Genomic DNA, 57,671 nt, shown 5'->3' on the forward strand with positions numbered 1-57,671 from the left:
GGGGTGGTCATCTCTGGAACCCTTCTTATTTTGTCGCAACCGCTAGCGAACAGACAAAGACCCAGATTCGGCAGTACATTCAAAATCAGAAGGGGAGGTGAGCATCCTTTGATCGTGAACAGAGCCTATAAGTTCAGAATCTATCCCACTAAAACTCAAGAAGTCCTAATCGCCAAAACCATCGGGTGTTGCCGTTTTGTTTACAATTATTTTGTAGGAAAACAAAAAGGGAAAGATGCCTATTGGCATATGGTTGCGGAAATGGTTCAAAACGGACAACTCCCTAGGAACAACTGGAAAGGAGAATTTTTCCATAAGAATAAGTCGATTAAAGCTCTTCCAGAGTTGAAGAAACACTATCCATTCTTGAAAGAAATAGACAGCATCGCCCTGCAAAAATCGGTTGAAATCGTCCATGAAGCCTATAGAAGATATTACAAAAAACAAAATGATGAGCCTCGCTTTAAGTCAAAAAGAAATCCCGTCCAATCCTACACAACGAAATATGTAAATGGAAATATTGCCGTGCTGGGCAAACATATAAAACTCCCAAAACTTGGACTTGTACGCTTTGCGAAAAGTCGAGAAGTTCATGGGCGAATAATCAATGCCACCATTCGGCGGAACCCTGCTGGTAAATATTTTGTTTCCATTCTTGTTGAAGTGGATATACAGCCCCTACTCAAAACAGGTTCATCCATAGGGGTCGATGTTGGATTAAAAGATTTTGCCACTCTATCAGATGGAACCGTATACAAAAATCCAACGTTTTTTCGCGCGTTAGAGGAAAAGTTAGCCAACGCCCAACGCGTCCTATCCAGGCGACAAGTAGGCTCCACCAATTGGCATAAACAACGAGTGAAAGTCGCCAAGATCCATGAAAAAATCACGAATTCACGGCAGAATATGCTGCATAAAATCTCCACCCATCTTGTCAAAAACCACGACTTGATTGGGATGGAAGATTTAGCTGTAAAAAAGATGCTTAAAAATGTCCATCTTGCAAAGGCAATCAGTGAAGTATCGTGGTCACAATTCAGAACGATGTTGGAATATAAAGCAAAATGGTACGGAAAACAAGTAGTCCTTGTTGCAAGGAATTTTGCTTCCAGTCAACTTTGTTCTCATTGTGGTCATAAACATAAAGCCGTTAAGGATCTTGCGTTGCGTGAGTGGACTTGCCCATCATGCGAATGCCTTCATCAACGTGATCTTAACGCAAGTATCAATCTTCGCAATGAAGCATTGCGATTAACCGCAGGAACTGTGGGGATAGCCTAATCCATTAGAAGCCAAGGGGTTTCTGTACCTAGGAATCTTACGGCTTTAGCCGTGAGAGGTTCAAGTAAAATATGAGCTTGAACATGACTTCCTATTTGAAATGATAAATCCACCGAAATAAGATTGATCCGTGTTTGAAAGGGTACTTGGAAGGTAAAGTTAAATTTTAGATGAAAGGAATTTTATGTTTGGTTTTACAGATTTAATTGGACTGATTATGTCGGCATTTATTATCCTTCCAGTTGTCGTATTTTTAAGAGAACTGGGTTATCTCATTACAAGTGGAATATTCGGTGTGAAAAATCCTAGAGTAACGATTGGAACAGGACCAAGAATTTTCAAATTAGGTATGTTCGATATTCGAAAATACTACCATATATATAGTTGGTTTTCATATGATTCTATTAAAAAGAAAAGCCGACTTGCGTATATTAGCATTTATGCAGGGCCAATCTTAACAAATCTTTGCTTTGCCTTATTGATTAATGCGCTTTTATCCAATGGTGGGATTCAATCATTTCATACCTTTTGGAATCGATTCATCTTCTATGCTTTTTATTATATACTCTTTGACTGTGTCCCTATGATCACTGTAAATGGAAAGCCAAATAACGGGATGATCATTTATGAGCTGCTTCGTTACGGGAAGCGAGTTGACTATAATAAGGAACCTTTTATTCCATCTACATCCGAAGTCGAAGAACAATATCAAAAAGAATGGAGAAAAGAAGTTAGAAGAACAAAGAAAAAGTAAACACTGAGAAAAATATGATTCTTTTCTTAACTAAGTACATTCCATACGTAATTAATCTTCACGTGGTAGTTAACAATCATTTTCTTTTATAAAACCAAAATAATGAAACGCCATAGAACCTGCTCACATCTGAAATTATTTAATCAAACGTTTGGTTAAAGGAAAAAAGTAAATCTTAAAAAAACGATCTTATCGATTCAGGTTCTTTACTCCCGTTCAGTTGCGATGGATGAAATGGAGAAGAGGAAAAGGGTCCTAATCAAACGATTGATTAAATGAAAAATAGGCAATCCAGTGCTAATCAAACGATTGATTAAATAGAAAAAGGATAACCAAACGCTAATCAAACGATTGATTAACAGGAACTTAAACGAGGTAAATTCACTAAGGTCAAAAAAATGGGACTAGGCGAAATGCCAGTCCCTGTTTTTTTATTTACACAATCTTCGTATTGCTGAGGTTTTTCCCATTTTCTCTCTGTTCTGGCACTCGCATGAGAATTCCAATTCCAATAATGAATAGTATGACAAGGCTAAATACCCCATATGAAGTATGCCCCGTAATTTGTGCTGTGACCCCAAGTAAAAGCGGCCCCATAATAGAAGCGAACTTTCCAATAATATTGTAAAACCCAAAAAATTCATTGGACTTTTCTTTCGGAATCATTCTAGCATAATATGAGCGGCTTAATGCTTGGATTCCTCCTTGGGAAGTAGCGACAAGCATCGCTAAAATCCAGAAATCAGCAACAGTTTTAAGGAAGAATGCGTAGATGCAAACGATAATATAAACAATTATTCCAACGTAGAGCATCTTTTTTCCAGTGAATCTTTCAGCTAACTTTCCATATAAAATGGCAAAAGGTGCGGCGACCACTTGGGTTGCAAACAAAATGATTAGAAGATTGACAGCATCGATTCCTAAGTCGGTCCCATATGCCGTGGACATGGATATAATTGTACCGACGCCATCAATATAGAAGAAATAAGCAAGTAAAAATAAAAATAGTGCTCGATATTTACGAATATCTTTAAACGTTTGGCCAAGTCTTTTAAAACTCTTTGCGATTGGATTTGGTTCACGCTTAATATAATAGCGCTGATGAACATTTTTAAACATTGGAATGGCGAATAGTCCCCACCAAATAGCTGTAATAAGGAATGCGGTTTTGCTGGCCAATCCAGCTGAAATAGGAAGGATCTCCTTTTGAGCTAAAAGAATTATCGCAATACTGATAATAAACGGAATGGTACTTCCGATATATCCTAGACCATACCCGCGAGCAGAAATGAGATTCATTCGTTCCGTTGTTGTGACGTCGACAATAAAAGCATCGTAAAATACGATTGACCCAGTGAAACCAACGGTTGAAAACATATAAAGAATTAATAATAGCTGCCATTGTTCACCTGGGATAAAAGCTAGTAAAGCAGTGGCACCAACTCCTAATGCAAAAAAGAACGTGAAGAACTTTTTCTTAAGTCCTTGGTAATCTGCAATCGTCCCCAATATTGGGCTTAGCATCGCCAAAATAAAAGTGGCGATCGCGATAGTATAGCCTAAATAGGCAGTAGAATCCACGGAACTAACGCCAGCCGATGTTGCAACAGATTTATAAAAGATTGGAAAAACGGCCGATGTAATGATAATCGAATAAGCAGAATTTGCCCAGTCATACAGCACCCAACTATTCTCTTCTTTTGAAAATTTCTTCTTCACTCATTTCCCCCCTTTATAATTTATATATATTGTACTTGAAGAATAGATTAGAATGTTGGAAATTTTTAAACATCCAATAATTCATTGACGACATTCCCATCAGTATTCCCGAGGTCGAGTCCAAGTAATTTTGCAAATGTAGGGCCTTCATCGACAAGGTGCATCGAAGGAATAACAATGTTTTCGCGAATGCCACATCCAGAAGCGATCAGCATTGTTTTGTAATGTTCCTTTGCAGGTGAATACCCATGAGAAGCGAACGTATATCGTTTATTCGTGACATCTTCTTTCGTTATCGAATCAATAAACGCTCCTTCAAGTCGCTCATGAAAATAAAACCCCTTGCGTGCTTCGATCATAAAGGCAGCCTTCTCATCAGCGCCTTTTGTTCCTGCTTCTTCACCTGTCAGGACATATTCTATTCCGTTATTCTCATCCTTTGAGAGATTTCGCAATAGTTCCCCTACACGTGTTTTCGTTTCCGTGTCATTCTGATCATGTAAATATATATAAGCCGAGCCGTCACAGCTTTTACAATATGCTTTCCAGTCAGTTACTTTGCCTTTTTCATTCACGTTCAAAAGACCTTGTTCCCTTAAAAGTACATTTACTTTCACGGCCTTTGATTCATCTAAAGCACTGTGGTCTCCAAGAGCAACGACGCTCGATTTTTCATATATTCCTGCATTTTTTAAAGCATGTAAAATCCTGCCTAAGCGCATATCATGGCGTTTTATAGCAGCTTGGGCCTCATCAGAGGAAAAGCCATGATAATGCCGCTGTGTATCGAGGTCAGTAAAATGGACAAGCATTAAATTTGGTTTTTTCGTTTCAATTGTATGGACAGCAGATTCTAATACAAAGTCATCTAGTTCTGGTTGACTAAGTCCTTTTCTTAAATGGCCGAAACGATTATTCATATCAATTTGATAAAATACACTTCCATTTGCCAATGAAACGGCTATTTGATTGAGCCAAGGACGATTAGAAAAAATTTCAGGCATATTGTAGTCAATATTAGCTTTTGCGGTAACAGGCCATAATAAAGCGGCTGTTTTCATGCTAGCTTTTTTCGCCTCATCATATAAAGTTGTTCCTTTAATATGAAATCGATGCCAATACCAATCGGGGGAGGGGCTTCCCGGTTGAAGGAAAGTATTATTGATGACACCATGTCGATTAGGGTATTTTCCCGTTACAATCGTCGCGTGACATGGATAAGTGACAGATGGGTAAATAGTTTCAACGTTTTTGCAATATGAACCTTGTTTTAATAGTTCCTGAAAATTTGGAAGATCTTTAAGCATGGGAAAGTCCAATGCGGAAAGACAATCAAATGAAATAACGATTAAATGATCTGTAAGTCGTGCCATGTGTACCTCCTGCAAAAAAAGTATCTAAATCCATCATAATGGTAGATCAACTTCTTTGCCATTAAAGAATGAAAAAGTTGTGAATATAGTCGGAAACTCGTCCCATAAAGGTTTAAAATAAATCTATAGTAGAGGCAATCATTTTTTACGGCTAGTTTGACTGTAAAAAGAAGCTCTAGCTAAAGTCAGCCACTTGAAAACGGAGTACGAAAAACCTCACAAACACAACTAGCATATTGGATTCGGATGGCGCACTTAAAAAGCGAGCTGGAGCGAAAATTAACGTCCAAGATAAAGAATTCCAAAATAATAAAAAAAATTTATTTTTCTCCAACACTTTTACGCTATGAAACGTTATCTATACGAAGGCAACAAAAAAATCGAAGTGAGTGAGACATATGGAAGTGAGTGATCTTTATGAAAAGTTAAAAGTGGATCTTCATCGATTTGCCTTATCGATTTCCCGGCATGAGCATGAGGCAAATGACCTTGTCCAAGATGCTGTAATGAAGTCCTTAAAAGAATCGGAACTTTATAACCTTCCCGAATATAAACAAAAGGCTTGGTTTTACCGCGTCATGAAAAATAAACTCATTGATGAAAGAAGAAAAGAAAAGCGATTATCGGAATGGGAAGACGATTTTGATATACCTGCGCAAGCATTAACTGGAAATCATGTTGAAATGGCAGAGCTTTTATCGCATTTACCAGCCGAACTAAGCGATATTGTTTTTAAAAGGTATTGGCTTGGGCTGAATAGTAAAGAAATTGGAAGACAGCTTGAACTTCCAGCTTCAACCATCAGGTATAAGCTTCATAAGGCAATTAACCGTTTGCGACTCATAATGGAAATGGAGGAAGACAAATGACGAAACAGAGAATAGCAAATGTAGGGTTATTAAATTTAACGAATGCAACTGAAGAAAGCATACAAGGAATTGAAAGAATTGATAATGTAGGGCTTGTCCTTTATAAAAATGAAAATGCCCATCTTTTATCAGCCATAAATATAGGAAATATCGGAAAAACAATCTCAATTCCAGAGGGATATTCTTTTTTTAATGGAATTTTGAATATTGATGAAGCTTATATAGAGTCGATAAAAGAACCATTGCACTTATTCATTAATGGAATCGTCATTATTGATAAAAATGTTCAAGCTGATCAAATAAAAAAAGATTTATTTCACTTCATTATGAATGGAAAAGTATATAGCCCAGCTCATCTTTCTGGTTCCGTCAGTACTCTATTTGCGGATGGAGAGCTAAATGTCAGTACTTATCAAGGAGAACCACCTCGTATTGAGAATGGAAAGTTTACACTATCCAATTCATTTCTTCAATCTCTGGAGGGTCCGCAATATTTAGTAGTGAACGGAGTTCTTAAGTTTTCCTCCGACCTTAATATGGAATTGTTTAATGAAAAAATCAGTGATATGGAAGTGCACGGAAAAATCACTATCCATGAAGAGCAAGAAGCTTATTTATATAAAAAAATGGCATCATTAACGACATCACCTGTTGAAGTCATTCCAGCGGATTACGAATTGATTGAGAGTCAACTTCGCTTAAATAGCCGTTCCGTTCGTCGTTTTAAAAATAAAAAGATTATGACGAAGAGGCCAATCGTAATAGATGCAGACGTATCTCGGGAAGCCCTGACAAATGCTTTTTCTAAAATTCATTCTTCATCTTTTATTGTTTGTCACGAGACTGTTGAGGATATCATATACGAATTATGCACTTTATTGGATACGGAAGTGCTTGCTTACGAAAATACTTTCATCTTGATTGAAGATGAAGAAGAATGGTCAAATGATCAATTGTTAGCTTTAAACAAACCTTCAAACTTTATTGTAAGAGGAGAACTTACACTTAATGAGGATATAGATCCCGAGGTATTGCAAGAAAAAATAACAGCCATTGATTTAATGGGCGAAATGATTGTTTCAAACAAAAAAATAAAAGGGAGCCTGCAAAACCTTCTTAGATTAAATGATGGCAGCATAACAGACAAAGACAAAACAAGAGATGAAAACACATCATACTTAAATAACATTGGCGAGCTTTCCTTATAGGAGGAAGTAAAAATGTTTATTTTTTTAGAAACAGAAGTTAAGCAAAGAATATACGCATTGCAACAGGAATCTGAAAAGCAACGATATTTGCAAAAGAAAAAAGAAACCATTTCTACTAAGCAATCTTTACAAAGAGTCAAATCAATAAAGAAGTCAAAACCTCTTTTATCTAACTAGAGTAGAAAAGCCATAATCGATCGTGATCATGGCTTTTCTTTTTTTTTATTTAAGCGCCTACCATTTAGCAAAGTTTTTGCCCTTTTACGATAAGGAAACTAAATCCGCCTTTTCGTCGTGGTCCCGCTGCACGTCTATATTCAGACGCTTACGCTTGTAGCTTACATATCATGGCCGCCAGCTTTATTTTGTCTCGTATGGTTTTTGTTTTTTACTTTGTGGGAACCGCTTAATGGTTTTGGCTGGCTTGATTGTTTTTCATGAGCATTAGAATTGTTCTTAGCCATTATCTGTCCTCCTTTTAGTGGTGCGTCCATAAGTTACCCTGAAAATAAGAATTTATGATTGTAAAATCGAAAATCATAACATGATGTAGTAAAATAAAAATGGAATCGCTTCATTATACTGAAAGGAAGTCATTACGATGCAATATGAAGTGTTAATCGAAGAAATGAGAAATGGTTTAGTTGAAAATATTCATAGTGGAATTATTTGTGGGGTAAATGATCAGCTTCAATCCATTTATCAAGTTGGCGGAGACGATCAATATGTTTATTTTCGTTCCGCTGCCAAGCCTATACAAGCAATCCCGATATTTTTATCCAATATTATTTCAAAATACAATATAACTGATGAGGAAGCCGCTTTATTCACAGCTTCCCAACGCGGGGAAACTTATCATATCGCCGCACTCGAGTCATTATTAAATAAGCTGCCGGTTAAAGAGGAAGAACTTTTTTGCCCGGCTTCTTATCCGTTAAATGCTGTTCCAAAAGAAGCGATGATTCGGGAACAAAAAAGTAAAAGAAGATTGTATCATAATTGCGCTGGAAAACATTTAGGTTTTGCAACAATGTGCCGTGAGCTCGATTTTCCTGTGGAAGGCTATTGGGAAGAAAGTCATCCACTTCAGCAAAAAATACTGAGCATTCTTTCCGAGCTGTCGGAAGTCCCCCAATCAAAGATAAAAACTGGGGTTGATGGTTGTGGGGTGCCTGTATTTGCCATCCCATTGAAAAACATGGCCATTACGTATTTGAAATTAGCTTGTCCTGATTTAATCGCTGACCAAGACATGCAAGAAGCAGTCAAAAAAATGACGAATGTCATGAATCTCCATCCTAATATTGTGGCATCAGAAGATTTTGTCTGCTCAGTTTTACTAAGAGATGATAACATTGTTGCAAAAGGTGGGGCGCAAGGAGTCTATTGCTTCGGCCTGAAAAAAGAAAGAATTGGTTTTGCTTTAAAAGTTTTAAGCGGCTCCGAAGATGTGTGGCCAAATGTATTAGCCGCCATACTTGAACAAATTGGCTACAGCAATAAACAAACGATTGCATCCTTAAGGGATATTAGGCCATCTGTTATCAAAAATGATGCTGGAATTGTAGTGGGAGAAATAAAAGAGAAATTTACTTTATAAAATATGGGGGAGTTAAGGGTGAGCAAAAAGGTCATTATCAATGCTAAAGTTGTGACAACAAATGAAATCACACAGGCATCCACGGTATGGATTCAAGATGGACAAATTCAAAAAGTAGACCATAGTACTAATCCGGAAATTCCCAAGGAGTATGAAGTAATTGACGCAAATGGACAGTTATTAATTCCCGGAACGATTGATGTCCACATCCATGGTGCAAATGGATTCGATATGATGGATGGGACGGAAGAAAGCATTCTTGAAGTTTCGAAAACATGTGCTGCCACAGGCTGTACATCTTTTCTTGTTACTTCTGTTACATCATCAATCGAAGATTTAATGGTTATGATCCGAAATGTTAAGAACGTTATTGGTAAAGAACAAGGTGCTAAAATTGCGGGCATCCACTTAGAAGGCCCGTATTTAAATGTAAAACGTAAAGGTATGCAAAATGAGTTGTATTTACGTCATCCTAATCTAGATGAAATGAAGGAAATTTTATCTGAAGCAGGCGACCTCGTTAAAATGGTCACAATCGCACCAGAGCTGCCAGGCGGGATTGAGATGGTTGAGTTTTTAAAAGAGAAAGGCATCATTGTCGCGATCGCCCATTCAGATGCAACATACGAAGAAGCAAAAGAAGCTTTTTCAAAGGGGGCAAGCCATGTCACACACTGCTTTAATGGTATGCGCCCTATTCATCATCGTGATCCGGGACTTGTAGTAGCCGCGTTTGAAGAAGATCATGTAAGCCTACAAGCGATTGTTGATCACGTGCATCTTCATCCAGCCATCGTTCGCCTTATGCACCGCATTAAGGGGCCGGAAGGGGTTGTCTTAATTACAGATGCGCTGCAAGCGATGAATATGGGAGATGGGGAGTATGAGTTTGGCGGCCATAAAGTAACAGTGGAAAACGGTGAAGCGCGACTTGCTGATGGAACACTTGCTTCCAGTACCGTCACAATGAATGCTGCATTACAGAAAACCGTTGAAAGTGGAATTTCATTGCAGGATGCTGTTTATATGGCGGCCACGACACCTGCCGCTATTTTAGGAATGGACACGAAAGGAGCCATTGCTCCGCAATTGGACGCAGACCTCGTCTTGCTGGATTCCGATTATGATGTATTATGGACAATGATTGAAGGGCATTTCGTTTAAAATGAAAGACCGCTTTCTATTAGTTAGAGAGCGGCCTTTTTTTGGCTGAAAGTTGATAAAGGCGAATAATCGAAAATAAGTACGCGTATCCTGCACAAAGTCCAGCAATGATATCAGTCGGATAATGCACGCCTATGTAAATTCGGCTGATTGAAATAAGAATGATGAACAAAATGGTGATGGTCAACCATATGTAGCGATGTTTTTGCCCCATTTTTAACATGTAGATAAAGAGATAAAACAAGAACCCGTATACTACGATTGAGCCCATGGCATGTCCACTCGGAAAGCTAAATCCACTTTCATGAAACAAGGCCTCAAGAGATGGCCGCTCGCGATGAATCCATCCTTTTAATATATGGTTTAAACCAGTCATTCCTAAGAAAGCTAAAATTAAAAACGAAGATTCCATATATTTTTTCTTGATGATAAGAAAAATGAGTACGGCAACGGACATTGGAATAATGAATCTTTTAGAACCTAATTCTGTGAAGAAATAAAAGAAACCATTTAAAAACGTCGTTCTTATCCCTTCAAAAAACTCAAGGATATGGATATCCATTTTTTCAAAAAATACAAGGTCATATGAAAAAGCTAGCCCGAAAAATATGATTAAACTAATGATCAAGAAAATCTTTTTTGCCACAAAATAAGCCTCCGTTCTGGATCGTTCTTTATTACTTTAAATTCTCCATTCGTAATATGTCAACTCTATCCAAAACGAGAATTAATCAGTCCATCATTTCAGCAACTATTTCATAAGACTTTAAGCGATCTTCCTGATAATAGATTTGAGAATTAATGATAATTTCGTCAGCTTCAGTTTCTTTAATAAAGGCTTCAAGTTTTTGTTTTACCGTATCATAGCTCCCAACAAGCGTAGAACTAGAATCTAGTGTTTTTTCAATGTGGGCACGTTCAATTGGAGACATGACTTCATCTATGTTTTCAACTGGTGGTTGCAATTCTGTTGGACGATTTCTAATCAAGCTTAAAAATTGTTGCTGTTGGGAAGTTGAAAGCCACATGGCTCTATCGTCAGTATCGGCTGCGATGATATTGATGCCAAGCATAGCATATGGCTTTTGAAGGACGGCAGACGGTTTAAAATTTTCACGGTATAACTTTAACGCCTGCAATACATAATCAGGCGCAAAATGGCTTGCAAAAGAAAAGGGTAATCCTTTTTGAGCTGCTAGCTGTGCGCTAAATCCACTTGAGCCAAGCAGCCAAATAGGGATATTCAAACCTTCACCTGGTATTGCTCTAACACGAGCTTCTGGGTCATAGTTAAAATACGCTTGCAATTCATCAACTTGCTGTGGGAATTCCTCTGCACCTCTACTTAACGTACGCCTAAGTGCATAAGCTGTTGCTTGATCACTTCCGGGTGCACGTCCTAAACCAAGATCGATTCTCCCAGGGTATAAAGATTCCAATGTTCCGAACTGTTCGGCTATGACAAGTGTGGCATGATTAGGCAGCATAATACCGCCTGCTCCTATACGAATTCTCTTTGTCACGCCGGCAATATGACCAATAAGAATTGAGGTTGCCGAGCTTCCGATACCAGGCATATTATGATGCTCCGCCAACCAGTAGCGATTAAATCCAAGAGATTCCACGAGACGAGCCAACTTTACGCTATTTTTAAAAGACTGTTCAGCACTGCCGCCTTTTGTAATAGGGGCTAAATCAAGAACGGATAACGGAATCCCATTAAAGAGTTTTCGTTGGTCAGTCAATTTTCCCACTCCTTTAATTTCCTTTTTATAAATGATAGGCCGATTTTTCAGTTCAGTCCAATTTTAGGTTGAATTGTAAATTCATCTTTACAAAATCTTTACAATTCCTTAATGTACATTTAATTGTTTCTTCATTAAGATTGTGAGGGGCAGAATGATGTCGAATAATAATAATTAGGGGAGAAGACATGGATTTGCAAACAATACTTTTTATGTTTTTTGGAGGACTGGGGATATTCCTTTATGGAATCAAGTCTATGGGAGATGGCCTTCAAAAGGTTGCGGGCGATGGTCTGCGAGAGTTGTTGGATCGCTTTACCACTAGGCCAATCATGGGAGTTTTAACCGGAATTGTCGTAACAGGATTGATACAATCTAGTTCAGCTACAACCGTTTTGACGATTGGACTCGTGACAGCGGGTTTTATGACATTAAGACAAGCCATCGGAGTCATTATGGGTGCCAATATTGGAACGACTGTAACGGCATTTATTATTGGGATTAATATTTCCGAATACTCGCTCCCGATTCTTGCTTTTGGAACAATCTTAATTTTCTTCTTTAAAAATCATAAAGTGAACAACTTTGGCCAAGTATTTTTTGGTTTTGGAGCTTTATTTTTCGGACTTAGTTTAATGGGAGACGCGATGAAACCACTGCGTGGAGCCCAAGCTTTTTCGGATATGATGGTAAATTTAAGCGATAACCCATTACTTGGTGTAGGGGTCGGTACACTTTTCACCGTTATCATCCAAAGTTCATCTGCTTCAATAGCGCTATTGCAAACCTTGTATGATCAAGGTGCTATTAATTTGAATGCAGCATTGCCAATTTTGTTTGGAGATAATATTGGAACTACCATTACAGCGGTTTTAGCTTCTATTGGAGCTTCCGTCGCTGCAAGAAGGGCTGCATTTACACATGTGCTTTTTAACGTCATTGGAACAATACTCGTTTTACTTTTATTTATTCCGTATACACATTTGGTTGAGTTTTTCCAAACAACCTTTAATTTAAATCCTAGAATGACGATTGCTTTTGCTCATGGAACCTTTAATGTGACAAATACGATCATCCAATTTCCATTTATAGCAGTACTAGCTTGGATTGTAACAAAGTTAATTCCTGGGGAAGATACTTCCATTGAACATAAGGCCGTTCATTTAGGAGAGCAATTTATTCGTCAATCTCCTTCGATCGCTCTCGGCCAAGGAAAGAAGGAAGTTCTGCGTATGGCCGAATTAGCGGATAAAGGCATGGAAGAAGTAGGTCAATATTTTAAATCACAAGGGAAGAAGCATAGAGAGCTTCTGCCGCAAATTGAGGATGCCCTTAACAACTTAGATAAAACGATCACTGAATATTTGATTCAGATTTCTTACCATTCATTGACAGATCATGATTTGCATACTCACCATACCCTTATGAATACCGTTATTAACCTAGAGCGTATTGGTGACCATATTGAAAATATTATGGAGTTAATTGATAGTCAAATTAAAAATAAAGTAACATTTTCTGAATCTGCATTGGAAGATTTAGATGAAATGTTTGATTTAACTGTTTCTACTTTAAGACAAGCCATTACTGCTTTAGAGCAGAATGATATTGTGCAAGCTAAAGCTGTTCTTGAAAAAGAAAAAATCATTGATCAAATGGAACGTGATCTTCGTAAGAAGCATATCATTCGATTAAATGAAAACCAATGCACGGGCACAGCGGGAATTGTTTATGTTGATATCGTCAGCAATTTAGAAAGAATTGGTGACCACGCAGTTAATATTGCAGATGGAGTTATTAGTGAAGTTTAATATGAAAGAACCTTACTTTGAACAAAAAAGTAAGGTTCTTTTTTTTATCTACCCTATATATGTGTATTTTCCCTTTCTTTGTAAATAATAACGTCAATACTTTTTGGAAAGGGGTTATGAGATGAGTGAGCAAAAAGGAAATAAACAAATGACTCGCAGAGAATTTATTCGTAAAGGGAGCTACGTTGCGGGTGGAGCCATTGGTGGTGGTGTGTTGGGTGGGCTGATCACACAGCAAGTGCTGAAGCCAAATGATAAAAATTTGGGTGCCGCACCTCCAGAAAAAGCGAAAGTAGAGCGTTATACGCAAGCGATGATGTATTTTTCAAATCCTGAAGATTTTAACGTTCTTTCCCAAGCTGCTGAACGAATTTTCCCAGCGGATAAACTTGGCCCGGGTGCCATCGATTTAGATGTTCCTTACTATATAGATCATCAATTAGCTGGGGCTTGGGGACATAATGCCCGGGATTATATGATGGGCCCATTTTATCCAGGGCTTGAAACACAAGGCTTCCAATCCCACTTAAAAAGAAATGAAATCTTCAGTCAAGGTATTGGTAAAATCAAATCATTTAGTCAACAAAAATACAAAAAAACTTTTACCGAACTGACGGAAAAAGAACAAGATGAAGTGCTAATCGCGTTTGAAAAAGGTGATGTGCCTATGGAAGGAGTTACTTCCAGCGACTTCTTCAAGTTATTTCGAATGGTGGTACTTGAGGGTGTCTACGCTGATCCTCTTTATGGAGGAAATCGTGATATGGCTGGATGGAAAATGAAGAGTTTTCCTGGAAATCAAATGAGCTATCTCGACAAAATTGAAGCGAAAGACTTTTTAGAAATTGAACCTGTAAGTCTACACGCTCACATGCCTACACATGGGAAATGATACTTAACTTGAAACGGAAAGGAAGAATAACGTGGCCAAAACTTTACCAAAAACGGATGTTGTCACAGTCGGAGTAGGTTGGGCTGGTGGGATTATCGCAGCTGAATGTGCAAAAAATGGTTTAAAGGTTGTTGGATTGGAAAGAGGAGGAGGCAATCGCAATACAGAGGACTTTTCCATGGTACATGATGAATTACGCTATGCCATTCGCTACGACTTAATGCAAGATGTATCGAAAGAAACGATTACCTTTCGAAATAAACTTGATCAAAGAGCATTGCCTATGAGGCAGCTAGGATCATTCTTACTTGGTTCCGGAGTTGGAGGAGCAGGCGTCCATTGGAATGGGCATACGTTTCGCTTCTTACCGTATGACTTTGAACTTAAAACGAAAACGATTGAGAAGTACGGAAAGAATAAAATTAAGGACGGTTACTTAATTCAAGACTGGGGCATTACGTATGATGAGCTTGAGCCTTACTACGATAAGTTTGAAAAAACTTGCGGGATTTCTGGTGAACCGAATCCGTTAGGCGGGAAAAGGAGCAGTGATTATCCGACGCCTCCGATGAAAAATACGGTCATGACGAACAAGTTTAAGGATGCAGCAAAGAAACTAAATCTACATCCATTTTCATTGCCTTCAGCTAACTTATCAGAAGCATACACAAATCCGGATGGTGAACAGCTCAATGCCTGTCAATATTGTGCTTTTTGTGAACGCTTTGGCTGTGAATATGGAGCTAAATCTTCGCCAACAGTTACAGTCATTCCTACTGCGACTAAAACAGGGAATTTTGAATTAAGAACACACGCAAACGTTATTGAAATACTGCATAAAGGTGGAAAAGCTACAGGTGTTAAATATATCGATACAACTAAAGGCGAGGAGGTCATTCAGCCTGCGGATGTCGTTGTCATCACGAGCTATGTTATGAATAATGCAAAGCTTTTACTCGTCTCAAAACTCGGGAAGCCATATGACTCAAAAACTGGTACAGGTGTAATTGGAAAAAACTACTGCTATCAGCTTAATCCTGGCACAACAGGCTTTTTCGAAAAGGAACGTTTTAATTCATATATGGGTGCTGGCGCTCTTGGACAAGTAGTGGATGATTTTAATGGGGATAATTTTGATCATAGCGATCTTGATTTTATTCACGGAGGTTCATTTGTCGTTAGTCAATCAGGATTTAGGCCGATTGCGAGTAACCCTGTCCCGTCTGGAACACCGTTATGGGGAAAGGAGTTTAAGCAGAAATCTATTAAATACTATACGAGAACGATTGACGCGTGGTTTCAAGGATCCTCGATGCCCCATCGAAACAACTATCTTGATTTGGATCCAACTTTTAAAGATGCATACGGAGTCCCATTATTAAGGATGACGTATAACTTCACAGACCAAGATCGTAAATTAAATGATTATTTAAACACTCAAAGTGACAAAGTCATGAAAGAAATGGGTGCCGATACACTCATGAATTACGGAGCGCTGCAGGATTATAACATTGTCCCATATCAGACGACACATAATGTCGGAGGTGTGCCAATGGGAAATGACCCTTCAATATCAGCTGTGAATAACTATTCGCAATTGTGGGACGCTGAAAATGTATTTGTAGTTGGGGCATCATCCTTCCCACATAATAGTGGCTACAATCCAACAGGAACATTGGGAGCACTAGCATATAGAGCAGCTGAAGGGATTCAAAAATATAGTAAAAGCGGCGGGAAACTCGCCTAAAAAGGAGGATTTATATGTTTTTCCAATCAATTGGAATTCCTGGTTTAATTATTATCTTAATTATTACTTTAATTGTGTTTGGACCAAAAAAGCTTCCAGAAATCGGGGCTGCTTTCGGAAAAACATTGTCTGAGTTTAAAAAATCTGCAAATGAAATAATGAGTTCCGATGAAGCGGCCACACAAGCAAAGCAAGAACCGGTTGAGAGCACAGATCCGGTTAAAAAGTGAGGGGTTAATATGGACGAAGAAAAAGCGTTAACCGATCATTTGGGAGATTTGAGGAAAGTGATTATTTATTCTAGTCTCTTTTTCATCATTTTCTTTGCCATATTTATTATCTTTATCCAGCAAATGATCCCAATCATTACAAAAAGTCAGAAATTAACGATGCTCGGCCCTTTAGATGTGATTCGCTTTTACACAGGGGTGGCAGGCAGCCTAAGCTTAGGCGTGTCTGCTCCCTTTATTGGCTTCCTGCTTTGGCGATTTATCGAACCAGCTCTTACGGAGAAGGAAAGTAAGCATGCAATTAAATATATTCCAGCCATGTTGCTTAGCTTTTTAAGCGGGCTCGCGTTCGGTTATTTTGTTGTGTTTCCTTTCTCCTATCAATTTCTAATGGGGTTAGGGACAGCAAACTTTGAGATGATGATTACGACACAAAGCTATTTTTCTTTTTTACTTATGACCACCATCCCAATGGGTTTCCTATTTGAAGTTCCTTTTGTCTTAATGTTTTTGACTGCAATTGAAATCGTCACGCCTAACCATTTGTCTAGCTTTAGAAAATATGCTTACGTTGTCATGGCAGTTATTTCTGCTATTATTACACCGCCTGATTTTGTTTCACAATTAATAGTATTGATTCCCTTGTTCATTTTATATGAAATCGGGATTGCCCTTTCAAAATTTGTTTTTCAAAGTAAAGAGAGAAAGAACCTACAAGAGGAAATTCAGCAAGTATGAATTTCTGCATTAGAAACGAGTGAAGGATTCTTATGAAGAAGCTTTCCATAATTACTTTCTGCATTTTTATATGGATGCTCCCATCAACGGTATGGGCCGAGCGGAAAGTCCCGATTTTAATCTATCATTCAATAGATGAATATAATGGCCACGGTTCCAAAGAATTATATGTAAACCCAGTTAATTTTGAGCGACAAATGGTTTATTTGCGGGATCATGGCTATACTTTACTAACATTTGAACAATGGAACGAACTGAAAAACATAAAAAAGCCTATTTTCCTTACGTTTGATGATGGATATAAAAACAATTTAAATGCCTTCGCGATTTTCAAAAAATTGGAAACAAATCATTTTAAACCAAGAGGTACTATCTTTGTCATTTCTGATTTCGTCGACCGATCAAATCGTCTATCAAGATCGGAGTTAAAAATGTTGTCTGAATCAGGTTTCTTTTCAATCCAGTCTCATACAGCAACACATCCGAATTTAACGAAGATAAAAGATTATAAATATGAATTGCAGGATTCTAAAGAAAAAATCCAGCGAATGACGGGGAGGCCAGTTTTTGCACTTGCCTATCCATACGGAGAATTTAATGATAAAGTTCTTGCTGAAACAAAAAAATATTATTCGTTTGGGCTGACAACCATTCCGGAACCTTATGTGGAAAAAGGTATAAAAGATGAACAATATTTGTTGCCAAGGCTCTATGTTAAGAATTCTACTACTATCGAGGAATTTGCGAAGTTAGTTCAAGTAAGATGACATGCTTTGACATTGGCATGTCTTTTCATTTACAGTAAAGAAAGTATAAAATTATATACGATCCTAAAATAAAAAGAAGTCTTTCATTGTCTAGTTTCAGGCGCCCAAAGACTAGCAAACTTTCGGCTTCTTCCTACGATAAGTCAACATCGGCTCGTCAGAAACTTAAAAAGTTTGTACGACGCTGAACGGGCACCTTGCGCATTTCTTAATTATTGCTACAAAATGTCAACAGGGGGCTTATATGAGGCTAAATAATTATATTAGCTCAACAGGGCTTTGCTCTAGAAGAAAAGCAGATGAATTAATTATCCAGAAAAAAGTGAAGGTTAACGGAGAAATTGCCGTACTGGGTCTCGTAGTCGGACCAGAAGATCAAGTTGAAGTTGAAGGAAAGATTTTGAAAAAGAAGAATAAAGATGTTTATATCGCTTTACATAAGCCAGTAGGGATTACGTGTACGACGGAAAAGCATATAGAGGGGAATATTGTTGATTTTGTCAATCATCCTGAGCGGATTTTCCCGATCGGTAGACTTGATAAAGATTCAGAAGGCTTGATTTTACTTACGAGTGATGGAAGTATCGTAAACGAGATTTTAAGGGAAGAAAATCATTATGAGAAAGATTATATTGTGACTGTAAATAAAGATATCACACCCGAATTTATTAGCGGTATGGCAGGTGGAGTAAAGATATTCAATCCTGTTAAAAAGAAACACACCATAACAAATAAATGCAAAATGGAAAAAATCAATGAGCGGAGCTTTAAAATTACTCTTTCTCAAGGTCTTAACCGCCAGATTCGCAGAATGTGCTCACACTTTGGCTATAAAGTGGTGAAGCTGAAGCGAGTTCGGATAGCACATATTAGTTTGAAGAACCTTCCAATTGGAAAATGGCGAGATTTAACGGAAGACGAAGTAAAAAAATTCACATCAGGGAAATAACAGATAGCCCCCATTTCTTGACTAGAAAATGGGGGCCAAAATTATGTTTCTTATTTTACTATTAAAGAAAGTATAAATTGTTACTTACAATTATTCCAGGACCAATGTGCGCCTTGCGCTTTTCTTAATTAAAGTGCCTTATCATCGATTTGATCTAGCCATGATTGAATCGTACCGATGACGGACGCTACACATCCTTCTTCAAATGGTGAAATTAGATTAGCTTCTTTCACTAAGCCAGTAAAGGATTTGCTGCCGCCTTGTCTACATAAATGGATATAATCATTCCAAGCTTCTTCATGATTTTCCTGCGACTTTTTCCAAAATTGAAATGCACATATTTGCGCAAGTGTATAATCAATATAATAAAATGGAGATTCATAAATATGACCTTGTCGCTGCCAAAGTCCGCCATTCTCTAAATATTCGTTTCCATCATAATCACGATGCGGTAAATATTTTTCTTCAATTTTTTTCCAAGCTTGCTTTCTTTCAGCAGGAGTTGCTTCAGGGTTTTCATAGACAAAATGTTGAAACTCGTCCACCGCAACACCATATGGTAAGAATAGTAAGGCTCCGCTTAGATGGGAAAATTTATATTTATCTGTTTCCTCTTGAAAGAATAATTCCATCCACGGCCATGTGAAAAACTCCATACTCATGGAATGTATTTCAGCGCCTTCATATGTTGGCCAGTTATATTCCGGAATTTCAAATTGACGGCTTGAATAAACTTGGAAGGCATGCCCAGCTTCATGCGTCATAACGTCAATATCGCCGGAAGTCCCATTAAAATTAGAGAAAATATATGGCGCCTTATAGTTTTCTATATAAGTACAGTAGCCTCCACTTGCTTTTCCTTTTTTCGCCTCTAAATCCATTAAGTTATTCTCATTCATAAAGGAGAAGAATTCGTCTGTTTCTGCTGATAACTCGGAATACATTTGCTTGCCATTATTAATAATCCATTCTGGGGAACCTTTTGGCGTTGCATTACCGGAGACAAATTGAAATCCTTCATCATAAAACTTTAACTTATCAACACCGATTCGTTCCTGTTGACGTCTACGTAATTTAGAGGCAATCGGCACAATGTATTCTTTCACTTGATCACGGAATGCAGCAACCATGTCTGCATTATAGTCTGTACGAGACAGACGATAATAGGCAAGTTCAACAAAGTTATTAAATCCAAGCTCTTTCGCAATTTCTGTTCTTACCTTTACTAACTCACCATAAATACGATCGAATTCATCCTCATGTTCAGCGAAAAATCCAAATTTTGCTTCACTCGCTTTTTTCCTTGTCTCTCGGTCCTTTGATTCCAAAAATGGGTCAATCAGTGCAAGAGTTCTTTCTTCCCCTTCAAACATAATTTTTGCAGAGGCAACAAGCTTCGTGTACTCAGATGCCAGCTTGTTTTCCTTTTGTAAAAGCGGAATAATATGAGGAGAGAATGTTTTAAGCTGGCATTCAGCTAAATCAAATAACTGTTTTCCCCATTTGCTTTCTAGTTCAGACCGGAATTTTGAAGAAACGAGTGCTTCATAGAATTTAGAAGTAAACCCTTCTATAATAGGGTTAATTTCATCCATATAGTCATTCTCATTTTTGTAAAATTCGTCATTAGTATCAATCGTGTGCCTGACATAACAAATATTGAACATCGTTCCTAGTTCATTTCGAATATCATTTATTCTATTCATTGCTTCATTTTGTTCTTCAACATTTACCGCATTTTTAAATTTTTCAAGTTCAGCATTAAATGCGGACTCACATTCTTCAATGTTGGGTCTCGTATATTTGTATTCTTCAAACTTTGTCATTAAGAGCACCTCACTATATTTTTCAATCCTTTTATATTTCTCTAAAAGAGATAGAAAATCCCTTCGTTCGCAAGTTTTTAATATAGAAAGAATTATTTTTAATTAATGTTCCATATGTTAATATAAATATGTTATAACAAATTTAAGGGCTTACAATATTGATGATAGGAGGATCTACATGCTCGATACTCCAAGCTTAATTATTGATGAAGTAAAGATGCAAAAGAATATTGAAAAGTTGGCCGAAATCGCTGAGAAAAATGGTGTGTCACTTCGACCTCATACGAAAACGCATAAAATTCCGGACTTTGCAAAAAGACAAATTGCTGCCGGCGCAAAAGGAATCACTGTTGCAAAAGTAGGGGAAGCGGAAGTTATGGCGCAACATGGCATTCAAGATATTTTTATTGCCTATCCGATTGTCACAGAGTCGAAAATTGAAAGGGTTGCCGAGTTGAGCAAGTCTATTAATCTCATCATTGGGGTTGATAGTTTTGAAGGGGCTGCCAAAATATCCGAGGTGGCGAAAAGGCATCAAATAACCATCCAAGTAAGGCTTGAAGTTGATATCGGTTTTAGAAGAACGGGTGTCCCTTATGAAGACGCAATCAAATTCGCTGCCGAGTTGCAAAATAGGGAAGGTATTGAGTTTCTAGGGATTTATACGTATCGCGGATTTTTCATGAATGGAAAACCAACACTGGAACTTGAAAAAGCAGGCCTTGAAGAAGGGCAATTAATGGTTGATTTGGCGGAGAGAATGCGTAGTCAAGGTATACAGGTCCGAGATATAAGTGTAGGATCTACCCCTACGGCTCCTTTTGCCGCAATGGTAAAAGGGATTACTGAAATAAGGCCAGGTACTTATATTTTTTATGACCGTATGCAAGCGGCGTTAGATGCAAGTTCACTCGATGAATGTGCTGCCTATATTCAGGCAACCGTTGTTAGCCGTCCTTCAAAGGACTTAATGATTATTGATGGAGGAAGCAAAACATTTGCGACAGATGTTGGCCCAAATAGTGATCCGCTATTTTTAAAAGGATTTGGGCATATCGTCGAAGCGCCTCATGCCATATTTGAACGAATATCAGAAGAGCATGGCATGGTCAAAATAAACAAAGAGGATCCATTCAAGGTTGGAGATATTGTTCATATCATTCCAAACCATATTTGCAGTACAGTCAATTTACATGACAAAGTATTCTTGAAGCGCGGCGACCAATTCGAGGAAAAAACTGTTTATGCTCGTGGAAAACTATCTTAAAGGTGTGTGAAACGATGCTTGATTGTATCATCAAAAACGGTAAAGTAGTGGATGGATCTGGAAATCCTTGGTTTTATGGCGATGTTGGAATTAAGGATGGAATCATTGTAAAGGTAGGTTCCATCCACCAAGAATCTCATCAAGTAATAGATGCAGGGAGGCAAGTAATTTCTCCGGGCTTTATAGACGGGCACTGTCACTCAGATTTGATGATTTTGAACTACCCTAATAGCGAAATAAAACTGCAGCAAGGGGTAACAACAGAGGTAGTTGGAAATTGCGGACTATCTCCTGCTCCTTTTTTCGGTGAATATAAATCTTTGCTAAAAGAATATGTTCAACCTGTCATCGGTACCTCTCGAAATGAGTGGTCATGGAATACAGTCGGAGAATATGTAGATGCCATTCGTAAAGCGAGGCCTGCTGAAAATATTACAACCTATGTTGCTCATGGGACCTTAAGAATTTTAGTGATGGGCTTTGCCAAAAGGGCGGCGACCAAAGAAGAAATTGAGCGAATGAAAGTCTTGCTTGAAGAAGGGTTGAAGGCTGGAGCGATTGGCTTATCCATTGGACTTTTATATGCACCAGGCAGTTATTCTTCTAAAGAAGAGATTGCAGAATTGTGTTCAATCCTTCCAAAGTATAATGGACTATTTTCCACTCACATTCGTGGTGAAGGTAATAATTTAATTCCCTCAATCAAAGAAGTGATTTGGATTGCCGAAAAGGCAGGGGTTCCACTACATGTCAGCCATTTAAAGGCAGCAGGGAAAAGGAATTGGGGTTTAGTTCAAGACGCAATGGAACTTATTTCGGACGCAAGGGAGAGGGGCCTTGATGTAACGTGTGATGTATATCCATATTCCGCAAGTTCAACGATGCTCTTAACTGTACTACCTCCATGGGTGCTTGAGGGCGGTGTACAACAAACGCTTAATCGTTTTAAGGATAAAAGCATACGTGAAAAAATTAAAGAAGAATTAAGTAGAGAACAGGATGACTGGGATAACTTAGTTTGTTCTACTGGCTGGAACAATGTCATGATTTCTTCTGTTCAGACGGAAAAGAATCGTAGTTTAGAAGGGAAAAACATTGCAGACATTAGTGAAATGAGAGGGATACATCCCGTCGATTGTATGCTTGACTTGCTTTTAGAGGAAAACGGAAATGTTTCGATTGTATATTTTCTTATGTCGGACAAGGATGTGCAACAAGTTGTGAAATGGGATAACTCATTAATAGCTTCTGATAGTCTGCACTGCGATACAGGAAAACCTCATCCACGGCTATACGGATCGTTTCCTCGATTGTTTGCAAAGTATGTAAGGGAAGATCCCATTTTATCATTGGAACAAGCTGTCCGTAAAATTACATCTTTTCCAGTTAAGCGCTTTAATCTAGGTAAACGAGGATTGCTTGTTCCTGGATATGCCGCTGATATAGTCGTCTTTAATCCGGATACAATCCAAGATGAAGCCACATATCAAAATCCAAAAAACTATCCAAACGGGATAAGTTACGTATGGGTAAATGGACAAATGACGATGCAAAACGGGGTTCATACAAATGCGCGGGAAGGAGTTTTTATCTCTTCCAGCAATTGTTGTCACCATTAAAATTTTAAAGGAGAAATAAATATGTCAAAAATTGAAGAAAAGCTGCAAGAATTAGGAATCACATTACCTGTTCCGGGTGAGCCAAAGTTTTCATATATTCCGTGTAATCAAACAGGAAATTTAGTTTATACTTCGGGGCAAGATTGCCGAATTGATGGAGAGTTGATGTACACTGGCAAACTTGGCGCGGACTTAAACATAGAACAAGGTCAAGAGGCTGCCCGCCAAACAATCATTAATTGTTTAGCCGTTTTAAAAGCACATTTAGGAGATTTAGATCGGGTCGTGAAAGTTGTCAAATTACTAGGATTCGTTAATAGTACTCCAGGATTTGCCGACCAACCATATGTAATGAATGGAGCATCTGATTTATTAGTAGAGGTGTTTGGCGAAAATGGAAAACATGCACGTTCAGCCATTGGAACAAGCGATCTTCCTTTCCATACACCAGTTGAAATTGAATTGATTGTTGAAGTTCGAGATTAATACTAAAAGATATATATAAGCAGAAGGGGATGGATGCGTAATGCGTTATGTATTAGGTGTAGATGGGGGCGGAACGAAAACATATACGGTCATTACCGATGAAAATGGAAACAAGCTTGGTGAGGGATTATCTGGAAGAGGAAATCATCAAGGACATACAATAGAAAGTACAATGAAAAATATAAAAGAATCAATTGATCAAGCGTTGGCTGAAGCCGGTTTAGAATACAGCGATATTTCCTTCGCACAATTTGGACTAGCTGGAGCCGATCGACCATATGATTTTTCTATTCTTTTACCTGCACTTGAAACTTTGCCGTTTAAGTCATGGGATCTCGTATGTGACACATATGAAGGATTGAGAATTGGCAGTAAAACGAATACAGGTGTCGTGCTTGTATGTGGAACGGGAACGAACTCTGCTGGAAGAAATAAAGAAGGATTAATGATTCAAACAGGAGGAATGGGTTATCTCTATGGAGATGGTGCTGGGGGATCTGATATGGCACAGCACACCTTTCGCTCAGCTGTAAGGTCTTGGGAGTTTCGAGAAGGTCCGACCATTTTAACGAAAAAAGTACCAGAGTTTTTCGGCTTTGAAAATATGGATGATCTAGTAAATGACTTTTTAGACCGTGAAATTTATCGGGTGCCGGCACGGTTGACTGTCGTTCTTCACGAAGCTGCTAATGAAGGCGATGAAGTAGCAATTAGAATATTAAGAGAAACAGGGAAAGAACTAGGAATTGCAGCCAATTCAGTTATCAAAAGATTAGGCGGCTTTGAAGGCGAAAACATTCCAATCGTATTAGTTGGTTCTGTTTTCCAAAAAGGAAGAGATCCATATTTATTAGATTCATTAAAAACAACGGTTGAAAAAGAAAATGGAGATATTACACTCGTAATTCCTGAAATTGAACCGGTTTATGGTTCAGTGCTCCTTGCGATGGATCATCTCGGCATTGAAGTCAGTGATGAGGTTTATGAAAAATTTAAATCCTACAAAATTGATTATCATAAAGAAATAGAAGCATAATTTAGCAATTTACAACAGTAGAAAAAGGGGTAGATTTAGATGGTTAGTCAAATTTTTAGAGGGAATACGCAAGATCCACATTTTGCTCTTACTTTCGACGATGGTCCTCACTATGTTCCATTGGAAAATTGGTTAGAAGCGTTAGAACAATGTGGGGCAGCAGGTACTTTCTTTTTTACAGGTGAATGGATTGATCGCCATCCAGATAAAGCAAGGATGATCATTGAAAGAGGTCATGAGCTCGCTCCACATTCTTATCATCATAGAAGAATGGCAGAAATACCAAAGGATGTATTTTTAGACGAATTAAAGCTAACTGAATTAGCATACCAGGAAGCAACAGGCAAACCTTGTCCTGCATTCATGAGATTTCCATATTTAAGCTTCAGAGAAGAGAACTTGGATTGGTTATCTGACCTTGGCTATGTGGATATTGAAGGGGACGACTCAAGAGATTGGGCAGGGTTGACGTCACAACAGATCGTTGAGAATGTAACACCTTTCTTCAAAAATGGAGCAGTCGTCGTTTTTCACGCAAATGATGCAGCGAAAGGGACACCTGGTTCCTTAAAGACGTTGATCCGACTCGGACGTGAAAAAGGGTTGGAGCCTGTAAAAGTGTCGGAAATATTGACTGGTTTGGAAATGCCGCCTTCTGTGAGACCTTGGAAAATCTCAATTGATGTTCCGTCTCCTGAAAAGATTACACATACAATCCAGACTTGGGAAGTAGTACAAGACAAAGAGGAACTGCAAATTCTGGCTCAGCAATCGATGGATTGGGGAATCGTTCAGACTCCAACTGGCATGGGTTCTGAAAATAAATGGCTTAAATATTTGTCAGAGCCGCTTACAAATAACGATGTAACAGAAGATCGTGATTTATTTTTTGGGTGGATCATGGCAGGTGAATATTGGGGCTATGTGCGTATTGCGAAAAAAGATAATGAGCTCATATTATTAGACTTTGCAACAAGAGAAGCCCAGGCAGATGCGATGGTTTATATACTGCGTTGGGTTGCCAAAAAAGCAATCGAATTAGGATGCACCAAAATTTCAGCCACCCGCGAAATGCGCAGACTAGAAAAAATGTGCAAACAACTTGATTGGAATTCAGTCATTGAACTAGATAAATAAGGAAAAAGCGCCATTATGAGAAATTCGTAATGGCGCTTTTTCGATGTTGCAGGCATGGATTTCGCGAGAAAGTAACCCACCAGGCAAATAGAAACCGCTCAGAGCGTAATTCTTGATGAATAATAAAAGTTGCGGCATTTGATCGATAAAAATAGCGTAATTCTCGACGAAACGTAAAAGATACAACGGTTCATCGAGAAATATTTGATAGAGCACAATCAAAAAGAAATTCACTAAGCTGCTGTCACCCGAATCGTATTCAAACCGTCACTTCGCTCATAATTGCATGTGTATTTTCTTCTGTATCCTTAAAAAAAGCCATCCACGTTTCAATATCTCCTATTTTTGCAATTAGATGAGGCTCGCTTATAAAGGCAATTCCGCTTGCTTGCCAGTCCTCATATGTATGATGAATATTTTCAACTTGGAAATAAATAACCGAACTAGGGTGAGCGAATTCCTCTTTTTCAGGAAGACTCAAAAAAAGCCGAATTTCGTCACATACAAAAAAAGCCATTGTATCATTAGTATAAGGCATCGGAAGCAAAAGAACTTCTTTATAAAACTTTACTGCTCTATTAAGATCTTTTACTGGGATTCCAATTTGACCAATTTTTTGTATATTATTTTTCATCATTTACGCACTCCTCCCACTTTTTTACAGCATAGCATAAAAAAGAAAGGGAGACCGCCCCCTTTCCTAAATAATTAGCAATAAGCTTAAAGCCATGACAGCCATTCCACTTACTAGACCAAAAATGGACGTGTGGGCTTCATCATATTTTTTAGCGGCAGGTAATAAACCATCGAGGGAAATAAAAACCATAATCCCAGCGACGGCTGAAAAGATAACGCCAAACATTACTTCATTTAAAAAAGGCATTAAGATGAGAAAGGCGACAATAGCGCCGATTGGTTCGGATAAACCTGAAAGAAATGATAGTTTAAAGGCTCTTTTACGACTGCCTGTTGCAAAATATATTGGAACGGCAACAGCAATTCCTTCTGGTATATTATGAATGGCAATAGCAATCGCGATGGCAACTCCAAGGGCAGGATCTTGCAATGCTGCAGTAAAGGTTGCGATCCCTTCAGGGAAATTATGGATCCCGATAGCTAGTGCTGTGAATGCTCCCATTTTCAATAATGCATGATCTTTAATTCCGTTTACTTGTTTATCCATTTCTTCCACTTTTTTAAGCTCATGCGGGTTCCCTTGTTTTGGGACAAACTGGTCAATTAATCCAATAAGAAGCATCCCTGCAAAAAATCCTCCAACGGTTGCCCAGTTCCCTTTTTCTACTCCGAGAGCAAGTACGAGGGAATCTTTTGCTTTCACGAATATTTCAATCATGGATACATAAATCATGACTCCAGCTGAAAAACCTAAAGAAAAAGATAGAAATTTAGTATTTGTCGTTGATGTAAAAAAGGCAAACAAGCTTCCAATTCCCGTTGCTAATCCGGCAAAGAGTGTTAATCCAAATGCAAGTAATACATTTTCTGGCATCATTATACTCCCCAATTTTTATAGTTAAAGCCCTTCATTTTTTCTTAATCTATGCAAAAAAATAAAAAAGTTGCTATGAGGAAAAACTTTGCACAAGCTGCAAATTCATTTACCCATATCATACAATATAATTTCGCAGTATTAAATGGAGATTATAAAATAATGAAAAAAATATTGTTTAAAATAGAGGGGATATGGCTAAAGTCACATGTCTTTCATTGAATTGTAGAGTTTTCAAATGTATAATGAAAGTAATGTAGCATAATATGGGGTATGACCAGGTGTGCTACCACCTGGTCATGTAATTGCAAACCGCAAGAAGAGCGGTTGACCCTAAGAAAGAACAAGAATGGCCGTCCAATCCTTTGGTCTAGGGGGACGGTCATTTCTTTTTGGAAATCATGACGACCATCGTTACTATGAATGTTAGAAATGTAATCATTCCAACACAAAGCTGTATCATAAGACTCATCGATTCGAATATCGTCATTGGCATCACCTCCATCATTGGGAAGTGGCCAACCGCCCGCCCTGCTTATGCAATTACTAGTATTATCTTAACACAAACGGAACATACGTTCGAGTATTTAGAAAAAATAATTGTAAAGAAATAGAATATGAATACAATCATAAACTAGAGAGGATCAAAAATATGCTGACATTTGAAGAAAAACAAGCGATTATAGAATCATTTCCCGAGCTTACTAAGAAGGAAGTTTCAATGAAAAGGTTGAATTATCATTATACGGACAGTTTGTACGACAAAACAGTAGTCGTTCATCATCTTCATCCGAATGGAAATGGATTTGTCTATGTTGGAGATTTACCGGGTTACAATGCTGATAAAAAGGGTTTAGTTAATATTAGGGAGGCAACTGAAAAAGAACTTCGAAAAACAATAAAAGATTCTATTCAATATTTATCAGAAGATGCAGTGGGAAATGGAGAAGATATTCATTCACCTGAATATGAGTGGCGTAACGGAGAAGGAGAATCTCTCGTATTAATAAATGAAGACATGCTATGGAATATATATGCTGGACTCAATTTAGTAGATAGTTTTGGATCGAAAAATGATGCAGAGACCTATCTTAAGGAAGAAGGTTTTACATTCATTAATTAATAGGAGGATCAGGAATGACAATAAAAATTCTTGCGGCACTTGGTGATTTTTATCATAATGAATCGATGTGCCGGCAAGCTCTAGACTCTGCGGTAAGACAACTGGATGGACACATAAAGGTAGAGTATATTCACGAAAAAGATCTAATACAAGAGCTCCAAGGAAATCCCGATGCAGTTATTTTATTTAAAGGGAACAAGCTCAATCCTACAGATCCGCAAACTTTAGTGTGGATGGGAGATGAAGAAGCGTCCATCATTTCAAAATATGTGGAAAATGGGGGATCCTGGTTTGCTTGGCATTCTGGCTTGGCATCTTATGAAGTAAATACGTACATAAATATGCTTAAAGGATATTTTGAATATCATCCCGAAATGTCGCAGGTAAAGTATAGCGCTGACAGTCAAAACGATGTTACAGATCCCAATCTGGAATATGAAATCATTGATGAGCATTACTTTATTGACTGCGATGTAGAAGGTACTAATATTTTTTTGCGCTCTGAATCAAAGGATGGGAAATCTGCAGCAGGATGGGCACACCATTATGGCGAGGGGCGTGTCCTATGTCTGACTCCTGCGCATACGGAGGAAGCGTTGCTCCATCCAAAAACAATACAGTTAGTTTCGGACTCTATCAAATGGTGTTTAAGTGAATAAAAAGTGACGTGAGACATAAAGTTGGTCTCACGTTTTTAATGGTTGATAATTCCAGTGTCTATCTATAAATGATTCTTTTATAATGAAAATAATCGGCAAAGATCCACAATTTTAACAAAAGTAAATAGTTTAAATAATATAATTTTTGATAAATAGTTGTAAACGATAACACAACGTTTTATAATAATATCGAAACGTTTCAATTGAGAAAACTAAGACGCTTCTTTTTTTCACGCTATTAATAGAAACGTTTCGAAAGAAAGTATTGCCGATATTTGAAACGTTTCAATTAAAGGGGGAGGGTATTTGGTTACTTTAAAAGATGTAGCGAAACGCGCTGGAGTCAGTGTTTCGACGGCATCTTATTCCATAAATAACAGTCCGCTCATTACAAATAATACAAAAGAAAAAGTACTTCATGCCGCGAAAGAAATAGGATATCGTCCAAATGGACTCGCGAAAAATTTAAAAGAGCAAAAAACGAATATCATTGGATTATTTTTAAGTGGTTTTACTGGACCATTCTTTAGTGACATGGTTGAAGGGATCCAAGATGTGGTTATGAAAAAGGAATATGAACTTGTCGTATGCGCAACTGTTGATACTCATAGGCTTCTTGTGGAAAGGTATGTCGATGGAGCAATTATATTAAATTACCACATGGAAGATGAATTGCTAGAATCATTGGCAAATGAAAAATTACCTTGTGTAGTACTGGACCGAGAGCTGAAAAACCCATACATAAAAAATGTTCTCCTTCCAAATGAAGAAGGCTCCGCTATTGCAGTTCAGCATTTGAAGGAAAAAGGACATAAGCGTATTGGTTTTATCGCAGGCTCGGAGGCATCCTATGATGGTGAAACACGCTTAAAAGGATTTAAAAAAGAAATTGTAAACCAAGGATTGGAATTTCACGAAAATGATTTAATTCGAGCCGATTTCACTGAGATGAGCGGTTACATTGAAATGAAAAAGTACTTGATGAAATCACTCGGACAATATCCATCTGCCGTAGTATGCGCAAATGATGAAATGGCCATTGGTGCTATCAAAGCGATTCAAGAAAGTGATATTAAAGTTCCGGAAGAAATTTCTGTAGTTGGGTTTGACGATATTTATATGTCTCACTTCTTTACTCCATCTTTATCGACGATTAGAGTACCTCGAAAAAAATGGGGTATAGCAGCAGCAAATACATTATTTAAAATGCTGGAACAAGATTTTGATTTTGAGCCCGAACCATTAACGGTAGAACTAATGAGTCGTCACTCGGGATAAACGATTGGACCATCCATTATATTTTCAAAAAACTATAAAAAGTAGGAGAGATGATCATGAAGAAGCTATTCGCAATTTTTGCAGTGTTAGCTCTTGTGTTTACGATGGCTGCTTGCTCGAGCACAAAAGACACAGGAAATGAGAAAGAAGGAAATAAAGAAAAAGCTGTTGAAAAAACAGAAAACGTTACACTTTCTTATGCCAACTGGGCACTAGGTACTGAAGAAGAACAAAACTTAGAGCGCCTAATGATTAAAGCGTTCGAAGAAGAACATCCAAACATTAAGATTGAGGTTTTTGAAATAGCAGGAGATTGGAATGAAGCATTATCTACTGCTGCAAGTGCTGGAGAAATGCCGGATGTATTTAGCCTTTCGCAATTACCTATAGCCCTTTCTAATGATTGGCTATTAGATTTAACTGAATTAACAGCTGCTGATGCAGACTTTGAAAATGTTCCTGAAGTAGTTCGCCAATCTTCAGTATTTAATGACAAAGTCGTCGCTGTACCAAACGCACAGCACTTTTTAGGATATTTTGTAAACAAAGATTTATTTAATAAAGCAAATCTTGATTACCCTGAAATGGGAGCATCTATTGAAGAATTTACAAAAGCAGTTAAAGATGTTACGAACGTAAATGAAGGAGCAGCAGGACTTACAAATCCATTCTCTATTCCTGACTGGTATCCAGCAGCTGCAAACCCAGATATGGGATGGTACACATATAATGATGGTCAATATGCACTTGATAGTAAAGAATTCATTGCTGGTGTGAACTTGGCAAAAGAAATTACAACAAATGGCTATGCATATGAAGTACTGACAGATGATCAAAAAGCAAATTTCAATGGTGAAGATCCTAGCCAAGTATGGTTAAATGGCGGAATCGGCATGCAATGGGACGGTTCTTGGGCAATTTCAAGCTTAACTGAAAATGCTAGCTTTGAATTTGATTTCATCGGCATCCCTGGAGGTAGAACGGTTATTACAAATGACTTGCTCGGAGTCTCTAAATCTACTAAACATGCTGAAGAAGCGTATCAATTTGCGAAATATATATCATTTGGTAAAGACGGATTTATGAAACGCATGGAAATTGCAGATAAAGAAGGCAAAACCGTTAACACATTACCTGTAAACACGGATCCGGAAATTGTAGATGAGTATTTCTCTCAACTTGATGTACCTGGTCTGCGAAAAGCTTATGACAATCTAAATGAAGCAATTTTGGAGCCAGTTAAAACAGTACCTGGCTATGTACAATCTAGATGGGAAGCTCCAACAGGCGTTAAAGCTGGAGAAAACGAAAATGCAACAATCGCTCAAATGATTGACAGTTTTGTAAAAGGCGACTTAAAAGTTGAAGATTATGCAGCACAATTAAATCAATTAGCAAATGAAAAAAGTAAAGAAGCAGCAGAGGCTTTAAAATAAAGCCACATTACTAGGAGGTATATAGTATGAAGACGAAAATAATGATTAGTTTGGTTTTAATATTGTTATTAGCTATTCCAAATGGGATGGCGATGGCAGAAGAGGACAATCTTGTAGACCAAACTATCGAAAATGTCGTTGAAGAAAGCTATCATACCGTCCTGGAAAATTGGAATCATGCTGGAGTAGAAAGCGCCTCGAATTTTGAGGCGTCTATCTCTCCATCTAGTTTTAACGGTGTGAAAGAGGATGACTTGCTTGCTTCTGCAGACAGCAAGAACTATGGGGATCGTGTTTTCTATTGGCATAATCAATCAATGTCAGTTGATGTTACTGTGCCAGAGGATGGTTTATATGAAATATCTTTTGACTACTATCCAATTAGTAAAGAGGTTGTTCCAATAGAGGGTTCAATCCTTGTAAATGGTGAATACCCATATTACGAGAGTAGAAGAATTGTATTTCCGCTTAAATGGAAAAACGTTAGCGATAAATATGATACAGACCGTTTCGGGAATGAAATTGTTCCTAATCAAGAAGCAATTGCCGAATGGAGTAAGATAAGTGCTAGTGATGCCAGCAACTTGCAAGCTAAGCCATTGAAATATCATTTGAAAAAAGGGAAAAACACAGTCACCCTTTCTCATTTAAAAGGGGAAATGCTCATTGGGGACGTATATGTACATTCTCCGACAGAGCTAATGCCATATAAAGACTATGTAAAGAACAATGATAACAGTAAAAAAGCAAATGTGTTAATGACCAAAGAAGCAGAAAAAGAATACTCAAAAAACAGCTCTTATATTCGCCCAGTTGCAACAGTGGGATCTGCGGTAACACCGAATAATCCTAAGCGTTTATTATTAAATACTCTTGGCGGGAAGTCTTGGGAACAAAGTGGTCAGCGCGTGAATTGGAACGTTTCAATTGAAGAAGACGGCTTTTATCATCTCACATTTAAAGTCTTACAAAATAAAGAAACAGGTGGAACGGTTTTCAGAAAGTTATTGATAGATGGAGAAATTCCGTTCGAAGAAGCGGCGTTAATCCCATTTGAGTTTAATAAGAAATGGGTGAACGCAACTCTTAACGACGAAAAAGAGAACCCTTATTTATTCTATCTTACAAAAGGGAATCATGAAATTTCTTTAGAAGCGGATGCCTCTCCAGTAGAAAGATCTATTTTTACAATAAATGAAGTTATTCGTGACATGCAGGAATTTGCCTTGTCGATTAAAAAGCTGACAGGTAATCAAAATGATCGATCAAGAGGATGGAAGATTAGCGAATATTTCCCTGATGTCGAAGAGAGATTAAACGGATGGGCAAATCGCCTCGAAGAAGAGGGCAAATATGTAACTAATCTTAATAATGGTAAACAGTCTAAGGATATTGTCTCTTTAAACATGGCTGTGAAAAAATTAAAGACATTAAATGAAAAGCCGAATGAAATTCCAAATCGATTGACAGAATTAACCGAAGGGTCATCATCTGTCGCTCAATTACTAGGAAATCTATTGCTTGAATTACCAAAGCAGCCATTATTAGTAGATCGGTTTTATATCCATGGAGAAAATCAATTACCTGATCCAACCCCAGGCTTTTTTACAAAAACATGGGATGGGATGAAACGGTTCGTTCAGTCTTTCTCAGCAGGCAATTACTCAGCTGCGAGTGCAGATGATGAAGAAACGATTGAAATATGGGTAAATCGTCAGCGGCAATACGTGGAAATCATTCAAAACTTGGCGGATCAAAACTTCACACCAAAGACTGGAATTAAAGTGAAGTTTTCCATAATGCCAGATGAAGGGAAATTAATTTTAGCAAGTGCGGCGAATAACCAGCCTGATGTTGCGATTGGGATTAGTAACTGGCTCCCTTATGAACTGTCTATGCGTGGAGCGGCTGTTGATTTACATGAATTCAGTGATTTTGAAGAATATAGTAAGCAATTTTCACCAGGGGCGTTTTTACCGCTCATGATAGATGATTCTGTATATGCTTTGCCTGAAACACAAGATTTTTATGTGCAATTCTATCGGAAGGATATTCTTAATGCACTACATGTACCTGTCCCTGACACATGGGATGATGTGATTAAGATTTTGCCTGAGCTTCAACGCTATGGGATGAATTATTACACTCCGATTGCAGGGGCTGTTGGATTCAAGCCGTTTCAAACGACCGCGCCTTTTATTTATCAATTTCATGGTGATTTGTATGAAGCAGATGGAATGGAGACAGCCATCGGTGAAGAAGATTCACTAAAAGCGATTGAATTTATGACTAAATTAAATACGATTTACAGCATGCCGCTGCAAGTACCAAATTTCTATAACCATTTCCGTTACTCTACATTACCAATTGGAATTGCAAACTTTTCAACATATGTGCAATTAACCGCAGCTGCCCCGGAAATTGCTGGTTGGTGGGACATTTCGCCTCATCCAGGGATAAAACAATCTGATGGGACGGTTGAAAGATGGGCAACGGGGTCAGGGCAATCAGCAATGATATTTAAAGGAACAAAAGACCGTGAAAAGTCATGGGAATTTTTGAAATGGTGGATGGCTACAGATACTCAGACCGAATTTGCCACCACTTTACAGACATTATATGGACCGGAATATATGTGGAATTCAGCCAATTTAGAAGCTTTCAAACAGCTTCCATGGCCTGAGGAACATAAAGAAACGATCTTGAAACAATGGGAATACTTACAGGAGGTTCCAAAGACACCAGGGGCTTATATGGTTGAAAGGGAATTGAGCAATATATGGAACCGGATTGTCTTTGATGGGGAAAATCCACGGTCGGCAGTTGATGATTCCGTCATTGCCATTAATCGTGAAATCAGCCGGAAAATGGAGGAGTTTGGCTATATGAAAAACGGAAAGATGGTCAAGCCTTATCACATTCCTTCCATTGAACAAGTGCAGAATTGGGTAGGCGAAGAAAATGAAGATTAAGAAGAAAATAGATTGGTCACCATGGGCCTTCCTTGGACCGTATATCATTTTATTTTCCGCGTTCATCATTATTCCGGTAGTCGCGGCAATTTATTTATCGTTTACGTACTTTAATGCGATTGAAGCTCCGTCTTTTATTGGTTTGAGCAACTACGTTAGTATACTCACCCAAGATGAAGTGTTTATGCAAATCGTTTTGCCGAATACATTGACATTTGCATTGATTGTAGGCCCGGGCGGGTATCTCCTATCCTTTATACTTGCCTGGGCACTCGCTCAAGTGCCAAAAACAATGAGAACGATATTAGCTTTAATTATTTATTCTCCCTCGATGACAGCAGGAGTCGCAATGGCTGTTGTATGGACCATTATTTTTAGTGGAGACGAAACAGGTTATTTAAATAGTCTATTAATTACGATGGGAGCAATCTTTGAACCTATCCAATTTCTACAATCTCCACATTTCTTAATGAAAATTATGATTTTCGTAACATTGTGGGGAAGTATGGGCGTGGGATTCTTGGCGATGTTGTCGGGTGTCCTCAATATTGACAGTGAAATATATGAAGCGGGATATATTGATGGAATTAAAAATCGTTTCCAAGAAGTAATTTACATTACCATTCCATCTATGAAACCACAAATGTTGTTCGGAGCAGTTATGGCCGTTGTTGGAACCTTTCAGGCGGGAGCAATTGGTGTTGCCCTTTCCGGAGCAAACCCGACACCACAATATGCGGGGCAGCTCATGGTAAACCATTTGGAGGATTATGGATTTATCCGTTATGAAATGGGATATGCTGCAGCAATCTCGGTTGTATTGTTGCTTGTCGTTTATGCATTCTCAAAATTTGCTTGGAAACTATTTGGAGAGAAAGATTAACTAGATTCAGCAAATACTTCACTTCATTGTAAGGAATTTTTACCATTCAGAAGAACTTAAACTATGGCTGAATTAAGTTAGAGCCTCCGGCAGATGCCTCAGATTTTTTATTAGCTTTAGATTACATAAGCTCATAAAAAATCTGGGTGCAGCTTCGCCTAGGCGTCATTGATTACGGGAGGGAGCCAAATGTCCACCTTTCAAGGTACTAAGATAAACCCAACAAAGTTTCATAAGAGTCAAATGAAGTTTTATGCGTTTTTAATACCTTTAGCCATCTTTATGGCTTTGCCAATTATTTATATTGTTTTTCATGCTTTTAAGCCGATCGATGAGTTATTTGCCTACCCACCACGTTTTTTTGTGCAAAAACCAACATTTCAGAACTTTGTTGATTTATTTGCACAAACAAATGCGTCAGGTATTCCAATATCTCGATTTTTATTTAACAGTATTGCTGTAACTATTATCGTTGTATTCTTAACGATACTTTTCAGTACAATGGCAGGATATGCATTGTCTAAGAAAAATTTCTTATTAAAGAAAACAATTTTTGAAATTAACACACTTGCGTTAATGTTTGTACCAGCAGCTGTGGCTATCCCAAGATACTTATTGATCGAGAAACTTGGATTAATTAATTCTTTTTGGGTTCATATTTTGCCATTATTGGCGATGCCTATCGGTTTGTTTTTAGTAAAGCAGTTCATCGACCAAATTCCAAATGAACTTGTGGAAGCAGCAAGGATGGATGGCGCATCTGATTTCCGAATCTATACGACTATCATCATTCCACTTATAAAACCGGCAATTGCTACAATCGCCATTTTGTCATTTCAAACGGTTTGGAATAATATCGAAACCTCTACGCTTTATGTGAACGACGAAGGATTAAAAACTTTTTCATTTTTCATGTCGACACTGGCTTCACAAGTAACGGGAAATACAGTAGCCGGTCAGGGAATTGCAGCGGCAGCTTCTTTAATTATGTTTTTACCAAATTTAATTATCTTTATCATTTTGCAAAGTCAAGTTATGAATACAATGGCCCACTCAGGGATCAAGTAAGGAAGGGGAAGGCAAATGCAGCAAATTTTCAAAGTTATCTTATGCGCATCAATATTCGTCCTTTTCCCCTTTCTGAATGTTGTTTCGGCATCCGCTCCATATGAAACAATGACGGTATCACCAAGTGGGGATTTAATCGAAACACAAACGGCGTATGAACCGCTCGGTCGCTTATTTACGGGTGTGGAAATTGTTAATCCAGAAGATATTTTCATAGACTCAAAAGGTTCTATTTATGTGGTTGACTCGGGAACAAAAAAAGTTCTAGTTGCTGATTCAAAGGGTTCCGTAGTTGCTGAAATTGGAGCAGGTATTCTTGGGGCGCCAAAAGGTGTATTTGTTGACGAACAAGGCGATATATTTGTTGCTGATTATGAAAAGGAAAAAATATTTCGTTTTTCGAATAAAGGTGAGTTAGAACATGAATATGGAAAGCCAGATTCACCACTATTTGGAACAAAGTCACCTTATAAACCGCAAAAAGTAGCAGTTGACCGCAGAGGTAATATTTATGTCGTTGGAGAAGGCTCAACAAATGGAATGATGCAGCTCAGCCATGCTGGGGAATTTTTGGGCTACTATGGGGTAAATAGGACGGAAGTTTCAATAAGCTCTGTTCTTCGAAATTTAATTGTTTCGGAGAAGCAGAAGGCATCATTATTTATGAAAACTCCTCCTGCACCAGATAATCTAGCCATTGACGGAGAAGGGCTTATTTATTCTGTTACCCAAGGAACAAAGACGGAGACAATCAAAAAATTAAATGTAGCGGGGCAAAATATGCTTTACCCATACATTTTAGATGATGCTACTCTTGTAGACATTACAGTTGATGCAAACGGCAATATGTTCGTCATGAATGGTTCAGGAAAAATCTTCGAATATGATAGCTACGGAAATCTATTATTTGTTTTTGGCGGGAAAGATGATGGAACGAATCGTCTGGGCCTATTGAAACAGCCTAGTGGGATTGCAGTCGATCGATTCGGAAGAATTTATGTATCAGATAAAGAGACTGGTATGATCCAAGTTTTTGAGTCTACGGCATTTTCCAATCTAGTACATGATGGCATCGCATTATATAAAGAAGGTCTTTATGTTCAAAGTCAGAAGTATTGGGAATCTGTATTATCATTAAACTCTTCTTTTGGACTAGCCCACACAGCAATGGGAAAAGCTTATTATAAGCAGCAGCAATATGACGAAGCCCTTGAGGAATATAGGCTTGCGGAAGATGTGATGGGATATTCAGACTCATTCTGGGAAGTGCGTCATGCTTGGATGCAGAAGCACCTTGAAAAAATACTTGTCATAGGTTTTGTACTCGCAGCTTTATATTATGTTATTAAATTCTTGGATAAAAGAAAAAACATTTTAAATGGTTTTCGCCGTATGTGGGGCAACATTAAAAGGAGAAAGCTCGCTTCTGAACTACTCTTTCTATTCCGCTTCTTTAAACATCCAATTGATAGTTTTTATGAATTGCAAAGGATGGGAAAAGCATCGGTCTTATCGGCCACTATTTTATACTTGTTTTTATTCGTTGCCTATATCATTCAGCGATTCCAAACAGGTTTCATCTTCTCTTCCTATCGAAGTGATGAAACTAACATTATGTATGAGTTTGCCATTATCTTTGTTCCGCTCCTCGCCTTTATTATCGTCAACTATTTAGTAAGCACAATCAACGATGGTGAAGGAAGATTCAAAGATATATATATCGGAACGATTTATTCACTGGCACCTTACTTAGTATTTATTCTACCTCTTACACTCCTGTCGAATATATTAAGTGGAAATGAATACTTTGTTTATTTATTTTCCATCAGGATTATATACGGTTGGTGCTTAGTTATTTTATTCATCATGATTAAAGAAATTCATAACTACACCATTTCAGAAACATTTAGGAATATTTTCGTTACATTGTTTGGAATGGCGATGCTGCTATTAGTCGTATTCATTATTTTCGTCTTAATGGACCAAGTATATGACTTCGTCTATTCCATCGTAAAGGAGGCCTTGCTGCGTGTATAAAAAATGGATGTTTGCAGTTGTTATTATGATATTGCCAGTTCTTATTATTGCAAATCACTCATTTGGAGCGAACTCAGACCAATCTATAGATACGATGGATTTAAGCGATCATATGATGAGATATTCTTCGGCTCAATATACTCAGCCGGAGATAGATGTAAAGCAAGAGATTGAGCAGGATTCTACCTTTGAAGGATTTACTAAAGCAGCTGAAAGTAATGATTTGGTTCTTTATGTAAATGAAAAGTCATTGGCGATTAAGCTGCAAAATAAAAAAACGGGCTATGTTTGGGGATCTGGATTAGATCATCCTGAAAATTATAGATTGAACAAAACATGGGAACAAATCGTTCAATCTGCCATTACAGTTGATTACACCGATCGCCAAGGAAAATTAAGAACAGAGAGCATTTTAACGAATGATTCCAGTCCGACTGTAAAACTTTCGGATAATGGTTTTAGTGCTGATATATTCTTATTCCAGTCCAAGCTTAAATTTCAAATGGATGTACAGTTAAAAGGCAATGAGCTGGAAATCTCGATACCTCAGGAAAAAATGAAAGAAGATAAACGCAATAAGCTTGTATCAATGCAAGTCTTTCCATTTCTAGGTGCAATGAATGAAAATGATATTCAAGGTTATATGTTCATCCCTGATGGAAGTGGAGCGTTAATCCGCTATGAAAAAAGTTCAAAATCTAGCGGAACTCCTTTTATTGGCTCCATATTTGGTGTGGATGAGGGAATTAAAAATAAAACAAAGGCAAGCAAAGATGTCATCCCTGTTCAACAAATAAAAATGCCGGTTTTCGGCGCAGTCCATGGGGTTAAACAAAATGGGTTTATCGCGATTGTAGAAGACGGTTATTCATACGGAGATATTGTTGCCTATCCTGCGGGAGCATCTACAGATTTTAATCGTGTCTCATCAAAGTTTAATTATCGATATGAATACTATCAGCCTACTAGTAAAAATATGAATGGCATCAATGTCTACCAAAAAGAAATGAATAAAATGGACATAAAGCTCAAATTTATCTTTTTAAGTGATGAGGAAGCTGATTACGTCGGAATGGCAAAAACGTATCGAAATTATTTAACGGATCAAAAGCTATTGACGAAACAAGAGGATAAGGCAAACGTCCGTTTAGAATTTTTAGGTGGAGAAATGAAAAAGGGACTATTGTGGAATTCTGTTATTCCAATGACCCCGATTGATCGCATCCCTTATTTCACAAATGAATTAAAGAAAAATGGCGTTGAAGATATGTTCGTCATCTATAAAGGCTGGTCAAAAGGCGGCTTAACCGGATCGCTGCCTGGGAAATTTCCGATGGAAAGAAAATTGGGCAGTAAAAAGGATTCCAAATCGACTATTGATAAATTAAATAACGATCATATCCCAATGTATTTCTACACCGACTACACGAAGGCATATGAAGGAGCATCGGGATTTTCGGGAAGCAAAGATGTTGCGAAAAAATTAAGTGCAGAAACGATTTCCCATAAAGAAAATGATCTTACATCGTATTATTTATCGCCTAAAAAGGCACTCAGCATCGCGAAAAAAGATCTCAAAAACTACGAAGTGTATGGAATGGAGAACGTCGCTGTTGACTCCAGCGGTTTTACTTTATTTTCTGATTTCAGCAAATCTAGTAAGCTAACCCGTATGGAGACGATGGAAACGTACAAAGATATCTTTTCGTTTTTAAATAAAAATGTTGGCGGGACAGCCCTGTATGAACCGAATGTATATGCATGGGCTAATACGGATAAATATTTGGACATCCCGATGAGTTCTTCGAATTATGTTTTTGAAACAGATACCGTGCCATTTATGCAAATTGTGCTGAAAGGGTCTATCCCTTATTACGCACCGTTTACAAACTTCAATTCTAATCAGGAAGATCAGTTGCTGCGCATGATTGAATACGGAGCGTACCCATCCTTCCTGTTAACAGAAGAGCCTTCACACTTACTGGCAAAAACACCTTCTAAAAATGTGTATACGTCAGAGTTTAAAGTTTGGAAGGACGATATTATCAAGCAATATAAACAAATACAAGAAACACTCGGGCAAGTAGAATCAGCAACGATTGAAGGCAGAAAGGTTCCAGAAAGCGGCGTCGTTGAAGTAACGTATTCAAATGGAAAGACGTTAATCGTCAACTATACGAATTCCACATTTATGAAAGATGGAGTGGAAGTTAAAGCGAAAGGTTTTTCTATGATTGACAAGGGGGGAGAGCAGTGAGACTAAGGGGACTAAAAGCTAGACATAGTATGACTGGATGGTTATTTGTTTCACCTTGGATCATTGGATTTTTGATCTTTACTGCTGTTCCTTTGTTTTACTCTTTGTATTTAAGCTTTCAAAAGGTGAAAATCACGACAAGCGGAGTTCAAACTACGTTTGTGAAGTTTGAAAACTATAAATATGCGTTTGGCGTTGATGCCCTTTTTGTTGATAAACTAACAAGCTATTTAAAGGAACTTGTCATATCAGTTCCAATCATTATCGTTTTCTCCCTAATCATTGCTTTGCTGTTAAACCAGAAAGTGAAATTACGCGGGATGTTCCGGACTATTTTCTTTCTCCCCGTTATCATTTCCAGTGGGCCGGTGATTAAGGAGCTAATCGATCAAGGGATTACAACGATTCCTTCTATTGAAAACTATGCTATATACGAAGCATTGAGTTCGAATCCAGATGGGTTTATAAATGGAATATTGCTATATTTGATCAAAAACTTGATTGTCATCCTTTGGTTTTCAGGTGTGCAAATATTAATTTTCCTTGCGGCCTTGCAAAAAATGGACGGCCAGACATATGAAGCTGCATCGATCGACGGTGCATCACCATGGGAATGTTTTTGGAAACTAACCCTGCCTAGTCTAGCACCTATGATTCTCGTAAATATCATTTACACGATCGTGACATACTCAATTTTTTCATTGAATCCCGTCATCGACCATATTCAGAAAAACATGTTCAAGGTAGACACTGGTTTCGGTTATGCGTCAGCATTATCTTGGATCTATTTCGTCATTATTACTATTGCACTTGCACTCACAGTTGGCGCCATGACGTTGAAAAGGAAAAAGTAAGAAAAGTGGAAGCGCCTGCTCATCGACGTACAGGCCCACAGGATGTGGGTCCGTCGACGTTGCCACAGGACGTGGCGGTTTTAGTCGACGTTCCTTTTTCGGCCTTTGACCAAGATAAAGGAAACACTGCGAGGTTGGAAAAGCGGAAGGTGCCTGGTTAGCCCCGACAAGCAAATGTTCTGAGTCAAAAAAGTCCGGTCTTTGACTTTTTTTGACTCAGGTTATTTGACCTCGAGGGGCTGGTGACTGCAGCTAGACAAGACGAGCTAGTGAAATTGGCACTTCAAATTTCACCTAGTGAAATTGGCACTTCAAATTTCACCTGATGTTGACTTATCGTAGTGAAAAGGACAGGAAGTTTGGTAGTCGATAGGCGCTGGAACTGGACAGCGAAAACCTATAAAGGAAGGGTTCAATGTGCAAAAATTAGAAAATCATTATTTAAAAACTAAAAAGTGGCTTTTAGGTATGCGTGGGAATGATGGTTTCCTTTTAAAGGTTCTTATATATGGTCTATTGATCGGAATCGGATTTGTTTACTTATATCCGCTCTTACACATGGGTGTATACAGCATTAAAAACTTGGATGATATTTTAAATCCTCTTGTGAATTGGATTCCGACTCAATTTTATTTAGGGAATTATGTAAAAGCGAATCAAGTACTAAACTTTTTCCCAATATTACTAGAGACTCTTTACGTAACTGTTTTGCCATCTGTCGCCCAAACGGCAGTCGCGGCGGTTGTTGGATACGGCTTGGCTCGATTTACTTTCCGCGGAAAAAATATTTTATTTGTCCTAGTTTTGACAACATTTATTATTCCGCCTCAAGTCACGCTCATCCCAAGGTATATATTTTTCAATGAATTGAACATATTAGGCAGTTTGAATGCATTTATGCTTCCTGCTTTATCGGGGCAAGGAATCAATAGTGCAATCTTTATTCTAATTTTTTATCAATTTTTTAGAATGATGCCTAAATCACTGGAAGAGGCAGCACAAATCGATGGAGCGGGAAATCTGCGAATATTCTTTACGATAGCCATCCCAATGGCCGTTCCAGCAATCATCATTTCATTCCTGTTTTCATTTGTATGGTATTGGAATGAAACATATTTAGCATCGATCTATTTCGGAAATGAATTAACGACATTGCCATTGCAGCTTCAGAAATTCGTAGCGGCCTATCAAAAAATGTTCCCTGCTGGTATGGAGGGAAGCGCTAATCAAATTAACGAGGGAATTAGAATGGCAGGTACGTTACTTTCCATCTTGCCGTTATTGGTCGTTTACTTTATTACGCAAAGATGGTTTGTTGAAGGGGTAGACAGAACAGGTATTACCGGAGAATAACTTTTTGAAGGGAAGAACATCATGGAAAAGCCTAATATTTTGGATTTGGAAGCAAAGGGTTGCTTTGATTTCTTTTGGAACGAAGCGAACTCAGATAAAAATTCGAATGGATATGGATTAATTCTTGATCAATCCGCGAATAAGCAAGTAGCGAGTATTGCTGCGGTTGGTTTTGGATTGACCGCAATTATTATCGGAATTGAAAGAGGCTGGATTACTCGAGAAGAAGGGTATGAGCGTACGAAGGGCACGCTTGAAACTTTCTTGCATCATGTCGAACACGAAAAAGGCTTCTTTTATCACTTTTTGAATATGAAGACAGCCAAAAAGAATGAGACGTTCCATGATTGTGCTTCTATCATTGACACGACATTGTTTTTAAATGGAGCTATTACATCTGCAGAATATTTTGAAGGTGAAATTAAAGAGCTTTTTGAAAAAATTTATGAACGCATTGACTGGACTATTTATTACGACGAACCTGTAAATCAGTATTTTATGGGATATGACCCTGAAAGGGGAGGCTTCCACCACTGGGAAACATATGCGGAGCAAATGACGCAATATGTGCTTGGTGTCGCTTCACCTTCACATTCTGTTCCAGTAAAAATTTATGACGGTTTTGAACGAAAAACAGCAAAATACGGTCCTTATGAATTTATTAATGCACCAGGTGGGGCCTTGTTCGTTCACCAATTTTCACATGCGTTTATCGATTTTAAAAAGGTTGTGGATAAGGACGGAACGGATTGGTTCGAGAATTCTGTGCAAGCTTCATTAGCAAGCCGCCACTATAGTATCGAGAACCCGAACGGGCGAAAAACCTATCATGAAAATGCGTGGGGTTTAACTGCTTGTGCGTCGCCAAATGGTTATATCGTACCGGGGACTCCGCCATTTTATCCGGATGTGACTCCGAATAATGAAGGTACGGTTCCACCATGTGGTGCGGCTGGTTCAATCGTTTTTACACCAGAGGAATCGATTGCAGCAATGGAATATTACTATGAAAACCATCCACAGTTATGGGGAGAATATGGTTTTTGGGATGCATACAACTTAGATGTTGAGCCGGCATGGTATGCGGAGCATGTAATTGGAATTGATAAAGGAATTACGCTTCTTATGATTGAAAACTATAGATCTGGTCTAGTGTGGGATTTATATATGAAAAACAAATACGTTCAGCGCGGTATTGAAATGCTGGGCTGGAAGAAAAGAGAAGCCTGAGGTGCCATATGATCGAAATCAAAAATAAACAAATTTTAATCGACGGCAAACCACAGCTAATCATGTGTGGAGAAATTCATTATTTTCGCCTTGACCGTACCGATTGGCAGGACCGGATTGATAAGCTGAAGCTTTCCGGATGTAATGCAGTCGCTACGTATGTACCATGGGTCATTCATGAGTTTGAGGAAGGGAAAATTGATCTAAGCGGTGATACGCGTCCTGAGTTAGACCTTAAAGCATTCATAGATCTATGTGAGGAAAACGGCCTTTATTTCTTTGTTCGTCCAGGTCCATTCATTATGGCAGAGGTGAAAAATGAAGGACTTCCATACTGGGTATACGAAAAGCATCCTGAAATCATTCCAACAGGCTGGGACAAGCAGCAGGCAGCGACAAAAACAATCGACTATTTGCACCCAGGATTTTTAAGTGATGTGAAAAATTGGTATCGAGCTGTTATGGAAATTGTAAAGCCTAAATTGTATCCAAATGGAAATGTGATTGCTTTCCAGCTTGATAATGAAATTGGCATGCTTTCTTGGGTCAGCAATTGTCCGGATTTAACGGATTTTGTATTGGATGATTTTGCAGGATGGTTGACTCGTACTTATGACGATGAGACCTTGGCTAACCGATATCCGTTTAATGTTTTGGAAATAGATATTCGTAATGAGTCAATTCGTTCTCCTCAAGAATCATATTCATTGGAATTAATGAAAGATCTCGGCTATTTCATGAGAAACCGCTTTGCAAGATATATCGCGACGCTCCGTGAATATGCAGAGGAGTTTGGTGCAAAAGATATTCCGTTCGTTGTGAATATTCACGGAACAGGTGGCGGACGCGGGTTTACATTCCCGATTGGCATCAGCCAGTTATATGAAACATACACGCAAGGACCTGGGTATTTATCCGGCTCGGACATATACTTTGGCGATTTGACAGTAGAAACATTCCAAGATTTATATTTGATAAACGGATTTATGGATTCCGTCCATCTTCCAGATCAGCCACTTACATCAGTTGAATTTAATTGTGGAGATGGAAACTTCGGTAATAATCTAAGTGGACGCTACGATCCTTCTGCGACTGATTTTAAAACGAGAATGTGCATCGCCCAAGGAAATCGATTGATCAATTATTATTTATTTGCCGGCGGCAGGAACTATCGTTTTGACACATCGAGAGGCGATGGTAATGATCGGATCGCTTTTACCGGCGAGCACCATGGCTTTGCTGCACCTGTAGGACCAGAAGGGAAGTTAAATTATACGTTCCCTCGAATGGCGAGATCCATTAAAACAATGATGGCTGTTGCAGATAAGTTAGCGGCGATGGATGAAGAGCGCGATAATATTTCCTTCGCCTTTATTCCAGATTACTATATGACGGAATACCGCTATCCAACGAGTGAAAAGATGAGGCAAGTATTATCAAATATTGAGGCGAACCGTGCATACAGCTCTTGGGAAAGCATGGGACGAGCACTATTATTATCGGGATATCGATTCGGTGCGCTCGATATTCAAAATAAGCCACTTTCAATTAATGATACAGAAGTACTCGCTTTACCATCCGCGAAATATATGGCAGCGGATATTCAAAGTAAATTGGTGAGCTTTTTAGAGGCGGGTGGAAGGATTCTTGTATATGGAGAACTCCCACAATATGATATGGAGGGCAATCCTTGTACAGTTTTAGCAGATGCATTATGTATTAAAGTAGTGGGGGAAAAGCGCGATAGCTCGGAATATTACTTGTCGCTGAACGCTTTAAACTGGGCAGCACCACGTCCGGAAACAAGAACCCACTTTGCACAAGTGTTAGAATCTGATTCTGCGACACCGCTTTTGAGTGTATATGGTACAGATGAAGTGTGTGCGTTTGAGTCTGCAGTAGGTGAAGGACGAGCGGTTGTGGTAGCTGCTGCATATCCATGCGATCTAACTTTTTATAAAAAAGTATTTGCACAGCTGGGTGCAGTAGCAAAGCTTACTCATGATTATGAGGATCATGGTATTTTTAGCACATCAACTGCAAATGCAGAGGGTGAGCGCTTCATCCATTTATTAAACTTAGATGGATTAGATAAAACGTTGAGGGTTTATCATGATGGAGAAGCATTATTTGCAGGAAAAGAGTTGCTGCTCCAAAGCAAAGAAGGAGCAATGCTTCCTGTGAATGTGAAGCTGGACGGAATTGGAGAAATTGTTTATTCGACAGCTGAAATCATGCATGTCAGCGAAGATGAAATTGAGTTCCATTTAACACAGGCGGAGGACGAAATTGCACTTCGAACGGAGAGATCCATTTTAGCCAGTGATGATTATGTTACTGAGCTTGTGGATGGGGTAAGCTATATTCGTTCTAAAAAGCATGCGAAAGTGGATGCGCAGTTAGTTGTAAAATTTAAATAAAGTGAATGGAAATCCCGGGGGAATTAGGTTTCTCTTGGGATTTTTATTGATTGCCACTTCTGAATAGAAAAAACGAATCAAAGTCATCTATCGGTCATGTGGATTAGAAAAAACTTGATTTTATTCCTCTATCCATTAAATACGGGAACCAATTGTGATAAAAACCTAATTTCGTTCCCGTATCTGCCAAATGCATAAACAACTGTAAGAAAATCCAATACGAAGGTCACTAATTATCATATTGATATCCTATTTTCAAAGATTTGTACTGTATATGCAGAAAATAAAAAAGCAGGAAAATCCCTACTAATATTGAATATATCATTGTAGATAAAAAGAGGTGATTTCCATGATAAAAGTTAGAAATATTGAAGAATATGAAATTGAATTTTTAAAGGACATGATGTACGAGTCCATTCATATTCCAGAAAATAAGCCACCTAAAGAGGAATTGTTAAATCTTCCTGATCTGAAAAAATATAATGAGAACTGGGGAAGGACTGGAGACCGGGCATTGTTAGCTGAAGATAGTGATGGCAAAGCTTTAGGAGGAGCTTGGTATCGATTATTCGATGAACAAAATAAGGGCTATGGATATGTTGATAACTTTACACCGGAATTAGGAATTGCTGTTTCTCCGGAAGCAAGAGGGATGGGGATAGGCTCATTACTAATGAATGCATTGATAGAACAGGCGAAGAATGATGGCTTTAAAGGATTGTCTTTAAGTGTAGACCCAAATAACGATCGGGCTGTCCATCTATATAAAAAACTTGGATTTGAGGAATGCGGAGTCTCGGGTACATCTGTGACGATGGTATATACACATTCGAAGTGATAATAAAATTGAAGATTTCAATGAGGTAGGATTATGGCAGAAAAAAACGAATACATGTTCATAATGTTTTCAATCGCCCATTTTGCAGCGATTGTCGTTTTATTTCTTAGCCTTATCCTACTTTTTATTTTTAAAAAGAAAATAAAAAACTATTCTAATAAACTAGTTCTGACTGAACGGATTTTTGCACTGACATTATTGTTGATGGAGATTCTTTACCATGTATGGTTAACTAGGATCGGAAAATGGAGTTTAGTCGACTCTCTTCCATTGGAACTGTGCAGCATTAGTTTGATCATGACCATTTTTCTACTTTGGACTGGAAATAAGTACATATATGATTTTGTTTTTTACGCTGGAATAGGTGGAGCGCTACAGGCAATGGCAACTCCAGTTCTAGATTTGAGTTTTCCTCATTTCAGGTATTTTCACTTTTTTTACACCCATATTGGCATTGTAATAACGGCCTTTTACTTTACTTGGGTTAAAGGCTATATTCCCACCTTTAAAGGGGTTGTAAAAACCCTTGTTGCTTTAAATTTAGTGCTTCCACTCATATTTACAGTGAACTATTTTTTTAACGGGAATTATATGTTTTTAAAAGAAAAGCCTGTAAATGGGAGTTTGCTGGATTTTTTGGGTCCATATCCTTGGTATATTTTATCGCTCGAGGCAGTGGCCTTTCTAATATTTACTGTCTTTTGGCTTTTATTTAGGAATAGGGGGATAAAAAAGGCTAAATCTCGTCCTTATCAATGAATTAATGATGCTCTTAAATCACTTACTCCATTTTCCAGATAACACTTTAAACAAGAGAGCATATATACCCAGCCTTCTTTTTGTCCTAACAATTTATTCACCAATTCAGGGTCATTTTCTTTAAATCCAGATTCAATAACTTCAATAATTGTACTTGTATCATATAACTCGTTTAATGTAATAGTAACAGCTGTTTCCGAATTGTTTTCACTTCCCCAAGAAAATACAATTTTCTTATTTGAAGCGACCTCTAATACATTTATGACTCCCTCAGCTCCATATTCATCATATTTTAATGTAATTGCCTTACCTTTTTCCCATCTTTCAGAGCTAGAGGAGAACCAGAAATTCCCGATTTTTTCTGGGTCGACTATAGCCTCAAAAACTTCTACAGCTGGCCTATATATTTTTAATTTAGTAGTTATTTGAGTAATCATAATTCATCTCTCTTTTTAGAAGTAATTTTTCATTATTATATACCCTTCTTTACTGTCTATACCATCAAACGTGTGTTGTTGTATGAGTAAATTACCCTGCTTTGGTTTTTATTTCTGGAAAGAAGGGACTTTTATGATATAGCCGAGAACACTTGTGATTTCATATCACGTTAACGATTCGACATATGCCAAAATACAGATTGCATATAGACCCTGGATAATCGTAACTCCATCACAAAAAGGTGCTAACATATGGTACATTGATATTTAAAGAGTTCCCTGAGTTAAAAGGGACACTCGGGGGTGGTCATCTCTGGAACCCTTCTTATTTTGTCGCAACCGCTAGCGAACAGACAAAGACCCAGATTCGGCAGTACATTCAAAATCAGAAGGGGAGGTGAGCATCCTTTGATCGTGAACAGAGCCTATAAGTTCAGAATCTATCCCACTAAAACTCAAGAAGTCCTAATCGCCAAAACCATCGGGTGTTGCCGTTTTGTTTACAATTATTTTGTAGGAAAACAAAAAGGGAAAGATGCCTATTGGCATATGGTTGCGGAAATGGTTCAAAACGGACAACTCCCTAGGAACAACTGGAAAGGAGAATTTTTCCATAAGAATAAGTCGATTAAAGCTCTTCCAGAGTTGAAGAAACACTATCCATTCTTGAAAGAAATAGACAGCATCGCCCTGCAAAAATCGGTTGAAATCGTCCATGAAGCCTATAGAAGATATTACAAAAAACAAAATGATGAGCCTCGCTTTAAGTCAAAAAGAAATCCCGTCCAATCCTACACAACGAAATATGTAAATGGAAATATTGCCGTGCTAGGCAAACAGATAAAACTCCCAAAACTGGGACTTGTACGCTTTGCGAAAAGTCGAGAAGTTCATGGGCGAATAATCAATGCCACCATTCGGCGGAACCCTGCTGGTAAATATTTTGTTTCCATTCTTGGTGAAGTGGATATACAGCCTCTACCCAAAACAGGTTCATCCATAGGGGTCGATGTTGGATTAAAAGATTTTGCCACTCTATCAGATGGAACCGTATACAAAAATCCAACGTTTTTTCGCACGTTAGAGGAAAAGTTAGCCAACGCCCAACGTATCCTATCCAGGCGACAAGTAGGCTCCTCCAATTGGCATAAACAACGAGTGAAAGTCGCCAAAATCCATGAAAAAATCACGAACTCACGGCAGGATAGGCTGCATAAAATCTCCACCCATCTTGTTAAAAACCACGACTTGATTGGGATGGAAGATTTAGCTGTAAAAAAGATGCTTAAAAATGTCCATCTTGCAAAGGCAATCAGTGAAGTATCGTGGTCACAATTCAGAACGATGTTGGAATATAAAGCAAAATGGTACGGAAAACAAGTAGTCCTTGTTGCAAGGAATTTTGCTTCCAGTCAACTTTGTTCTCATTGTGGTCATAAACATAAAGCCGTTAAGGATCTTGCGTTGCGTGAGTGGACTTGCCCATCATGCGAATGCCTTCATCAACGTGATCTTAACGCAAGTATCAATCTTCGCAATGAAGCATTGCGATTAACCGCAGGAACTATGGGGATAGCCTAATCCATTAGAAGCCAAGGGGTTTCTGTACCTAGGAATCTTACGACTTTAGCCGTGAGAGGTTCAATAGTGAAGTAGAAATATGGAAATAAAACATTTGAAGGAGTGGAAATGTGGCAACGACCCAAGTAGAAATTTTAGAAAAAGAAGAAATCCTTTTAGTTGGTTTTTCCGTAATGGAAAGTCTTAATGATATTTTAGCAAATAGGACTGTAGGGATATTAAGAAAGGGTTTGGATAAAAGAAAACATGAAGTTGTAAACCGAGAGGGAGATGGGATATATTTAATTCAGCTTTACTCGGCTGGGGGTTGGACTCCAGATACACCATTTAAAAACATTGTTGCCATAAAGGTTTCTTCATTTGGAGAAATTCCGAGCGATATGGTAACTCATGTAGTACCGGCGGGACGCTATGCGAAATTCGTACATGTCGGCTTGGAATCGGAAATTAGTCATACGTATGAACGTATTAATAATTATGCTTTAAGACCATTTGACGTGGAATATTGGGAAGATATTCACTCACTTGAAACGGAAGAAAGTGAGATTGATATATACATACCTGTTGAATAGGGAAGGCAAATGCACTGCTTCTAAAATGAAGTGGTGTTTTTTTCATCGTAAATTGTAACCTTTTTATTTCTCATCCGTGTTATTAGCGAAGGGAGGAAGAGATGAAGGAATCATTAGAATCGATTTATAATTTTTACTTTCGGGATATATATCGCTTTCTCCTTTCACTTTGTCGCGATCATCATACGGCTGAGGATTTAGTTCAGGAAACCTTTTTACGGGCGTATTTGCATGTAGAAAAATATGAGCATGAAAGGGTAAAGTCCTGGCTTTTTGCGGTTGCTTACCATGCATTTATTGATTATTATCGCAAACAAAAACGTATTGAGATAAAACAAGAGAGCTTTTTTTCGAGACTATTTGATCGTAGGAAGACACCTGAAGAAACGCTCGTCATCCAAGAAGATATTCAAGAAATTAGTAACTTACTAAAAGATTTGCCAGAAAAGCAAAAACATGCCGTCCTGCTGCACGATTTCCATGAACTAAGCTATGCAGAGGCAGCGGCGGTTATGGATATCTCTTTAGCAAACTATAAAGTTGCATTATTTCGCGGCAGGCAAGCGATGAGAAAGAAAAAAGGTGAGTGAAAAGATGAGTGATGAATTTAAAGATAGGTTAGACGCATATGAAAAAGGTGAATTGAATGGTGAAGAATTAGCTGATTTTGAAAAGGAATTAGAAAAACTAGAACAATATCAAGAGCATCTTGACGAAAGAAAGCCTCCGTCAACCATTCCGATGATTGAAAAAAAGCAAATCAGGATTCTTAAAAGAAGCAAGTGGAGAGCACGTTTTCAAACAGCTTTAACAGCATTAGGTATCTTTATTCTTGTCATGTTCGTTTCAACTATTTTAACAGCCATCTACTATTCATGGGGAGAACCAGATCGAGCTGATGTATTTGCAAAGGTTATCGACTACACATTAGCCGTTACAGAACCGGATGGAGAATTAGGGGGTACCAGTACAAATGTAAAACCATTTTTCAGAGCTGAGATGGAGAGGGATCTTAAGAAAAGAGTAGGCCATGAAACAATGAAAGTGGGCGACTTAAAGGTTAACTTCCTTTTTTCCCTCATGTCGTTCCCAGAAAGCAATTACATTGGAAATGTATCGCAAAATCAACCAATATTTTCGTATCCAGGGTATGACCGCGGATCGTCGGAATGGGATCGGCTTGAAAAACTTGCAGAAGGAACGGTCGTGTCGGCTTATATTTCTTTTTACAAATTGGAAAGTACAAAAGAGGTTTTTCAGACCTTAGGTGAAAAGGAATTTGATATTTCATGGTTTGCAGTAGACACCGGGAATACGTTTAAAGAAGCTGATCAAGATAGTGGTGTCATTCTAGATCCCATTGGATTTCCAAGTACCCCTATATGGCATGATGACGATATGAAACTAGATTCGAGGGAAGAAGAAAAAGGATTTTTATTTGGGAAAGTAATTATGGAAGGTCATTCATCTCCAAGTTATGAGGAAGGCGACACCGACATGCTTCATACTCAATTTTTAAAAACGCTCCGTTTTCTTGAAAAACATGAAAAGTTGGCTAATAAATTATATGGAGGAAGGAAGTTAGATCTCGAAAAAACAATACATTATCTTGAAAAGAATGGAATAAAACATTACGGTGTTGTCATTACAGGTCCTACAAAAGAGATATTGAAGCTGAAGAAAGAGAAAGCAATTAGTACAATTGAAGTGGATGAGGTTGGCTTTTGGAATTGGTAATAGTTCAATTTTTAAAAGAGGGGGGCGTGTTCCTCCTTTTTCATTCGTTTCATATTGGAGAAATTAATAAAAAAACAGCCTTTCCTTTATTAAAAAGAAAGAACAGACTAATGCCCTTCTTAATACAATAAACCATACTAAACAGGTCGTTTTTTTACTTTTCATTTAGGAAAAGGAGTGTTAAAAGTGGGAGCCATTACTGGAAAAGACTTTATAGACCGATTAAATCGACTGAAAACAGAAATATGGTTTAACGGGGAAAAAGTCGAAGGGAAAATATCTGAACATCCCGCATTTAAAGGAGTCATTCATGCAAAAGCTTCCCTTTATGATTTGCAGCATGAGCCTCAATTAAAAGATGAGATGACATTCTCTTTTCCAGGAAAAGAAGATTCTATCGGACTTTCTTATTTGCAGCCCAAAACAAAAGCTGATTTAAAAAGAAGAAGAAAAATGATGGAACATTGGGCAAAACACACGCATGGAATGATGGGAAGAAGTCCCGATTATATGAACTCTGTGCTTATGAGCTTTGCTTCTTCTGCTGCTTTGTTAAAGGGGCGAGAGAACTGTTTTCCTGAAAATATTCAAGCTTTATATGAAAGAGCAATGGAACAAGATTTATCATTTACACATTCATTTATTACTCCTCAAGTAAATCGCTCCCAACTCAATTTGGAATTTTCCAAAGAACCTATTTCTGCTAAAGTCGTCGAGAAAAATGAAAAAGGACTTGTTATTAAAGGAGCTCGTCTTCTTGCTACTCAAGGCGGTTTAACGGATGAAATTCTTGTTTTTGCTGCTCCAAAACTTTTTTTTGACCCAAATGATGCATTCGCTTTTTCAATCCCTTCTGATACGAAAGGTTTAAAATTTATTTGTAGAGAGTCTTTTGTTGGAAGCGAGTCTATTTTTAATCATCCACTTAGCTCAAGGTTTGATGAAATGGATTCAATTGTCGTTTTTGACAATGTTTTAGTCCCATGGGATCGCGTCTTTTATTATGATGATACTGAAATAGCTGGCGACTTCCTTATTAAAAGTTCTTTTTATTCTTTTGCCTACTATCAGGCCATTATTAGGCAAGTGGTGAAGACAGAATTTATACTAGGTGTAGCTGAACTACTAGTCGAAACAATCAATGTAAGTGAATATCAGCATATACAAGAAAAGCTTTCTGAAATTATTATTGGGCTTGAGACAATGAAAGCTCTCTTAGATAAATCGGAAAATGACGCTGAAATTGATGAGTGGGGCTATATGCGTCCAAACATCATTCCTTTACAAATCGCAGGTACGACCTTTCCTAAGATTTATCCTCGTTTTTGCGAAATCATTCAATTGATAGGTGCGAGTGGAATGGTTTCATTGCCAACAGATAATGATTTTGACTCACCAATAAAACCAGAATTGGATAAATATCTACAAGCTGCTAATAGAACTGCCGAAGACCGAGTGAAACTATTCCGTTTGGCGTGGGATATTACGATGAGTCCATTTGGAACGAGGCAAATCCAATATGAACGATACTTTTTTGGCGACCCGATTCGATTATCCAGTCAATTATATAAAAGCTATTCGAAACAAAATAGTGTGGATATCGTTCGTCAATTCTTAGGTTTAAAAAATGAATATAATCTATAGTTGAGGCGGAATGCCTCTTTTTTTTGTTATAGCTTAATTTTACGCATTTTTTAGAACAAGAAATTCAACAAAAAGCTCTAGCATAGCGAATGAGACCCTTATTGCAAAACGATTGCTTCTATTCATTAAACTATGTCTCCTAATACGAAGTTTCAAAAAAAGCATTATCAAAAGATATTTTGTATGATGAATAACTGATTTACCACATATAAAGGAAATCTTCATTTAAATGTAAGTAAAAAGGTATGTATTATAGGAAATAGATTTGCTATAATGGAAAACATGCTAACACGAAAATGAAGGTTGAGGTTCTTCTATGTTACAGGTTGTTCATAATATTGCTGAATTAATTGGTGACACACCACTTGTAAAATTAAATAAACTGCCAGAAGCAACAGGTGCGGAAGTATTTGTAAAGCTTGAATATTTTAATCCGAGTAGGAGTGTAAAAGATCGTGCGGCTTATAATATGATTTTAGAGGCTGAGAAAGAGGGACTCTTAAAAGAGGGGTCGACCATTATCGAGCCTACTTCTGGAAATACGGGAATTGGACTTGCTATGAACGCTGCTGCAAGAGGATACAAAGCGATTATTGTCATGCCTGATTCTTCAACAGCTGAGCGAATAAATATTTTAAAAGCATATGGAGCCATGGTCGTTCTTACTCCTAGTATTGAAAAAATGCCTGGAGCTATAAAGAAAGCGCGTGAGATTGCGGAGACAATCCCTAATAGTTTTATTCCAATGCAGTTTGAAAATATTGCAAATCCAGATATTCATCGGAAAACAACTGCACTTGAAATCATCGGGACATTTGAAGATTACGAGAAAAGATTAGCAGCTTTCGTAGGAACATCGGGGACGGGGGGGACAATTACAGGAACAGGAGAAGCATTAAAAGCCTATGATTCTTCCATTTCTGTACATGTCGTTGAACCTGCGGGCTCACCCGTTTTGTCTGGTGGAATACCCGGTAAGCATAAGCTTGTTGGCACTAGTCCAGGCTTTATTCCGCCAATCTTAAATACTTCTGTATATGATGAAATTTTTCAAATAAAAGATGAAGAAGCCTATGAGACAGTAAGGAAATTAGCGAGAATGGAAGGGATCCTAGTGGGACCTTCTAGTGGAGCGTCCGTATTTGCTGCTCTAAAAGTGGCAAAAAGATTAACATCAGATAACGTTGTTGTCTGTATTGCTCCCGATACAGGAGAGCGTTATTTAACAAGTGATTTATTTAGTTAAACAGGATTATATTCCTGTTTCCTTTTTACAGTTAAACTTGATAAAAACAATAGGAATAATGAAGTATAGACAACGAGGTGAGGAAATGTATTTAACCATTGAGGGGATCGACAAAAGCTTCATTAATGAAAAAAATAATAGTTTAAAAGTTTTGGATGACATCAGCTTAAATATTGAAAAGGGAAGTTTTGTTTCAATTGTAGGTCCGTCTGGCTGTGGTAAATCAACATTGCTTTATTTAATCGCGGGTCTTGAGAAGGCTGATAAAGGTGAGATAAATATATCTGGAAAAAAGATTCTACAACCTGGACCAGATCGAGTTGTTGTATTTCAAGAAGCTGGTTTATTTCCATGGTTGACCGTTTTAGAGAATGTAACGTACGGTCTGCTGTTAAAAAAGATGGATAAAAATGAAGCGGAAAAAAAGGCGAAGGATATTTTGAAAATGGTCCATCTGAGTCGATATATTGACGCTTACCCACATCAACTTTCGGGTGGGATGAAACAACGGGTTGCAATTGCAAGAGCCCTTGTAATGGAACCAGATATTCTATTAATGGATGAACCTTTTTCAGCGCTTGATGAGCAAACGCGGATGGTTCTGCACAAAGAACTTTTAGAAATTTGGAAAAAAACAAAAGTAACTATCTTTTTTGTCACGCACAACATTCGTGAAGCCGTGCTTTTGTCTGAAAAAATCGTTGTATTTGCGACACGTCCGGGACGAATTAAAGAAATTATTACTGTTCCAACTTCAAAAGAAGGAATCATGCCAGACAGCATAACGCTTCATACAGAACAAAGAATATTATCTTTGTTAGAAAATGAAATTGAAAAAGTGTTGAAGGAGGAAATGGGTGATGAATACAGCTTTGAGACGAATCATCTTCATCGCGACGATAGCGGTGATATGGGAAGTCACATCTAGATTTTCCGGTCTTCCAGACTTCATGTTTCCAAGATTGACACAAGTATTTGAAACGTTATTTAACGGCCTAATCAATGGCCAAATTGCTGCAGCTATAGGGAAAAGCTTTAGCCGACTTCTTATTGGTTTTGCTATTGCCATTATTTTAGGGCTATTTATGGGATACCTCATTTGGAAATATAAAGTTGTGGAAGATACACTTGGGTTTGTTGTAACAGCACTTCAATCAATCCCAAGTATTGTCTGGTTTCCGTTAGCAATCATTTGGTTTGGATTAAATGATTTTGCCATTTTGTTTATCGTTACAATTGGAGCAACATGGACGATGACGGTTAGTGCTACCAGTGGATTTAAAAATGTTCCTACATTATATCAACGAGTAGCAAAAACATTCGGTTCAAAAGGATTTCATTTTATAAGGACTGTTATATTGCCAGCATCCATTCCGCAGCTGCTTTCTGGTTTAAGAATTGCTTGGGCCTTTTCTTGGCGAGCTCTTATGGCAGGGGAATTACTGGGGGCAGGCGGTGGACTTGGTCAGCTTTTGGAAACTGGAAGATCTTTAGGACAAATGGATCTAGTTATTTCGGTCATGATCATTATTGCAGTCATTGGGACGATCATGGACAAT

Annotated in this window: 53 protein-coding genes and 1 pseudogene (1 of these 54 cut by a window edge); 45 read left to right on the forward strand and 9 right to left on the reverse strand. The window is 38.0% G+C overall.

Going from position 1 to position 57,671, the window contains the following annotated elements:
* From KHA96_RS09790 to KHA96_RS09800, 3 genes are all read left to right on the forward strand, one after another.
* Nucleotides 1-101: transposase (locus tag KHA96_RS09790; RefSeq protein WP_213129898.1), on the forward strand; the 101-nt coding region annotated here is incomplete at its 5' end.
* A 7-nt stretch (nucleotides 102-108) separates the two neighbouring features.
* Nucleotides 109-1,281 (forward strand): IS200/IS605 family element RNA-guided endonuclease TnpB, encoded by a 1,173-nt coding sequence (tnpB, locus tag KHA96_RS09795; RefSeq protein ID WP_213129121.1) that lies wholly within the window; start codon nucleotides 109-111, stop codon nucleotides 1,279-1,281.
* Between the two features lie 184 nt (nucleotides 1,282-1,465).
* Nucleotides 1,466-2,035 carry a zinc metalloprotease gene (locus tag KHA96_RS09800; RefSeq protein ID WP_213129122.1) on the forward strand — a complete coding sequence of 190 codons (570 nt, stop codon included), beginning with the start codon at nucleotides 1,466-1,468 and terminating at the stop codon, nucleotides 2,033-2,035.
* 435 nt (nucleotides 2,036-2,470) lie between these two features.
* Here KHA96_RS09800 and KHA96_RS09805 read toward each other — a convergent pair whose 3' ends face one another.
* A complete protein-coding gene (locus tag KHA96_RS09805) occupies nucleotides 2,471-3,754 on the reverse strand; it encodes an MFS transporter (protein ID WP_213129123.1) in 1,284 nt (427 codons plus the stop codon).
* Between the two features lie 65 nt (nucleotides 3,755-3,819).
* Nucleotides 3,820-5,127, reverse strand: coding sequence for an alkaline phosphatase family protein (locus tag KHA96_RS09810; RefSeq protein WP_213129124.1), 1,308 nt, complete (start codon nucleotides 5,125-5,127; stop codon nucleotides 3,820-3,822).
* A gap of 398 nt (nucleotides 5,128-5,525) precedes the next feature.
* On the opposite strand from KHA96_RS09810, the gene KHA96_RS09815 reads away from it, so the two are divergent.
* Genes KHA96_RS09815 through KHA96_RS09825 form a run of 3 tightly spaced genes read left to right on the forward strand, consistent with a single transcriptional unit; the run spans nucleotide 5,526 to nucleotide 7,381 of the window.
* On the forward strand, nucleotides 5,526-5,996 hold the full coding sequence (locus KHA96_RS09815; RefSeq protein ID WP_213129125.1) for an RNA polymerase sigma factor: 471 nt from the start codon (nucleotides 5,526-5,528) through the stop codon (nucleotides 5,994-5,996).
* Nucleotides 5,993-7,204 (forward strand): hypothetical protein, encoded by a 1,212-nt coding sequence (locus KHA96_RS09820; RefSeq protein ID WP_213129126.1) that lies wholly within the window; start codon nucleotides 5,993-5,995, stop codon nucleotides 7,202-7,204. The genes KHA96_RS09815 and KHA96_RS09820 overlap by 4 nt, the downstream gene beginning before the upstream one ends.
* Nucleotides 7,205-7,216: 12 nt before the next feature.
* Nucleotides 7,217-7,381 carry a hypothetical protein gene (locus KHA96_RS09825; protein ID WP_213129127.1) on the forward strand — a complete coding sequence of 55 codons (165 nt, stop codon included), beginning with the start codon at nucleotides 7,217-7,219 and terminating at the stop codon, nucleotides 7,379-7,381.
* 161 nt (nucleotides 7,382-7,542) lie between these two features.
* Here the strand turns inward: KHA96_RS09825 and KHA96_RS09830 are convergent, their stop codons facing one another.
* Nucleotides 7,543-7,668 (reverse strand): small acid-soluble spore protein P, encoded by a 126-nt coding sequence (locus tag KHA96_RS09830; protein WP_213129128.1) that lies wholly within the window; start codon nucleotides 7,666-7,668, stop codon nucleotides 7,543-7,545.
* Between the two features lie 137 nt (nucleotides 7,669-7,805).
* Here KHA96_RS09830 and KHA96_RS09835 point away from each other — a divergent pair, with 137 nt between their 5' ends.
* Together KHA96_RS09835 and nagA are read left to right on the forward strand one after the other, a co-directional pair.
* Entirely contained in the window at nucleotides 7,806-8,804 is a 999-nt protein-coding gene (locus KHA96_RS09835; RefSeq protein ID WP_213129129.1) for an asparaginase, read from the forward strand.
* Nucleotides 8,805-8,807: 3 nt separating this feature from the next.
* Entirely contained in the window at nucleotides 8,808-9,968 is a 1,161-nt protein-coding gene (nagA, locus tag KHA96_RS09840; protein WP_213129130.1) for an N-acetylglucosamine-6-phosphate deacetylase, read from the forward strand.
* A gap of 19 nt (nucleotides 9,969-9,987) precedes the next feature.
* Here the strand turns inward: nagA and KHA96_RS23355 are convergent, their stop codons facing one another.
* Both KHA96_RS23355 and KHA96_RS09850 read right to left on the reverse strand, forming a co-directional pair.
* On the reverse strand, nucleotides 9,988-10,614 hold the full coding sequence (locus KHA96_RS23355; RefSeq protein WP_213129131.1) for a phosphatase PAP2 family protein: 627 nt from the start codon (nucleotides 10,612-10,614) through the stop codon (nucleotides 9,988-9,990).
* An 85-nt stretch (nucleotides 10,615-10,699) separates the two neighbouring features.
* Nucleotides 10,700-11,713, reverse strand: coding sequence for an LLM class flavin-dependent oxidoreductase (locus tag KHA96_RS09850; RefSeq protein ID WP_213129132.1), 1,014 nt, complete (start codon nucleotides 11,711-11,713; stop codon nucleotides 10,700-10,702).
* Nucleotides 11,714-11,901: 188 nt separating this feature from the next.
* On the opposite strand from KHA96_RS09850, the gene KHA96_RS09855 reads away from it, so the two are divergent.
* The 7 genes from KHA96_RS09855 to KHA96_RS09885 all read left to right on the forward strand — a co-directional run bounded on the left by KHA96_RS09855 (nucleotide 11,902) and on the right by KHA96_RS09885 (nucleotide 18,847).
* Nucleotides 11,902-13,524 (forward strand): Na/Pi cotransporter family protein, encoded by a 1,623-nt coding sequence (locus KHA96_RS09855; RefSeq protein WP_213129133.1) that lies wholly within the window; start codon nucleotides 11,902-11,904, stop codon nucleotides 13,522-13,524.
* Between the two features lie 121 nt (nucleotides 13,525-13,645).
* Nucleotides 13,646-14,416 carry a gluconate 2-dehydrogenase subunit 3 family protein gene (locus tag KHA96_RS09860; RefSeq protein ID WP_213129134.1) on the forward strand — a complete coding sequence of 257 codons (771 nt, stop codon included), beginning with the start codon at nucleotides 13,646-13,648 and terminating at the stop codon, nucleotides 14,414-14,416.
* 31 nt (nucleotides 14,417-14,447) lie between these two features.
* A complete protein-coding gene (locus KHA96_RS09865) occupies nucleotides 14,448-16,163 on the forward strand; it encodes a GMC family oxidoreductase (protein WP_213129135.1) in 1,716 nt (571 codons plus the stop codon).
* 14 nt (nucleotides 16,164-16,177) lie between these two features.
* Nucleotides 16,178-16,393 carry a twin-arginine translocase TatA/TatE family subunit gene (gene tatA / locus KHA96_RS09870; protein WP_213129136.1) on the forward strand — a complete coding sequence of 72 codons (216 nt, stop codon included), beginning with the start codon at nucleotides 16,178-16,180 and terminating at the stop codon, nucleotides 16,391-16,393.
* A 9-nt stretch (nucleotides 16,394-16,402) separates the two neighbouring features.
* Nucleotides 16,403-17,131: a twin-arginine translocase subunit TatC gene (gene tatC, locus KHA96_RS09875; RefSeq protein WP_213129137.1), complete on the forward strand. Its 729-nt coding sequence runs from the start codon at nucleotides 16,403-16,405 to the stop codon at nucleotides 17,129-17,131.
* Between the two features lie 32 nt (nucleotides 17,132-17,163).
* Nucleotides 17,164-17,898, forward strand: a complete 735-nt coding sequence (locus KHA96_RS09880) for a polysaccharide deacetylase family protein (protein WP_213129138.1) — start codon at nucleotides 17,164-17,166, stop codon at nucleotides 17,896-17,898.
* Between the two features lie 244 nt (nucleotides 17,899-18,142).
* The gene (locus KHA96_RS09885; protein WP_213129139.1) at nucleotides 18,143-18,847 is read left to right on the forward strand and encodes a pseudouridine synthase; all 705 of its coding nucleotides are present in this window, start codon (nucleotides 18,143-18,145) and stop codon (nucleotides 18,845-18,847) included.
* Between the two features lie 128 nt (nucleotides 18,848-18,975).
* On the opposite strand, the gene KHA96_RS09890 is transcribed toward KHA96_RS09885, so the two are convergent.
* On the reverse strand, nucleotides 18,976-20,673 hold the full coding sequence (locus tag KHA96_RS09890) for a M3 family oligoendopeptidase (RefSeq protein ID WP_213129140.1): 1,698 nt from the start codon (nucleotides 20,671-20,673) through the stop codon (nucleotides 18,976-18,978).
* A gap of 178 nt (nucleotides 20,674-20,851) precedes the next feature.
* Here KHA96_RS09890 and KHA96_RS09895 point away from each other — a divergent pair, with 178 nt between their 5' ends.
* Genes KHA96_RS09895 through KHA96_RS09915 form a run of 5 tightly spaced genes read left to right on the forward strand, consistent with a single transcriptional unit; the run spans nucleotide 20,852 to nucleotide 26,218 of the window.
* Nucleotides 20,852-21,940, forward strand: a complete 1,089-nt coding sequence (locus tag KHA96_RS09895) for an alanine racemase (RefSeq protein WP_213129141.1) — start codon at nucleotides 20,852-20,854, stop codon at nucleotides 21,938-21,940.
* Between the two features lie 14 nt (nucleotides 21,941-21,954).
* Nucleotides 21,955-23,559 carry an N-acyl-D-amino-acid deacylase family protein gene (locus KHA96_RS09900; RefSeq protein WP_213129142.1) on the forward strand — a complete coding sequence of 535 codons (1,605 nt, stop codon included), beginning with the start codon at nucleotides 21,955-21,957 and terminating at the stop codon, nucleotides 23,557-23,559.
* A gap of 21 nt (nucleotides 23,560-23,580) precedes the next feature.
* On the forward strand, nucleotides 23,581-24,045 hold the full coding sequence (locus KHA96_RS09905) for a RidA family protein (protein WP_213129143.1): 465 nt from the start codon (nucleotides 23,581-23,583) through the stop codon (nucleotides 24,043-24,045).
* A gap of 40 nt (nucleotides 24,046-24,085) precedes the next feature.
* On the forward strand, nucleotides 24,086-25,081 hold the full coding sequence (locus KHA96_RS09910) for an N-acetylglucosamine kinase (protein WP_213129144.1): 996 nt from the start codon (nucleotides 24,086-24,088) through the stop codon (nucleotides 25,079-25,081).
* A gap of 39 nt (nucleotides 25,082-25,120) precedes the next feature.
* Entirely contained in the window at nucleotides 25,121-26,218 is a 1,098-nt protein-coding gene (locus KHA96_RS09915) for a polysaccharide deacetylase family protein (protein WP_213129145.1), read from the forward strand.
* A gap of 259 nt (nucleotides 26,219-26,477) precedes the next feature.
* Here the strand turns inward: KHA96_RS09915 and KHA96_RS09920 are convergent, their stop codons facing one another.
* Nucleotides 26,478-26,855 carry a VOC family protein gene (locus KHA96_RS09920; protein ID WP_213129146.1) on the reverse strand — a complete coding sequence of 126 codons (378 nt, stop codon included), beginning with the start codon at nucleotides 26,853-26,855 and terminating at the stop codon, nucleotides 26,478-26,480.
* A 63-nt stretch (nucleotides 26,856-26,918) separates the two neighbouring features.
* Entirely contained in the window at nucleotides 26,919-27,728 is an 810-nt protein-coding gene (zupT, locus tag KHA96_RS09925) for a zinc transporter ZupT (RefSeq protein WP_213129147.1), read from the reverse strand.
* Between the two features lie 392 nt (nucleotides 27,729-28,120).
* Here zupT and KHA96_RS09930 point away from each other — a divergent pair, with 392 nt between their 5' ends.
* From KHA96_RS09930 to KHA96_RS10005, 16 genes are all read left to right on the forward strand, one after another.
* Nucleotides 28,121-28,342, forward strand: coding sequence for a hypothetical protein (locus KHA96_RS09930; protein WP_213129148.1), 222 nt, complete (start codon nucleotides 28,121-28,123; stop codon nucleotides 28,340-28,342).
* 38 nt (nucleotides 28,343-28,380) lie between these two features.
* Nucleotides 28,381-28,851 (forward strand): hypothetical protein, encoded by a 471-nt coding sequence (locus KHA96_RS09935; protein ID WP_213129149.1) that lies wholly within the window; start codon nucleotides 28,381-28,383, stop codon nucleotides 28,849-28,851.
* A 14-nt stretch (nucleotides 28,852-28,865) separates the two neighbouring features.
* Nucleotides 28,866-29,510, forward strand: coding sequence for a ThuA domain-containing protein (locus KHA96_RS09940; RefSeq protein ID WP_213129150.1), 645 nt, complete (start codon nucleotides 28,866-28,868; stop codon nucleotides 29,508-29,510).
* A 306-nt stretch (nucleotides 29,511-29,816) separates the two neighbouring features.
* A complete protein-coding gene (locus KHA96_RS09945; RefSeq protein ID WP_213129151.1) occupies nucleotides 29,817-30,788 on the forward strand; it encodes a LacI family DNA-binding transcriptional regulator in 972 nt (323 codons plus the stop codon).
* A 56-nt stretch (nucleotides 30,789-30,844) separates the two neighbouring features.
* Nucleotides 30,845-32,224 carry an ABC transporter substrate-binding protein gene (locus KHA96_RS09950; RefSeq protein WP_213129152.1) on the forward strand — a complete coding sequence of 460 codons (1,380 nt, stop codon included), beginning with the start codon at nucleotides 30,845-30,847 and terminating at the stop codon, nucleotides 32,222-32,224.
* A gap of 26 nt (nucleotides 32,225-32,250) precedes the next feature.
* Nucleotides 32,251-35,196 carry an extracellular solute-binding protein gene (locus tag KHA96_RS09955; RefSeq protein WP_249315441.1) on the forward strand — a complete coding sequence of 982 codons (2,946 nt, stop codon included), beginning with the start codon at nucleotides 32,251-32,253 and terminating at the stop codon, nucleotides 35,194-35,196.
* Nucleotides 35,186-36,079, forward strand: coding sequence for a carbohydrate ABC transporter permease (locus tag KHA96_RS09960; RefSeq protein ID WP_213129153.1), 894 nt, complete (start codon nucleotides 35,186-35,188; stop codon nucleotides 36,077-36,079). Before KHA96_RS09955 ends, KHA96_RS09960 begins: the two co-directional genes overlap by 11 nt.
* A 189-nt stretch (nucleotides 36,080-36,268) precedes the next feature.
* On the forward strand, nucleotides 36,269-37,147 hold the full coding sequence (locus KHA96_RS09965; protein WP_213129154.1) for a carbohydrate ABC transporter permease: 879 nt from the start codon (nucleotides 36,269-36,271) through the stop codon (nucleotides 37,145-37,147).
* Between the two features lie 15 nt (nucleotides 37,148-37,162).
* The gene (locus KHA96_RS09970) at nucleotides 37,163-39,184 is read left to right on the forward strand and encodes an SBBP repeat-containing protein (protein WP_213129155.1); all 2,022 of its coding nucleotides are present in this window, start codon (nucleotides 37,163-37,165) and stop codon (nucleotides 39,182-39,184) included.
* Complete coding sequence (locus KHA96_RS09975; RefSeq protein ID WP_213129156.1) at nucleotides 39,177-41,441, forward strand: DUF5696 domain-containing protein; 2,265 nt, start codon at nucleotides 39,177-39,179, stop codon at nucleotides 41,439-41,441. Before KHA96_RS09970 ends, KHA96_RS09975 begins: the two co-directional genes overlap by 8 nt.
* Entirely contained in the window at nucleotides 41,438-42,295 is an 858-nt protein-coding gene (locus KHA96_RS09980; RefSeq protein ID WP_213129157.1) for a carbohydrate ABC transporter permease, read from the forward strand. The genes KHA96_RS09975 and KHA96_RS09980 overlap by 4 nt, the downstream gene beginning before the upstream one ends.
* Before the next feature lie 417 nt (nucleotides 42,296-42,712).
* Nucleotides 42,713-43,648 carry a carbohydrate ABC transporter permease gene (locus tag KHA96_RS09985; protein WP_349305725.1) on the forward strand — a complete coding sequence of 312 codons (936 nt, stop codon included), beginning with the start codon at nucleotides 42,713-42,715 and terminating at the stop codon, nucleotides 43,646-43,648.
* 21 nt (nucleotides 43,649-43,669) lie between these two features.
* Nucleotides 43,670-44,878, forward strand: a complete 1,209-nt coding sequence (locus tag KHA96_RS09990; protein WP_213129158.1) for a glucoamylase family protein — start codon at nucleotides 43,670-43,672, stop codon at nucleotides 44,876-44,878.
* Between the two features lie 8 nt (nucleotides 44,879-44,886).
* Complete coding sequence (locus KHA96_RS09995) at nucleotides 44,887-47,298, forward strand: beta-galactosidase (RefSeq protein ID WP_213129159.1); 2,412 nt, start codon at nucleotides 44,887-44,889, stop codon at nucleotides 47,296-47,298.
* Nucleotides 47,299-47,647: 349 nt separating this feature from the next.
* Nucleotides 47,648-48,136: a GNAT family N-acetyltransferase gene (locus tag KHA96_RS10000; RefSeq protein ID WP_213129160.1), complete on the forward strand. Its 489-nt coding sequence runs from the start codon at nucleotides 47,648-47,650 to the stop codon at nucleotides 48,134-48,136.
* Between the two features lie 33 nt (nucleotides 48,137-48,169).
* Complete coding sequence (locus KHA96_RS10005; RefSeq protein ID WP_213129161.1) at nucleotides 48,170-48,895, forward strand: YwaF family protein; 726 nt, start codon at nucleotides 48,170-48,172, stop codon at nucleotides 48,893-48,895.
* Here the strand turns inward: KHA96_RS10005 and KHA96_RS10010 are convergent.
* Nucleotides 48,889-49,332 carry an SRPBCC family protein gene (locus KHA96_RS10010; protein WP_213129162.1) on the reverse strand — a complete coding sequence of 148 codons (444 nt, stop codon included), beginning with the start codon at nucleotides 49,330-49,332 and terminating at the stop codon, nucleotides 48,889-48,891. The two genes, KHA96_RS10005 and KHA96_RS10010, sit on opposite strands and share 7 nt — an antisense overlap.
* Before the next feature lie 260 nt (nucleotides 49,333-49,592).
* Between KHA96_RS10010 and KHA96_RS10015 the strand changes: the two are divergent.
* The 9 genes and pseudogenes from KHA96_RS10015 to KHA96_RS10055 form a co-directional block, all read left to right on the forward strand.
* A pseudogene (locus KHA96_RS10015) lies at nucleotides 49,593-49,733 on the forward strand (transposase); the annotation flags it as partial.
* 7 nt (nucleotides 49,734-49,740) lie between these two features.
* Nucleotides 49,741-50,913: an IS200/IS605 family element RNA-guided endonuclease TnpB gene (gene tnpB, locus KHA96_RS10020; protein WP_213129163.1), complete on the forward strand. Its 1,173-nt coding sequence runs from the start codon at nucleotides 49,741-49,743 to the stop codon at nucleotides 50,911-50,913.
* A 110-nt stretch (nucleotides 50,914-51,023) separates the two neighbouring features.
* Nucleotides 51,024-51,485: a GyrI-like domain-containing protein gene (locus KHA96_RS10025; protein WP_213129164.1), complete on the forward strand. Its 462-nt coding sequence runs from the start codon at nucleotides 51,024-51,026 to the stop codon at nucleotides 51,483-51,485.
* Between the two features lie 101 nt (nucleotides 51,486-51,586).
* Nucleotides 51,587-52,075 (forward strand): sigma-70 family RNA polymerase sigma factor, encoded by a 489-nt coding sequence (locus KHA96_RS10030; RefSeq protein ID WP_213129165.1) that lies wholly within the window; start codon nucleotides 51,587-51,589, stop codon nucleotides 52,073-52,075.
* 4 nt (nucleotides 52,076-52,079) lie between these two features.
* On the forward strand, nucleotides 52,080-53,222 hold the full coding sequence (locus KHA96_RS10035) for an anti-sigma factor (RefSeq protein ID WP_213129166.1): 1,143 nt from the start codon (nucleotides 52,080-52,082) through the stop codon (nucleotides 53,220-53,222).
* Nucleotides 53,223-53,408: 186 nt separating this feature from the next.
* Nucleotides 53,409-54,866, forward strand: coding sequence for a 4-hydroxyphenylacetate 3-monooxygenase, oxygenase component (gene hpaB, locus KHA96_RS10040; protein WP_213129167.1), 1,458 nt, complete (start codon nucleotides 53,409-53,411; stop codon nucleotides 54,864-54,866).
* A 316-nt stretch (nucleotides 54,867-55,182) separates the two neighbouring features.
* Nucleotides 55,183-56,112 (forward strand): cysteine synthase A, encoded by a 930-nt coding sequence (gene cysK, locus KHA96_RS10045; protein WP_213129168.1) that lies wholly within the window; start codon nucleotides 55,183-55,185, stop codon nucleotides 56,110-56,112.
* Between the two features lie 85 nt (nucleotides 56,113-56,197).
* Nucleotides 56,198-57,040, forward strand: coding sequence for an ABC transporter ATP-binding protein (locus tag KHA96_RS10050; protein WP_213129169.1), 843 nt, complete (start codon nucleotides 56,198-56,200; stop codon nucleotides 57,038-57,040).
* Nucleotides 56,973-57,671, forward strand: the 5' portion of a protein-coding gene (locus KHA96_RS10055; RefSeq protein ID WP_213129170.1) for an ABC transporter permease. 60 nt of this gene lie beyond the right edge of the window; 699 of the gene's 759 nt are visible here — the first part of the coding sequence; the start codon lies at nucleotides 56,973-56,975; the stop codon falls past the right edge of the window. The genes KHA96_RS10050 and KHA96_RS10055 overlap by 68 nt, the downstream gene beginning before the upstream one ends.

Origin of the sequence: Bacillus sp. FJAT-49711 (assembly GCF_018343715.1) — a bacterium.
GTDB lineage: Bacteria > Bacillota > Bacilli > Bacillales > Bacillaceae_C > Lederbergia.

Coding starts and splice junctions, on each gene's coding strand:
- KHA96_RS09815 (WP_213129125.1), top strand. CDS start 5,526: ATGGAAGTGAGTGATCTTTATGAAAAGTTAAAAGTGGATCTTCATCGA.
- KHA96_RS10005 (WP_213129161.1), top strand. CDS start 48,170: ATGGCAGAAAAAAACGAATACATGTTCATAATGTTTTCAATCGCCCAT.
- tatA (WP_213129136.1), top strand. CDS start 16,178: ATGTTTTTCCAATCAATTGGAATTCCTGGTTTAATTATTATCTTAATT.
- KHA96_RS09960 (WP_213129153.1), top strand. CDS start 35,186: ATGAAGATTAAGAAGAAAATAGATTGGTCACCATGGGCCTTCCTTGGA.
- KHA96_RS09905 (WP_213129143.1), top strand. CDS start 23,581: ATGTCAAAAATTGAAGAAAAGCTGCAAGAATTAGGAATCACATTACCT.
- KHA96_RS10010 (WP_213129162.1), bottom strand. CDS start 49,332: ATGATTACTCAAATAACTACTAAATTAAAAATATATAGGCCAGCTGTA.
- KHA96_RS09955 (WP_249315441.1), top strand. CDS start 32,251: ATGAAGACGAAAATAATGATTAGTTTGGTTTTAATATTGTTATTAGCT.
- KHA96_RS09880 (WP_213129138.1), top strand. CDS start 17,164: ATGAAGAAGCTTTCCATAATTACTTTCTGCATTTTTATATGGATGCTC.
- tatC (WP_213129137.1), top strand. CDS start 16,403: ATGGACGAAGAAAAAGCGTTAACCGATCATTTGGGAGATTTGAGGAAA.
- KHA96_RS09965 (WP_213129154.1), top strand. CDS start 36,269: ATGTCCACCTTTCAAGGTACTAAGATAAACCCAACAAAGTTTCATAAG.
- nagA (WP_213129130.1), top strand. CDS start 8,808: ATGGGGGAGTTAAGGGTGAGCAAAAAGGTCATTATCAATGCTAAAGTT.
- KHA96_RS09990 (WP_213129158.1), top strand. CDS start 43,670: ATGGAAAAGCCTAATATTTTGGATTTGGAAGCAAAGGGTTGCTTTGAT.
- cysK (WP_213129168.1), top strand. CDS start 55,183: ATGTTACAGGTTGTTCATAATATTGCTGAATTAATTGGTGACACACCA.
- KHA96_RS10035 (WP_213129166.1), top strand. CDS start 52,080: ATGAGTGATGAATTTAAAGATAGGTTAGACGCATATGAAAAAGGTGAA.
- KHA96_RS10030 (WP_213129165.1), top strand. CDS start 51,587: ATGAAGGAATCATTAGAATCGATTTATAATTTTTACTTTCGGGATATA.
- KHA96_RS10000 (WP_213129160.1), top strand. CDS start 47,648: ATGATAAAAGTTAGAAATATTGAAGAATATGAAATTGAATTTTTAAAG.
- KHA96_RS09800 (WP_213129122.1), top strand. CDS start 1,466: ATGTTTGGTTTTACAGATTTAATTGGACTGATTATGTCGGCATTTATT.
- KHA96_RS09820 (WP_213129126.1), top strand. CDS start 5,993: ATGACGAAACAGAGAATAGCAAATGTAGGGTTATTAAATTTAACGAAT.
- KHA96_RS09970 (WP_213129155.1), top strand. CDS start 37,163: ATGCAGCAAATTTTCAAAGTTATCTTATGCGCATCAATATTCGTCCTT.
- KHA96_RS09940 (WP_213129150.1), top strand. CDS start 28,866: ATGACAATAAAAATTCTTGCGGCACTTGGTGATTTTTATCATAATGAA.
- KHA96_RS09885 (WP_213129139.1), top strand. CDS start 18,143: ATGAGGCTAAATAATTATATTAGCTCAACAGGGCTTTGCTCTAGAAGA.
- KHA96_RS09950 (WP_213129152.1), top strand. CDS start 30,845: ATGAAGAAGCTATTCGCAATTTTTGCAGTGTTAGCTCTTGTGTTTACG.
- KHA96_RS09830 (WP_213129128.1), bottom strand. CDS start 7,668: ATGGCTAAGAACAATTCTAATGCTCATGAAAAACAATCAAGCCAGCCA.
- KHA96_RS09825 (WP_213129127.1), top strand. CDS start 7,217: ATGTTTATTTTTTTAGAAACAGAAGTTAAGCAAAGAATATACGCATTG.
- KHA96_RS09920 (WP_213129146.1), bottom strand. CDS start 26,855: ATGATGAAAAATAATATACAAAAAATTGGTCAAATTGGAATCCCAGTA.
- KHA96_RS09915 (WP_213129145.1), top strand. CDS start 25,121: ATGGTTAGTCAAATTTTTAGAGGGAATACGCAAGATCCACATTTTGCT.
- KHA96_RS10050 (WP_213129169.1), top strand. CDS start 56,198: ATGTATTTAACCATTGAGGGGATCGACAAAAGCTTCATTAATGAAAAA.
- KHA96_RS09860 (WP_213129134.1), top strand. CDS start 13,646: ATGAGTGAGCAAAAAGGAAATAAACAAATGACTCGCAGAGAATTTATT.
- KHA96_RS09855 (WP_213129133.1), top strand. CDS start 11,902: ATGGATTTGCAAACAATACTTTTTATGTTTTTTGGAGGACTGGGGATA.
- KHA96_RS09995 (WP_213129159.1), top strand. CDS start 44,887: ATGATCGAAATCAAAAATAAACAAATTTTAATCGACGGCAAACCACAG.
- KHA96_RS09895 (WP_213129141.1), top strand. CDS start 20,852: ATGCTCGATACTCCAAGCTTAATTATTGATGAAGTAAAGATGCAAAAG.
- KHA96_RS09835 (WP_213129129.1), top strand. CDS start 7,806: ATGCAATATGAAGTGTTAATCGAAGAAATGAGAAATGGTTTAGTTGAA.
- KHA96_RS09900 (WP_213129142.1), top strand. CDS start 21,955: ATGCTTGATTGTATCATCAAAAACGGTAAAGTAGTGGATGGATCTGGA.
- KHA96_RS09810 (WP_213129124.1), bottom strand. CDS start 5,127: ATGGCACGACTTACAGATCATTTAATCGTTATTTCATTTGATTGTCTT.
- KHA96_RS09935 (WP_213129149.1), top strand. CDS start 28,381: ATGCTGACATTTGAAGAAAAACAAGCGATTATAGAATCATTTCCCGAG.
- KHA96_RS09890 (WP_213129140.1), bottom strand. CDS start 20,673: ATGACAAAGTTTGAAGAATACAAATATACGAGACCCAACATTGAAGAA.
- zupT (WP_213129147.1), bottom strand. CDS start 27,728: ATGCCAGAAAATGTATTACTTGCATTTGGATTAACACTCTTTGCCGGA.
- KHA96_RS09910 (WP_213129144.1), top strand. CDS start 24,086: ATGCGTTATGTATTAGGTGTAGATGGGGGCGGAACGAAAACATATACG.